We start from the raw sequence: 56261 nt of genomic DNA, 5'->3' as shown, positions 1-56261 counted from the left end.
CTTCGGGCCGGTGCAGCAGAACGTCTCGTTCAACGCGACCGTCGGCACGACCCGCGGGTTCCACGCCGAGCCGTGGGACAAGTACCTCGGCGTCCTCGCGGGCCGCGCCTTCGGGGCGTGGGTCGACCTGCGGCCGGGCGACGGATTCGGTCGTGTCGTGACGCGGGAGCTGCATCCGGGCGTGGCCGTGTTCGTCCCGCGGGGGGTCGCGAACGCCTTCCAGACCCTCGAGCCCGACACCGTCTACGGCTACCTCGTGAACGACCACTGGTCGCCGGATGCCGCGTACTCGGCCGTCGACCTGGCCGACCCGGCGCTCGGCATCGGCTGGCCCGTGCCGCTCGACCGTGCCGTGCTCTCCGAGAAGGACCGCGCGAACCCCCGCCTCGCCGACGCGACGCCGATCGGGCCGCTCGCGACCGTCGTGCTCGGCGGCACGGGGCAGCTGGGCCGCGCGCTGCGCAACGCGTACGCCGACGGCGGCGACGGTGGCGCGGTGCGCTTCCCGGGGCGCGACGAGCTCGACCTGTGCGACCCCGAGGCGATCCGCGCGTACGACTGGTCGGGCGTCGGCACGATCGTGAACGCCGCCGCGTACACGGCCGTCGACCGTGCCGAGGGCGATGGGCGTGCCGACGCGTGGGCTGTGAACGCTGCGGCCGTCGCCGCACTGGCCGACGTCGCCGCAGCACGGCGGATGACGCTCGTGCACGTCTCGACCGACTACGTGTTCGACGGCACGAGGCGCCCCCACGGTGAGGACGAGCCGCTCGCACCCCTCGGCGCCTACGGCGCGTCGAAGGCCGCGGGCGAGACCGCCGTGCGGCGGGTGCCCGCCCACTACCTCGTCCGCACGAGCTGGGTCGTCGGCGACGGCCCGAACTTCGTCCGCACCATGCGCCGGCTCGCCGACGACGGGATCGACCCCGAGGTCGTGGCCGACCAGACCGGGCGGCTCACCTTCGCCGACGAGCTCGCCCGCGGCATCCGTCACCTGGTCGACGCGCGGGCACCGCACGGCACCTACCACCTGTCGAACGGCGGCCCGGTCACGAGCTGGTACGACGTCGCGCGGATGGTCTTCGAGCTCACGGGGCACGATCCCGATCGCGTGCGCGCCACGACCACCGCCGAGTGGACGGCGCGGCGCGCGGCCGCCGGCAGCTCGACCGCCCCGAGGCCGCGCCACAGCGAGTTCGATCTCGCCAAGTCGACCGCCGCGGGGTTCGAGCCCGAACCCGCCGAGGCCGCCCTCCGCCGGTACCTCGAAGGGGAGCGGTGACTGCACAGGCAGCACCGCTTACCATTGGCCCGTGGGTGATCGCAGGAACGACCGACCGGACAAGCCGCTGACCCGGACCGCCCGGTTCTGGGTGCCGGTGACCCTCGGCGTGCTCCTGCTCGCGATCATCGGCCTCGCGATCGCCGGATGGCAGATCGCCGAACGCGGCCTCGCGGCGAAGGCCGAGCTCGAGAAGGCGATCCCGCTCGCGCAGCAGGCGCAGGACCAGATCCTCGCCGGCGACCAGGAGGGCGCGACCGCGACCGTCGACCAGCTCGCCGTGCACGCCGCCGAGGCCCGCACGCAGACCGACGACCCGCTCTGGCGCGCCTTCGAGTGGGTGCCGACCGTCGGCGAGAACCTGAAGGCCGTGCGCGTCACCTCGGTCTCCGTCGACGAGCTCGTCGAGGGCGTCGTACGCCCCGCCACGACGCTGAGCCTCGACGCCCTGAAGCCCGTGGACGGTGCCATCGACGTCGCCGCGCTCACCGAGCTGTCCGGCGTCCTCACGGGCGTCGCCGACACGATCGAGCAGGTCTCGGCCGATCTCGACTCGGTCGATCGCGAACAGCTCATCGGCCCGGTCGCGGATGGCGTCGGCCAGCTCGACGAGGCGGTCGGCCGGATCGAGCCGATGATCGGCCCCGCCAGCACCGCCCTCGAGGTGCTCCCGCGCGCCCTCGGCGCCGACGGCCCGCGCAACTACCTGCTGCTCTTCCAGAACAACGCCGAGTCGCGCGGCACGGGCGGCAACCCCGCCGCGCTGCTCCTGCTCAACGTCGCCGACGGCCGCATCAGCATCGCCGAGCAGGCCTCGAGCAGCGACTTCCGGAACGGCAGGGCCGAGCCGATCGTCGAGCTCGACCCGGAGACCGCGGCCCTGTACGGCGACAAGATCGGCCGGTACATGCAGGACGTCACGCTCACCCCCGACTTCCCCGAGACCTCCGAGATCATCCGCGCATTCTGGACGGAGTCGTTCGGCACGGAGGTCGACGGCGTCATCTCGTTCGATCCCGTGGCGCTCGGCTACCTGCTCGGCGCGACCGGCCCCGTGTCGCTCCCGACCGGCGACACGCTCACGACCGAGAACACCGTTCCGCTCGTGCTCAACGAGGTCTACTTCCGGTACGAGGAGCCCGAGGAGCAGGACGCGTTCTTCGCGGCTGCCGCCGCCTCGGTCTTCAGCGTCCTCACCTCGGGATCCGCCGACACCGACGCCCTCATCGAGGCGCTCACCCGAGCCGTCGACGAGGGCCGGCTCATGTACGCGCCGTCCGACCCCGCCGAGGCGGAGCTCATCGCGGGAACGCGGGTCACCGGCAGCCTCCCCGCCGAGAACGACGAACAGACCGTCGTCGGCGCCTACGTGAACGACATCACGCAGGGCAAGATGAACTACTACATGCAGCTCGACGTCGCCGGGGCCTCCGACGCGTGCACGGTGCGCGACGGTGCGCCGCCCACGTTCACGGCCTCCGCGACGCTCACGTCGACGCTCCAGCCCGACCAGGTCGACGGCCTCGCGGAGTACATCGCCACCGGCAAGTACTTCCCGAAGGGCGACATCTCGACCGACCTCGTGCTCTACGGCCCGGTCGGATCGACGTTCCAGTCCGCCAAGCTCGACGGTGCGCCCGCCGCCGTGACGCCGGTCACCCATCTCGGCCGGCCGGCCGTCAAGATCAACGTCCGCAACGTCCCGGCGTCGACGCACACGTTCAGCGCGATCTTCACCGGTGCCGCGGACACCGCCTACGGACCGCTCGAGGTCTGGCACACGCCGATGGTGCGACCCGCCAACGTGTCGCTCGACGCGCCCGGCTGCGACGGCGAGTCGAACGCGGCCGGCTGACCGGTCAGCGCGGCTCGGCCGACTCGGCGGAGCGGGGTGCGAGGGGCTCGGCGGCGCGCGAGTCGACCGACGCCGCGGCATCCGTCGCCATGACCCCCTGCGGCGCCGCCGCGTGCTTGGGCTCGTGCGTGCGCACGCCGCGGAACACCACGTAGTGGTACAGCACGAAGCGCAGCAGGACGATGACCACGATGCTCGCGAGGTTCACCACGTTCACCGCGATCGGGCCCGCCTCGCGGCCGAGCACGGCGGAGACCCCGATCACCCCGAGCCAGACGATGAGCGCGCCGAGCGCCGTGCAGACGGCGTTCACCGCCATGAAGAGGCCGATCTCGACCGATCGACGGTGCCCGCCGCGATGGCGGAAGGTCCACTCGCGGTTGCCGAGGTAGGCGTTCACGAGCGCGACGAGCGAGGCGACGATCTTCGACGCGACGACGTCCACGCCGAGCACGAGGAAGAGGAGGTTGAAGACGGCGATCTCGATCAGGGTGCTGACCGCGCCCACGGTGAGGAACCGGGCGCCGAGACCGGCGAGCCGGCGCCATCGAGCATGCTGGGACACCTCGACTACGCTACTCCACGAGCCTGCGCCCCTTCCGCGCAAGCCGAGTCGCCGGGAGGCTGTGTGGAGTTGGACCTGGACCGCCTCGCGGTCGTCATGCCCGCGTACAACGAGGCCGAGGGGCTCCCGGGCTTCCTCGAGGAGCTGGAGCGCACCCTGTCGCCGCTCGCACGCCACCTCGACCTCGTCGTGGTCGACGACCGGTCGACGGATGCCACGGCCGCGGTGCTCCACGACCTGTCCGGGCGCCTGCCCGCGCTGACGGTGATCGAGGCCGAGGCCAACCGCGGTCATGGGCCCACGGCGCTCGCGGCGTACCGCGCGGGACTGGAGCTCGGGCCCGACCTCGTCGTGCATGTCGACGGCGACGGCCAGTTCCACGGGATCGACGTGGCGCGCGCGGTGCGCGCCACGGTGTCGACCGGCGCGGACGTGGTCCACGGCGTCCGTCGCGGACGCGAGGACCCGTGGTTCCGTCGGGTGCTGACCGGCATCGTCGGCATCGTCGTCGGCTTCGCCGCGGGCCGTCGCGTGCCCGACGTGAACACGCCCCTGCGCGTCTACCGCCCCGCTGCGCTCGCCGAGTTGCTGGAGTTCGTGCCCGACGACGCGCTCGTGCCCCACGTGCACTTCTCGCTCGCCGAGGCCCGCCGCGGGTTCCGCGTGCGGTACCTCGAGGTCGCGAGCCTTCCGCGGCGCGGTTCGAACCCCAACGGCACGATGTGGGGCGTCGACCGTCCGCCGATCCTGCCTCCCGCGCGGTTGCGCCGGTTCGCCCGCCACGCCGCCGCGGAACTGTGGCGGGTGTCCCTCCGGCCCGGAGCCGACGGATGACCACGCCGGCCGCGAGCGTCGCGGCCGATCGCGGCGGGGGAGGGCGCGACACCCGCGACGCCCGCCGCGTCATCGTCGACGTGCTCTTCTGGCTGGCGCTCGTCGCGCTCGTGGTGGCCAACGCGGCCGTCCTCATCCCCGGCATCGCGACGGTGCGCCTGTGGGAGGACGAGGCGTTCAACCTCACCGTGCCGCTGAACCTCGTGCAGGGCCTCGGCTACACGAGCGACGGCACGCTGTCGGGCAGCGAGCTCGCCACGTTCGACGTGCGCATCTCGACGGGTCCGGTCATGCTGCTCCCCATCGCCGGGCTGGTCGCCCTCGGCGTCGATCCGGTCCTGGCCGGGCGCGCCGTCGCGACGCTCGGCTACGCGGGCCTGCTCGCCGCGCTCGCGCTCGTCGGCCACCGGCTCGGCGGGCGCTGGGCCGCACTCGTCGCGGTGTCGATCCCGCTCGCGTTCGAGACCGCGGCGATGCCCTCGCCGATCCAGACGCCCGCCGACATCCTCGGCGAGGTCACGGCCGCCGCCTTCCTCGCGGCCGCCCTGCTGTTCGTGCATCGGCGGCCCTGGCTCGCGGGTCTGCTGCTCGGACTCGCGATCCAGGTCAAGTTCATCGCGCTCCTCGCCGTTCCGGCGTTCGCGCTGGCCGTGCTGCTCGACGCCCCGGGGCCGTGGCCCGTCCGCCTGCGGCGGACCGTGCCGAGGGTGCTCGCGGCCGGCGCCGCCGCCGCGCTGCCCACCATCACCTTCGAGCTCGGCAAGCTGGCGAGCCTCGGCCCCGCGGCGTACTGGGCGAACCTGCGCGAGTTCAGCTGGTTCCTCCGCTCCGGCGGCCAGCAGGGGTACACGACGTCGCCGCTCGACAAGCTCGCAGCCCTCGCCGGCTCCTGGAACGTGCCGACCGCCGTCATGGCGGTCATCGGCGTCACGGCGCTCGTGGCCGGCACCGTGGTGATCGTGGCCGCGATCCGACGGATGCCGCGCGAGGACGCCGACGACCGCGGGTCCGCCCGCGATGCCGCCGGCGTCCCACGAGCCGAGTTCACCACGATCGTGCTGACCGCGGCGCTCGCGCTCGCGACGTTCCTCGCCTGGTGGTTCGTCTCACGGCACACCCCGGCCTGGGTGCGGCATCCCGCGCCCGCGGTGCTCGCATTCCTGCCCGTCCTCGCCGCCGCGGTGGTGCCCGCGACGCGCGTGCTCCTCGGCTCGCCGCCGGCCGCGGGCCGGGACGCCGCCGACACCGTCCCCGCCCCGCGAGGGCGGGCCGGCCGGATCGTCGCGGCCGCGGCGTCCGTCGTCGCCGTCGTCGTGCTCGCGTGGTCGATCACCGGACGCGCGGCGGGGGTCGGGTCCCAGACGCTGCCGACCGGCGAGACGCTCGCCGTCCAGCGCACCGCCGCGGGCGAGGTCGCCGCGCTCGGGTACGACCGCATGGCCACGATCTGGGGGCCGGCCGTGAGCGTCGGCGTGCTCGCCGGGGTCCACGTCGGCCTCACCGACGCCGTCGACGTCACGGCGCGCGACCCGCGCATCTGGTTCGGCGAGCCGCCGCCGCGATGCGAGGTGCAGGTGCGATCGGGCGACTACTCCGCCTGCCTGCCCGATTGAGGCGCCCGATGACGCCGGCCGAACCGAACAGCCGCACCGCCGCCGGGGCCCGGCGGTCGCTCCCCGGCCGGGTCGACGGCGTCGACGCCGCGCGCGGCATCGCGCTCATCGGCATGTTCGTCGCCCACCTGGCGCCGGGCGACGTGCCCGTCGACGCCGCCGAGCTCATCGCGCTCGCCGACGAGCGGCCCAGGCTCCTCTTCGCGCTGACGGCAGGCATCGGGCTCGGCCTGCTCACCGGAGCGACACGGCCCGCGGCGGAGCCCGGCGCGAGGTGGGTGCTGCGTCGCCAGATCGCCATCCGGGCCCTGCTGCTCATCGCGCTCGGGCTGATCGTCGTCGCCGTCTTCGCCCCGCTCGTGTTCGTCATCCTCGACGTGTACGGCGTCGCCTTCCTGCTGATGCTCCCACTGCTGTTCCTGCCCGGCCGGGTCGCCGTCGCCCTCGGTGCCGTGCTGCTCACCATGACGCCGGCCATCGCGAGCCTCGCCGAGCGCGACCCGCAGCTCGTGGCACTCGGCGATGAGCCGTACGGGCTGCTCGCCGAGTGGTTCCTCGTCGGCGCCTACCCGGTGATCATCTGGGTGCCGGTCATGCTCCTCGGCCTCGGCCTCGCGCGGCTCGACATCGGCTCGCCTCGCGTCATCGCCGGCGCGGCACTCGCGGGCGCCGTCGCGGCATCCGTCGCCCTGCCGCTCTCCCGGGCGCTCACGGGACCGTCGGACCTCATCCCCGGACCGGACCTGCCGGGATGGCAGGCCCCCGTGCGCGCGTCGCTCGAGACCATCGGCAACACGGCCGTGTGCATCCTCATCGTCTCGGCGGCCGTGGCGCTCACCGCGCTCGCGCGGCCGGCGGTGCGCCGGGCCGTCGGCGCGGTGCTCTCGCCGGTCGTGGCGATGGGCTCCATGCCCCTGACCGTCTACACGGCGCACCTCGTCATCATCTCGCTCGCCAAATACCGCTCGGACAGCGGCGTGATCACCGACGACTCGTGGCCGCTGCTCGTGTGGCTCACGATCGGGTCGATGGCGTTCGCGTGGCTGTGGCGCAGGTTCGTCGGGCGGGGTCCGCTCGAGCAGGCGTTCCGCCTGGCGAGCGGGCGCGAGCGCCCGGGCCGCGAGCCGGGCACGGATGCCGGGTCGGATCGCGTGGACGACCGCGCCCCCTGAGACGACGAAGGCCCCCTCGCGTGGAGGGGGCCTCACGGCCGGCACTCGCGTGCCGGCCACCCGGTCGGGGTGACAGGATTTGAACCTGCGACCTCTTCGTCCCGAACGAAGCGCGCTACCAAGCTGCGCCACACCCCGGGGGCCCGAAGGCCTCAACAAGCATAGCCGAGAAATCGGGTGCTCCCGACCACGCGCGGTGGCTGGGCGGCCGGGCCGGAGCGTGACGCGCCCGGCGCTCAGGCCGCCGGCACGAGGGTGAGGAGCGTCGCCTCGGGCGGGCACGCGAATCGCACGGGCGCATAGATCGACGTGCCGAGGCCGGCCGACACGTTGAGGTACGACGAGCGCAGGCCGTGGCGCCAGACGCTCAGCCCGCTCACCTGCTCGCGCGGGATGTCGCAGTTGGTGACCAGGGCGCCGAAGCCGGGTACGCACACCTGGCCGCCGTGCGTGTGGCCCGCGAGCAGGAGCTGCGCGCCGTGGTTCACGAACGAGTTCAGGACTCGGCGATAGGGGGCGTGGGTCACGCCGATCGTGACCGTCGCCCGCCGTTCGACCGCGCCCTCGCGGTCCGGCCACACGTCGTCGCCGAAGGGGTCGTCGGCGCGGAGATCGTCGATCGCGGCCGCCACCCGGTCGAGCCGGTCGAAGCCGCGGTGCGGGTCGTCGACGCCGAAGAACTCGAGGTGCGTGCCCCGCACCTCGAGCGACGCCGCGTCGTTGTCGAGGTCGGTCCAGCCGAGCTCGGCGAAGAAGCCGTGCAGCTCGCCGATGTCGAGCTGCTCGGCCGTCCTGGCCCGGCCGGACGGGCCGCCGAAGTACGTGAACGGGTTCTTCAGCACGGGGCCGAAGTAGTCGTTCGACCCGTTCACGAAGACGCCGGGGATGCCGTGGAACGGTGCGAGGGCGTGCCTGATGCCCTCGATGCCGCGACGATGGCCCAGATTGTCACCCGTGTCGACGATGAGATCGGGCCGCAGGGCCGCGAGCGAACGCACCCACTCCTGCTTGTCGCGCTGCCACGGCGCCATGTGCAGGTCGGAGATGTGGAGGACGCGGATCGGCTCGGCGCCGTCGGGCAGCACCGGCACCTGCACCTGACGGAGCGTGAAGCGGCGCCGCTCCACCAGGGATCCCCAAGCGAACGCGGCGGCGCCCGCCGCACCGATCGCGAGGGCGATGCGGGCGACGGGCGCCAGGGAGCGACTCATCAGTCGTCGTTGCCGTTGCCGGGGAGCTCGACGTCGCCGCCGTTGCCCTGCATCCGGCCGATCACGATCTGGACCTTGTCGCCGGGCTTGGCGTTGCCGCTCGGATCCTGCGAGAGCACGATGCCGTCCTGCGACTGGTCGGTGACGTCCTGTTCCTTGCGTTCCACGCGGAATCCGGCGCCGGAGAGCGTGGCCTCCGCCTCGTCGGCGGACATGCCGACCACGTTCGGGACCCCCGCGACGTTGCCGCGACTGACCTGGAGCGAGATGATCGCGCCGCGACCCGCGGTGCCGGACGGCGACTGCGCACCGATGGTGCCGGCCGGCTGGCCCGAGTCGACCTCGCCGTCCATCCGCCAGCCGAACCCGGCGGCCTCGAGCGCCTGCTGGGCGGCCTCGGGGGCGAGTCCGATCACGTCGGGCACGGCCACCTGCGGTGCGTTGAGCAGCGAGCCCTTCGGCTCGGGGAAGGCGTCGCCGCCGTACTTGGCGTTCGCGTACGACATGACGCGCGGCCAGATCTGGTGGCGGAGCTGGGCCGCCTGGCCGGCGTCGAAGTAGGTGTCGCGCAGGTTCACGTGACCGGTGACGTTGAAGACGCCCACGACGGTGGAGACCTTGGTCGACGCGCCGCTCATCCAGGTGGCCTCGGCGTTGTCGGTGGTGCCCGTTTTGCCGATCATCGGAACCCAGGGGTCGGTGCGCCCGGCCGACGACTGGCCGGTGCCGTCGCTCATGACCCGCTGCATCGCGTACGCCGTGCCGGCGGCGACGTCGGGCGTGAGCGCCTGCGTGCACTCCGACTTCGGAGGCTCGACCTCCTCGCCCTTGGCGTCGGTGATCTTGTCGATCGCGATCGGCGAGCACGAGACGCCGTTGCCGGCGATGCCGGCGAAGGCCGTGGCCATCGACAGCGGGGCCACCTCGTTCGTGCCGAGCACGGCCGAGGGGAACTGCGACAGGGGCTGGTAGTCGGCACGGTGCACGCCGAGCGCCTCGGCGGTCTTCGCGATGCCGCACAGGTCGAGCTCCTTGGCCATCGCGACGAAGCCCGAGTTGTACGAGTTCACGGTGTTCTGCACGGCCGACCAGTAGCCGCCCGACTCGCCGCCGTCGTTCTTGGGGTTCCAGCCGTCGCCGCTCATGTTGCCTTCGCACGAGTTCGTGAACTGGCCCCAGTTGTCGCGACGACGCGCATCGACGGCCTCGTTGAGGGCGTGCCCCTCCTTCAGCCACTCGGCGAGCGTGAACACCTTGTACGTCGAACCGGGCTGGAAGCCGCTCGAGCCGCCGTAGTCGATGTCGGAGTTGTAGTTGACGGCGGTGTAGTTGCGACCGCTCTCGAGGACCGCGGGGTCGTTCGCGTAGTCCTTGTTCTGGGCCATCGCGAGGATGCGCCCGGTGCCGACCTCGACGCTCACGACGGTGCCGCCGATGTCGACGCCCTCGGCCACCTTCGGCACGTTGTCGTTCAGCGCGTTGATCGCCTCGTTCTGCAGACCCAGGTCGAGGGTCGTGTAGATGTCGAGGCCGCCCTTCTGGAGCATCTCGCGGCCCTCGTTGACCTCCGGCGTGCTCTCGTCGTCGAACTTGTTCTTGATCTCCCAGGCGACGTAGTCGCAGAAGAACGCGTGGCCCTTGGCCGACACGCAGCCGGTGCTGGGCTCGGTGATCACCGGGGCCACGGGCTCGGCGATCGCCGCGTCGTGCTCCTCCTGCGTGATCTTCTTCTCCTTCAGCATCTCGCCGAGGATGTAGTCGCGTCGGTCCTTGTTGGCCGCATAGGAGACCGGGTTGCCCTCGGCATCGACCGATGCCGCACCGTTCGTCTCGCTGTCGGGGTAGTCGAGGCGGAACTTCTCGGGGTGGTTGACGATCGCGATGAGGCTCGCCGCCTGGGCGAGCGTGAGGTCGCGTGCGTTCGTGCGGAAGTAGTACTGCGCGGCGGCCTGCACGCCGTACACGCGGCCGCCGAAGTGGGCGATGTTGAGGTAGCCGCGGAGGATCTCGTCCTTCGAGTACTTCTTCTCGAGGGTGATGGCGTACCGGATCTCCTTGAGCTTGCGCTCGGCGCTGACCTCGGTCGCGGCCTCGTACGCGGCCTGCTTCTCCTCCTCGGTGGTCGCCTCGGAGACGCCGTTGTTGATGAGCACGTTCTTGACGTACTGCTGCGTGATCGACGAGCCGCCCTGCGTGTCGCCGCCGATGACGGTCTTCAGCGCACCGCGGACCGTGCCCTGGACGTCGACCCCGCCGTGGTCGTAGAAGCGCGGGTCCTCACCGGCGATCGCGGCGTCCTTGAGGTACTGGGAGATGTAGTCCCACGCCACCTCCTCGCGGTTCTCGTCGAAGAAGCTGGCCATCGCCGACGGCTTGCCGTCGACCATCGCGTAGACCGTCGACTTCTCGGCGAGCTCGTCGATCTCGAGGTACCCGGGGAGGTTCTCGAACATCGTGATGCTGTTGTTCGCGGCCATGCCCGTGACGGCGAGCGCGGGGGTGACGGCGGCGGTGACCAGCACGCCCGCCAGCGCGCTCATGCCGACGAAGCCGAGGATTCCCCCGGCGGCATCGCTCATCGTTCGATTTTGGGCAGACATAGAGTGGAGCCTAACTGAGGAAGGCTGGCAAAATCCGGCATGCCATGCGGCCGCACCGCCGCCGGCTCGCCCTCAGAATAGCCAATCGTCCCGACATCGAGGAGTCGCCATGCCCACCTGGGAGTACATCACCACCCCACTGCTCATCCACAACACCGCTGCGATCCTCAACAACTGGGGCGCCGAGGGCTGGGAGCTCGTGCAGGTCGTGCAGGGCCCCGAGGGCGGGCTCGTCGCGTACCTGAAGCGCCCGGTGGGCGGGGAGTCCTCGGCCGCGGCATCCGCCGGGCAGGCCGCGGCCGCGCAGGCGGCCAAGCAGTTCGGGGGCGACGCCTGATGGCCGGCGCATCCGCCGAGGCGCGCCTCGCCGAGCTCGGCATCGAGCTGCCGGGCGTCGCCGCGCCCGTGGCCGCGTACGTGCCGGCCGTCGTGACCGGGTCGTACGTGCACACGTCCGGACAGCTGCCGTTCGTCGACGGCGCCCTGCCCGCGACGGGCAAGGTCGGCGAGGGCGAGGGCCTCGTGCCCGCCGGCGAGGCCAAGGAGCACGCGCGGCGCTGCGCGCTCAACGCGCTGGCCGCGGTGCGCGCCGAGCTGGGGTCGCTCGACCGCGTCACGCGCGTCGTGAAGCTCGTCGGATTCGTGGCATCCGACCCGGCCTTCACCGGGCAGCCCGGTGTCGTCAACGGCGCGTCCGAGCTGATCGGCGAGGTCTTCGGCGACGCCGGGAAGCACGCGCGCTCGGCCGTGGGCGTCGCGGTGCTGCCGCTCGACGCCCCGGTCGAGGTCGAGCTCGTGGTCGAGTTCGCGTAGTCCCCGCGCCGAGACGACGGATGCCGCGGCGCGAACCTGCGCGCCGCGGCATCCGCTCGTCGAAGCGGGTCAGCGCACCTGCGCGCTGATCACCTGCATGATCGACGTGTCGGCGAGCGTCGTGGTGTCGCCGATCTCGCGGCCCTCGGCGAGGTCGCGGAGCAGGCGCCGCATGATCTTGCCCGAGCGGGTCTTCGGCAGCTCGTTGACGATGAACACCTGCCGCGGGCGTGCGATCGCGCCGATCTGCGTGGCGACGTGCTTGCGGAGCACCTCGCTGATGTCGTCGATGGTCGACGCGGCGTCCGCGTGGCTCTGCTTGAGGATCACGAACGCGACCACCGCCTGGCCCGTGGTGTCGTCGGACGCGCCGACCACGGCGGCCTCGGCCGTCCACGGGTGGGCGACGAGCGACGACTCGATCTCGGCGGTCGACAGGCGGTGGCCCGAGACGTTCATGACGTCGTCGACGCGGCCGAGCAGCCAGAAGTCGCCGTCCTCGTCGCGCCGGGCCCCGTCGCCGGCGAAGTACTTGTCGCCGAACTTCTCCCAGTACGTCTCCTTGAACCGCTCGGGGTCGCCCCAGATGCCGCGGAGCATCGACGGCCACGGCTCGGTGACGACGAGGAGGCCCCCGCCTTCGCCGTGCACCTCGGTGCCGTCGTCGTCGAGGATGCTGATCTCGACGCCCGGGACGGGTACCTGCGCGGCGCCGGGCTTCAGGTCGGTGATGCCCGGCAGCGCCGAGATCATGATCGCGCCCGTCTCGGTCTGCCACCAGGTGTCGACCACGGGGATCGAGCCGCCGCCGATGACGTGGCGGTACCAGATCCACGCCTCGGGATTGATGGGCTCGCCCACCGAGCCGAGCAGGCGCAGCGTGCGGAGGTTGAACTCGTGCGGGATCTGCCGGCCGAGCTTCATGAACGAGCGGATGGCGGTCGGCGCCGTGTAGAGGATCGTGACCCCGTACTTCTCGACGATCTCCCACCAGCGGCCCGGGTGGGGCGTGTCGGGCGTGCCCTCGTAGATGACCTGGGTGGCGCCGTTCGCGAGCGGGCCGTACACGACGTACGAGTGGCCGGTGATCCAGCCGACGTCGGCCGTGCACCAGTAGACGTCGCGCTCGGGGTGCAGGTCGAAGACGTTCCGGTGCGTGAACGCGGCCTGCGTGAGGTACCCGCCCGAGGTGTGCAGGATGCCCTTCGGCTTCCCGGTGGTGCCCGAGGTGTAGAGGATGAACAGCGGGTGCTCGGCGCCGAACGCCTTCGGCTGGTGCTCGTTCGACGCCGTCGAGACCGTCTCGTGCCACCAGAGGTCGCGATCGGCGTCCCAGGCGACCTCGTTCTCGCCGCGCCTGACGACCAGGACCTTCTGCACGGTCCCGCCCTCGGTCTTGCCGATGGCCTCGTCGACGACGGGCTTGAGCGGGAACACCCGCCCCTTGCGATACCCCCCGTCGGCGGTGATGACGACGGATGCCTCGGCGTCGTCGATGCGCGACGCCAGGCTGTCGGCGCTGAATCCGCCGAACACGACCGAGTGGATGGCGCCGAGCCGCGCCACGGCCAGCATCGAGACGACGGCCTCGGGGATCATCGGGAGGTAGATGGCCACCCGGTCGCCCTCGCGGACGCCGAGGTCGGTGAGCGCGTTGGCGGCGCGCTTGACCTCGTCGGTGAGCTGGGCATAGGTGACGACCCGGGAATCGCCGGGCTCGCCCTCCCAGTAGAAGGCGACGCGGTCGCCGAGCCCGGCCTCGACGTGGCGGTCGAGGCAGTTGGCGGCGACGTTGAGCTCGCCGTCGTCGAACCACTTCGCGAAGGGAGGGTTCGACCAGTCGAGGGTGCGGGTGAAGGGCTTCTCCCACTGGAGAAGCGTGCGGGCCTGGTCGGCCCAGAAGCCGAGCCGGTCGGCTCGGGCGGCTTCGTAGAGGCCCTCGTCGGCGACGGCCTGGGCGGCGAACTCGGGGCTCGGGCGGAAGCGCCGGATCTCCTCGAGCGCGTGATCGATCTGCGCGTTCATAGTGGTGCGATCGCTCCTTCGCGAATGGATCATCAAGGTGGGTCGCCTGCCCCACACAGCACCATACCTCCCGGGCGAGGTGTGTCGTGTCGCGGTGACGCCGCCTGACGGCTACGCTGTCACCCGTCGTGTCGCGCGCACGACGGCACGTCGCTCCGCCAATGCTGCGGATTCCGTGCAGTTCTCGGTGTTTCCCGTTCGATTTCGTGGGCATTCGACGAGATCGGTGGAGGAAGACGCAGATATTTCTGTGTGTCCACACAAATGAGGACAAAAAGTACTTGCGCATGGACTCGCAACCCATACACTGGGTACCGCCCGGACGTCGTTTCGTGGCCTGCGGCACATGCGATTCCCCCCAATCCGTGTGCTGCCGAGGCGGCACCTGTTCCCCCCAATGGGTGCCGCCCCCTTCTTTTTCCGGGGGCATCTCCCGATGTCCCAGGTCGAGCCCTCCTCCACAATGACGTGGTGGGGGGGCTCGATCCGTCTCCGGGCCCGCACGCCGCGAGCGGCGGTCCGACCGCACCTAGCGTCGGGCCATGCCCTCGCCGTACGTCGCCGTCCCGTCCTGGGAATCCGCGTCCCACGCCGGCCATCCGCCGCATGTCGGAGCGGCGCCGCGCGCCGTGCCGCCGATCGGCACGACCGCCGCGTCGAACACGGCGGGCGCCCCGGGCTGCGGGCAGGAGGGCAGCGTCTCGGCGGGGGTGTCCGGGGTGTCGGCGAGCGACCTGGATCCGCTCGGGCCGCTCGCCGCCCACGCGGCGGACGGCCCGGTGACCGACCTCTTCGTCAACGGCGATCGCGGGCTGTGGGTCGACCGCGGCGCCGGCGCCGAGCGCGAGCCGGGCTGGGCGGCGAGCGAGGCCGAGGTCCGCGCCCTCGCCGTCCGGCTGATCGCACTCGGCGGCCGCCACGTCGACGAGGCGACCCCGGCCGTCGACGTCCGGCTGGGCCGTGGCATCCGGGTGCACGCCGTGCTGCCGCCGCTGTCGTCGAGCGGCACGCTCCTGTCGGTCCGCGTGCCGAGGGTCGCGGGGTTCTCGCTCGCCGCCCTCGCGAGGGCGGGCATGCTCGACGCGGATCGCGAGGAGTCCCTCCGGCGAGCAGTGGTCGAGCGCCGCAACCTCCTCGTGACGGGCGCGGGCGGCACGGGCAAGACCACCCTCCTCGGGGCGATGCTCGCGGAGGCGCCGCACCGCGAGCGGATCGTCCTCCTCGAGGACGTGGCGGAGCTGCGGCTCGACCATCCGCACGTCGTGGCCCTCGAGGCCCGGCAGGCCAACCTCGAGGGCAGCGGCCGCATCGGCCTCGACGTGCTCCTGCGCGAAGCGCTCCGCATGCGACCGGATCGCCTGGTCGTGGGGGAGTGCCGCGGGCCCGAACTGCGGGAGCTCCTCGCCGCGCTGAACACCGGGCACGACGGCGGCGCCGGCACCCTGCATGCCAACTCGCTCGACGACGTGCCCTCGCGGCTCGAGGCGCTGGGCTCGACCGCGGGCATGTCCGCCGAGGCGGTGGCCCGGCAGGCCGTGAGCGCGTTCGACCTCGTCGTGCACCTCGAGCGCGTGGACGGTCGTCGTCGGGTCGCGCAGGTCGGCCGGTTCCGCCTCGACGCCGGTCGGCTGGCGGTGGAATCGTGCTGAGGGCCGGTCCTCGCTCGACGTCCGCGCGAACCCCGGTCGCGCGTCGTGCGGCTCCCGGCGGGTTCGTCCCGCGGCTCCTCGCGCGGCGCCGGGCCGACCCCGCCGCGGCGGTCGACCGCATCGCGGCGGTCGCCGAACGCCTGGCCGCACTGCTCGGCGCGGGGCTCGCGCCCGCAGCGGCATGGCGCAACGTCGCCCTCGACGCGCCGTCGTCCGGGTCCGGGTACCGCCGCGGGCACGTGTCGGCGGCCCCGTCGAGCGACGACGCGGTGCTCGCCGCGGCGGCCGATGCCGCCGCCCGAGGCGACGACGTCGCCGCGGCGATCGATCGGGTCCTCCGCGATCGGCCCGAGGCCGCACCGGCCTGGTCGGTGCTCGCTGCGGCCTGGTCGGTCGCGGAGGCCGCAGGCTCGCCGCTGGCCGCGTGCCTCACGGTGCTCGCCGGATCCCTGCGGGACGAGGCCCAACTGCGCCGCGATGCCCGCGCCGCGCTCGCAGGTCCGGCGGCGAGCAGCCGGCTCGTCGCCGCGCTGCCCGTGATCGCGCTCGTCTTCGGGGCGACGCTGGGCTTCGACACCGTCGGCGTGCTGTTCGCCACGCCCATCGGCCTCGGCTGCCTCGCCGCGGGCGCCGGGCTGCTGTGGGCCGGGGCCCGGTGGAACCGAGCCCTCATCGCCCGCGCGACGGTCTCGCGGCCGGCGCCGGGACTCGAACTCGACCTTCTCGCGGTCGCGATGGCGAGCGGCGCCTCCCTCGCCAGGGCGCAGCAGATCGTCGACGCGGTCCTCCGCCGTCACCTGCCCGAGGTGGTCGGCGCCGATTCGGCGGCGCCCGTCATCGCCCTCGCCGAGCGGGCCGGTGCCCCGGTCGCCGACCTGCTGCGAGCGGAAGCCGCGCGCCTGCGCGGCACCGCGCGGGCCGAGGGCGCGATCCGCGCGGCGGCCCTCGGCGTACGCCTCATGATCCCGCTCGGATGCTGCGTCCTGCCCGCGTTCGTGCTGCTCGGCGTGGCCCCGCTCCTCGTCTCCGTCATCACCGGGACCCTCGGCGGTTCCGCATGACGGCCATCCGCCTCGTGCCATCCCGCCGCGATCGCGGCCCGAAGAGAGGAACCCCATGCACCGAGACCCATCCGCCCGGCACCACGACCTCGACCCCGCGCACCGCGAAGGGCGCACGGGCCGGCGCGACCTGCGCGCCGGTGCGCGCGCGGCGATCCGCCGCCTCGCCGGCGAACGCGGGGCCGCGACCGCCGAATACGCGGTGGCCACGATGGCAGCCGTCGGGTTCGCCGGCCTGCTCGTGGTCATCCTCCGCGGCGACGAGGTGCGCGGCATCCTCACCGACCTCGTGCGGAATGCGCTCACGGTGGGGTGACGCGGAGCGCGGCAGCGTGACGGCCGAGTTCGCCGTTGCGCTGCCCGCGATCGCGCTGGTGCTCGCGCTGTCGATGGCGGCGGTGCAGGTGGCCGCCGTGCAGGTCGCCCTGGCGGACGCCGCAGCCGACGCCGCCCGCTCGCTCGGGCGCGGTGAGGCGGCGGGCGACGCCGCCGCGATCGCCGCTCGGAACGCCCCCGGTGCGCGACTGTCGGCGAGCACCGATGACCGCTTCGTGTGCGCCACGCTGACGCGCGGGGCGGGCGGCCTCCTCGCGGCAGTCGAGCTGCGGGCGGTGTCGTGCGCACTCCGGGGCGGACTGTGATCGCGGACGTGCGGCGTCGCACGCTGGCGAAGGCGCGAGCCGAGGACGGCGCCGCGACCGTCCTCGCGCTCGCGATCGTCGGCGCGCTGATGGCGCTGTCGGCGGGGTTCCTCGCCGTGCTCGCCGGCACGGTCGCCTCGCAGCTCGCGGCCAACGCGGCGGATGCCGCAGCGCTCGCCGCCGCGGACGCCGTGTCGGGGTTCGTGGTGGCCGACCCGTGCGGCATCGCCGCCGAGGCCGCCCGCCGGAACGGGGCTCGGCTCCGCGCGTGCGACGTTGCCGGACCCGTGGCATCCGTGACGGTCGCCGTCATCGCGCCGTTCGGCGACGCGGTCGCGACCGGACGCGCGGGTCCGCCCGGCTGGCGAGGATGATCGTGCGGGTCGAGGACGGGACGGTCCCTGTCCGCGCGAGCGCTCCGCCGGCCGATGCGGCGAAGTGCGGCCGCCGGGGTGCGACGATTGCAGGAGTGGCGCTTCGGCACCGGCCTGCTCGCACGCCGGCACGCCGCGGCAACTTCGAGGAGGACCCATGCTGTACGCCCAGACCACGCCCGCCGACAAGCGCGCCGGCTTCCGCGCGCGCCTCGCGAGCGGCGAGCTGCTGCGCTTCCCGGGCGCGTTCAACCCGCTGTCGGCCCGGCTCATCGAGCGCAAGGGCTTCGAGGGGGTGTACATCTCCGGGGCGGTCCTGTCGGCCGACCTCGGCCTGCCCGACATCGGACTCACCACCCTGACCGAGGTCGCCGGTCGGGCGAAGCAGATCGCGCGGATGACGGAGCTCCCCGCGATCGTCGACGCCGACACGGGCTTCGGCGAGCCGATGAACGTCGCCCGGACCGTGCAGGAGATGGAGGACGCGGGCCTCGCGGGGCTCCACATCGAGGACCAGGTCAACCCGAAGCGGTGCGGTCACCTCGACGGCAAGCAGGTCGTCGACGAGCACACCGCGCTCCAGCGCATCCGCGCGGCCGTCGACGCGCGACGCGACCCGAACTTCCTCGTCATGGCGCGGACCGACATCCGCGCCGTCGACGGTCTCGACGCCGCCGTCGAGCGGGCGAAGCGCCTCGTCGACGCCGGGGCCGACGCGATCTTCCCCGAGGCGATGGCCTCGCTCGAGGAGTTCGCCGCGATCCGCGCGGCGGTCGACGTGCCCCTCCTCGCGAACATGACCGAGTTCGGCAAGAGCGACCTGTTCACGGTGCAGCAGCTCGCCGACGTCGGCATGAACCTCGTGATCTGGCCGGTCTCGATGCTCCGCATCGCGATGGGAGCGACGGGCCGCGCCCTCGACGAGCTGACGGATGCCGGCGCGCTCACGCGCCTGCTGCCGGAGATGCAGCACCGCGCCGACCTCTACGACCTCATCGACTACGAGGGGTACAACCGCTTCGACACGTCGATCTTCGACTTCACCGTCGCACGCTGAGGCCGGAACCGGGGCGGCAGGTGACGAGCGCGCCGCCCCGGCTCGCGGGATCAGTCGAAGACGGTCTCGATGAAGCGGTACTCGACGGCGGTCGGACGGTCGTCGTCGGGCGCGTCGAACTCGAGGCCCGCCCCGCGCGAGTACACGTAGCGCTTGCCGCCGTCGCCCGGGAGCTCGAGCCGCGGCTGCGGATCGCCTGATCCGAGGAAGCCGGTGGAGACCGTCTTCCCCTCGAGGGGCCCGTCGATCAGCTTCGCGGTGTAGGTGCCGGATGACGTGTCCATGCCGCCATTGTCCTCCTGTCCTGCACCGGCGCAAGGCCTTGCGGCCCGTGCGTCGAGCGGTCGCCCGTGGGTGCGCTCACGGCCGGAATGTGTATGGTGTGCCTGTCGGCGGCAACCCGCCGATCCAGTGCACACCGCTCGGGGGCGCGGCGACATTGTGCGTTTCTCGTTCTCGAATGTTCAAGCAAGAGGAGTCCGGTGGCAGGCACGAAGAAGCTCGTGATCGTGGAGTCGCCGACGAAGATGAAGTCCATCGCCCAGTACCTGGGCGAGGGCTACGAGGTCCTGTCCTCCGTCGGTCACATCCGCGACCTCATCGAGCCGAAGAACCTCCCGCCCGAGCTGAAGAAGGGCTCCCTCGGGAAGTTCTCCGTCGACGTCGAGAACGGCTTCGAGCCGTACTACGTCGTCTCCGACTCCAAGAAGAAGACGGTCGCCGAGCTCAAGCGCGCCCTGAAGGATGCCGACGAGCTCCTGCTCGCCACCGATGAGGACCGCGAGGGCGAGGCCATCGCGTGGCACCTCCTGCAGGAGCTGAAGCCCAAGGTGCCGGTCCGCCGCATGGTGTTCCACGAGATCACGAAGGACGCGATCCAGAAGGCGAAGGACAACACCCGCGAGCTCGACACCTCGCTCGTCGACGCGCAGGAGACCCGCCGTATCCTCGACCGGCTGTACGGCTACGAGGTCTCCCCGGTGCTCTGGCGCAAGGTCGGGCCGGGCCTGTCCGCCGGCCGCGTGCAGTCCGCCGCGACCCGCCTCGTCGTCGACCGCGAGCGCGAGCGCCTCGCGTTCGTCGCGGCCGGGTACTGGGACCTCGTCGGCCGGTTCACGAGCGACGACTCCGGGTTCGAGGCGAAGCTCGTGCGCGTCGGCGGCGAGCGGGTCGCGACGGGCCGCGACTTCGACGACTCGGGCCGGCTCAAGGGCTCGGCGGTCGTGCTCGACGAGCCGACCGCGCACGCGCTCGCCGACGCGCTCCGCGACGACGCCGTCGCGCGCCGCGTCGCGAAGGTCGAGTCGAAGCCGTACTCCCGCCGACCGGCCGCGCCGTTCACGACGTCGACCCTGCAGCAGGAGTCCGCGCGCAAGCTGCGACTCTCCGCTCGCGACACCATGCGGGTCGCGCAGGCGCTGTACGAGAACGGGTACATCACCTATATGCGCACCGACTCGGTGTCGCTCTCGCAGCAGGCCGTCCAGGCCGCGCGCACCCAGGCGACGAAGCTCTACGGCGCCGACAGCATCCCCGAGAAGCCTCGGGTCTACGCGGGCAAGTCGAAGAACGCGCAGGAGGCCCACGAGGCGATCCGCCCGTCGGGCGAGGTGTTCCGCACCCCCGCCGAGCTCCAGGGCGTGCTGCGCGGCACCGAGTTCAAGCTCTACGACCTCATCTGGAAGCGCACCGTGGCCTCCCAGATGGCCGACGCCAAGGGCCAGACCGCGACCGTCACCATCGAGGTCGGTCCTACGAACGCGGATGCCGCGGCGCCCGAGGGCGCCACCACGCGGGTCGGCGGCACGACGGCCGAGTTCACCGCCAGCGGCACCGTCATCACCTTCCGCGGCTTCCTCGCCGCCTACGAGGAGAGCCGCGACGAGGAGCGCAACGCCGACGAGACGCCCGGCGAGGCGAAGCTGCCGCCGCTGAAGGAGGGGCAGGCCGTCGGCCTCGCCGAGCTCGAGGCGAAGGGCCACGAGACGAGCCCTCCGCCGCGCTACACCGAGGCGAGCCTCGTCAAGCGGCTCGAGGAACTCGGCATCGGACGGCCGTCCACGTTCGCGTCGATCATCTCGACCATCCTCGATCGCGGCTACGTCACGCAGCGCGGCCAGGCGCTCGTTCCCAGCTGGGTCGCCTTCTCGGTCGTGCGCCTGCTCGAGGAGCACTTCGGCGATCTCGTCGAGTACGACTTCACCGCCGAGATGGAGGACGACCTCGACCGCATCGCCTCGGGCGAGGCCGACCGCGTCGACTGGCTCAACGAGTTCTACTTCGGGAGCGACCGCCACCGCGGCCTGCGCCAGGTGGTCGACAACCTCGGCGAGATCGACGCGCGCGAGATCAACTCGGTCGAGATCGCGCCGTCCGTGATCCTGCGCATCGGCAAGTACGGCCCGTACCTCGAGACGACCGATGCGGACGCCGGCCCGGACGCGCCGCCCCGCCGGGTGAACCTGCCCGAGGACCTGGCTCCCGACGAGCTGACCGCCGAGAAGGCACAGGAGCTCATCGACGCCCCCGTGCAGGGCGACCGCCTGCTCGGCGCGAACCCCGAGAACGGCAAGCAGGTCGTCGTGAAGGACGGCCGGTTCGGGCCGTACGTCACCGAGCTGGAGCCCGAGGCCGACACCGGCGGGGCCTCCGTCGATCCGGCCACCGGCGAGGTCGTCGAATCCAAGCCCAAGCGGGGCGCGAAGAAGGCCGCAGCAGCCAAGCCGCGCACGGCCTCCCTCTTCAAGTCGATGCAGATCGAGGAGGTCGACCTCGCGACCGCACTGAAGCTGCTCGACCTGCCGCGCGTCGTGGGCCTCGACCCGGAATCGGGCGACGAGATCACCGCGCAGAACGGGCGGTACGGCCCGTACCTCAAGAAGGGCGCCGAGACGCGCACGCTGCCGAGCGAGGACGCGATCTTCGAGATCGACCTCGCCGCGGCGCTCGAGCTGCTCGCCCAGCCGAAGTACGGCGCACGGCGCGCGTCGAGCGCGCTCAAGGAGTTCGCGGAGGACCCGGTGAGCGGCAAGCCCATCAAGGTCAAGGACGGCCGCTTCGGTCCGTACGTCACCGACGGCACCACGAACGCGACGATCCCGCGCGCCGAGTCCGTCGAGGAGATCACCTTCGAGCGCGCCGTCGAACTGCTCCAGATCAAACGCGACAAGGGTCCGGCGCCGTCGCGAGCGAAGCGCACGTCGACGGCGAAGCCCGCCGCGAAGCGAGCGACGACGTCGCGCGCCAAGAAGACCTCGTCGTGAGCGGAGGGCTGTTCGTCACCCTCGAGGGCGGGGACGGCTCGGGCAAGACGACGCAGGCGGAGCTGCTCGAGCAGTGGCTCGTGGAGCGTGGCCGCGAAGTCCTCCGGACCCGCGAGCCCGGCGGCACGGGGTTCGGCGTCGAGGTGCGCGAGATCGTGCTGCACCACCGGGGCGACATCTCGCCGAGAGCCGAGGCGCTGCTCTACGCCGCGGATCGCGCGCACCACGTGGCGACCGTCGTGCGTCCGGCGCTCGAGCGCGGCGACGTCGTCATCCAGGACCGCTACGTCGACTCCTCCGTCGCGTATCAGGGCGCCGGGCGCGTGCTCGATGCTCGCGAGATCCAGCAGCTCTCGGAGTGGGCGACCGAGGGACTGAGGCCCGACCTCACCCTTCTTCTCGACCTCCCGCCGCAGGCCGCGCGCGAGCGGCTCGACGTCGCGCGCACGCGGTACGACCGCCTCGAGGCCGAGGCGGAGGCCTTCCACGACCGCGTCCGGGCCGCGTACCTCGAGATCGCCGAGTCGGACCCCGCGCGGGTCGCGGTCGTCGACGCCACGCGGCCGGTGGACGAGATCGCAGCCGACATCCGCCGGCTGGTCGAGCCGCTGCTGTGAACGGGAACGGCGTCGGCGGTCGAGGGTAGCGTGGTGGCGTGACCGTGTGGAGTGACCTGACGGGGCAGGATGCCGCGATCGAGCTGCTGCGTGCGGCCGCCCTGGCCGCGCGCGATTCCCGTGCCTCCGCCGACATGACGCACTCCTGGCTCATCACGGGGCCGCCCGGCTCGGGCCGGTCCAACCTCGCCTACGCGTTCGCCGAGGCCCTGCTGTCGGGCGAGCCCGACGGCGATCGCGCCACCGGCATCCAGGTCGCCGCCCGCAGCCACCCCGACCTGCACGTGCTCGCGACCGAGGGCGTCATCATCAAGGTCGCCGACGTGCGCAAGATCGTGGAACGGTCCCACTACGCGCCATCCGTGGGCCACCACCGCGTGATCGTGGTCGAGGACGCCGACCGCATGACCGAGCAGACCTCGAACGTGCTGCTCAAGGAGCTCGAGGAGCCCCCGGAGCGCACGGTGTGGATCCTCTGCGCGCCGAGCGAGGCCGACCTGATCCCGACGATCCGCTCCCGCGTGCGCTCGGTCCGCCTGCAGGTGCCCAGCGTGGCCGACGTCGCCGAGCTGCTCGTGCGCCGCGACGGCGTCGACCGGGCCCTCGCCGAGCGGGCGGCACGCGAGGCGCAGAGCCACATCGGCATGGCGCATCGCCTCGCGACGAGTGCCGAGGCGCGCGACCGCCGCGCCGAGACGCTCCGGCTCGCGCTGCAGGTCCGCTCGACGCCGGGCGCGGTCATGACCGCCGCGCGGCTGCTCGAGATCGCCGGCGACGACGCGAAGGCGATCGCCGAGCTGCGCGATGCCGAGGAGCGAGAGCACACCCTCCGTTCGCTCGGCATCGCGCCCGGCCAGGCCGTTCCCGCGGCCCTGCGCTCGCAGTTGCGCGCCCTCGAGGAGGACCAGAAGCGTCGCGCGACGCGAAGCCTCCGCGACGGGATCGACCGCATCCTCGTCGACCTCGCATCGCTGTTCCGCGACATCCTCGTCGCGCAGCTCGGCGCCGACGTCGAGCTCGTCAACCTCGAGATCGCCGACGAGGTGGCCCGCGCCGCGGCATCCGCCACCCCGGCGCGCACCCTCGCCACCCTCGACGCCATCCAGGAGGCCCGCATCCGCATCGACGCCAACGTCCAGCCCGCGCTCGCCCTCGAGGCGATGCTCGTCTCCGCGATCCGTCGTCCGGAGCCCGCTCGGGCGGTGCGCCGGTGACCCGCACGCGCGCCCTGCTCGCGACCCTGGCCGCCGGCGCACTCCTGGTGCTGACGGGGTGCACCGTGCCGGGCTTCCTGCAACCCGAGCGCGACCGGTCCGAGCCGACGGGAGAAACGGTCGGCGCCGAGCTCGAGCCGTTCTACTCGCAGGTGCTCGAATGGGAACGATGCGGCGAATTCCAGTGCGCGACGGCGACGGCGCCGCTCGACTGGAGCGACCCCGCGGCGGGCGAGATCGAGCTCGCACTGATCCGGCAGGCCGCGCGCGGCGGCGGCGACCCGATCGGCTCCCTGCTCGTGAACCCGGGCGGTCCGGGAGTCTCCGGGTACGACTTCATCGCCGAGTCGCTCGACTTCGCCGTCGGTCCGCGGCTGCAGGAGCGCTACGACGTGGTCGGCTTCGATCCGCGCGGGGTGAGCCGGTCGACGCCGGTGACCTGTCACGACGACGAGGAGATGGACGAGTACCTCTACGGCATCGTCGATGCCGAGCGCGGCAGCGACGAATGGATCGCCGAGGTCGGCGCGTCCGCGACCGAGTTCGGCGCCGCATGCGCCGAGCGGACGGGCGAGCTCCTCGGGAACGTCGACACCGTGAGCGCCGCCCGCGACCTCGACCTGCTGCGCGCCGTCCTGGGCGACGACGAGCTGCACTACCTCGGGTACTCGTACGGCACGCTCCTCGGTGCGACCTACGCCGGGCTGTACCCCGAGAAGGCAGGGCGCCTGGTGCTCGACGGGGCGATCGACCCCAGTTCGAGCGCCCGCGAGGTGGTGAGGGAGCAGTCGATCGGCTTCGAGGCGGCCCTGCGCGCCTACCTCGCCGACTGCCTGGGCGGGCCCGAGTGCCCGTTCACGGGTTCCGTGGAGGATGCCGAGGCGGAGGTGTCCCGCCTTCTCGCGTCGGTCGAGCGGAGCCCGCTGCGCGGCAGCGACGGCCGGTACCTCGGCGCGAACGCGCTCATCTGGGGAATCATCTGGCCGCTGTACAGCCCCGCCGCATGGTCGTACCTCGACGACATGTTCGAGTCGCTCATGTTCGGCGATGCCGACTTCGCCCTCGCCCTCGCCGACGGCTACCACGACCGGGATCCCGACGGGACCTACCTCGACAACTCGAACGAGGCGTTCGCGGCCGTGAACTGCCTCGACTACACGGTCGACGCCGACCCGGAGTCGATGCGGCGCGACGCGGCCGAGCTCGCCGAGGCCGCGCCGATCATCGGACCGTACTTCGGGTTCGGTGACATCGGATGCTCGGTCTGGCCCGTCCCGAGCGAGGCCGAACGCGTTCCGATCGCCGCCGAGGGCGCGCCGCCGATCCTCGTGGTCGGCACCACGGGCGACCCCGCGACGCCGTACAAGTGGGCCGTCGCCTTGGCCGAACAACTCGACAGCGGCGTGCTCGTCTCCTACGACGGTGAGGGGCACACCGCCTACAACAAGTCCAACGCCTGCGTCGACGACACGGTCGAGGCGTTCCTCCTCGAGGGCGAGGTGCCCGAGGAGGATCCGAGGTGCTGAGCGCTCTGGCGCGGTGGTCATGACCACCTCGATGATCCGCTAACATGGTCTCTCGTGCCGTCCGCTGCACCGCAACGGATGCCACGCCGCCTTAGCTCAGTCGGCAGAGCGATTCACTCGTAATGAATAGGTCGTGGGTTCGATTCCCACAGGCGGCTCCCCTCGACGGGCCCGGACGGAAGTCCGGGCCCGTGCCCGTTCCCGGGGAGGCCGCGCGACGGACGCGACACCGTCAGGTCCGCCGGTCGACGCGCCTCCGCGGGGACGCTCCGCGCGCGCCGGCGTGATGCTGGAGCGCGTCTGCACCGACGGCTCCATGCGCCGGCTCCGCTCGGATCGGTCAGGGCACGGGCACGAGCCGCACCGCGGCGGCGTACGCCGCGTACCCCGTCGCGTTGGGGTGGAAGCCGTCGGCCGTGCGGAGCCAGCTCCAGTCGTTGACCCACGGGGCGGGGCTGCCGATGCCGTGCCCGGTGAACGGGCCCGCGGCGTCGACGAACACCGCGCCGGCGGCGACCGCGTTGACCCGGATCACCTCGTTGAGCGCGACGGTCTCGGCGTTGACCTCGTCCGCCCAGGAGTACTTCGAGGGAAGGTGGAACAGCAACGGGTAGCCCGTCACGATCACCTTCGCGGTGGGCGCCTTGGCCTTGACCGCGGCAACGACATTGCGGATGCTCGTGGCGAAGCCGTCGGACGCCGCGATGGTCGAGCCGTTCGCGATGTGCGACGCGCACGAGCTCGTGACGAACACGAAGCAGTTCTGCATCACGGTGCCGAAGCCCACGTCGTTGCCTCCGACCGTGACGGTCACGACGCGTGCCGAGGAGGGCACGGCGGGGACCTGCTGTGCGAGCACCTCGACCGTCGACGCGCCCGAGCAGGCCGGGAACGCGACGAGGCGAAGGTTCGCGTCGGCGTCGAGGAGCTTCGGGTAGCCGTTCGCACTGCGATAGCAGGACGTGTCGAGGTAGCTGCGCCCGCCGGTACCCGCGGCGAACGAGTCGCCGATCGCCGCGTACTCCAACTCGGTCGTTCCACCACCGCCACCGCCGCCGGGCTTGCCGGGCTTGTCCGGAGGCTTCGCTGCGACGACGGCGGCCGCCGCCGGGTCTCCCGGACCGGCGACGACCACGCCGAGCGCAAGGGCGAGCACCGCCATGAGCGCCGCCGCGAGCAGGGCGAGACGGCGAGGCGCCGTCGAGTCGGCCACGGTGATCATCGGACTGCCCGGATCGCGTCGGCGTAGGCGGCGTGGCCGGCCGGGTTCGGGTGGAACGCGTCGAACTGCGGCGGGCTCACGATCCAGGGGGCGAGGCTCCCGATGCCGTGGCCGGCGAAGGCGGGCACCACGTCCACGTAGGTGAAGCCGTCGCCTGCCGCAGCGACGGCGGCGGCGATGACCCCGTTCAGCATGATGGTGCCGGCGTTGATCGTCTCCGAGTTCGGCACCTGGGGGTCCAGCAGCAGCGGGTAGCCGGTGACGACGACGTGCGCCTTCGGCGCCGCGGCGCGGATGTCGGCGAGCACCTCGGCGAGGCGACCGGGGAGCACGGTCTGCGCGATCTGGACGGCCGTGCCGATCGCGATGCTGCAGGCCTCGCTCGGGCCCGGGAGGCATGCCGCCGTGACCTCGGCGAGGCCGAGGTCGTTCGCGCCCACCGTCAACGTGACGAGCTTCGTGCGGTGATCGAGCCCGGCCAGCTGCGAGGCGATGTCGGTGGTGTCGGCCCCGGTGCAGCCGCGCAGGGCGACGTGCACGTTGCCGGGGTCGCTCGCGAGCAGGGCGGCGTACCCGTTCGGGCTCTGCGCGCACGGGTCCGTCGTGCCGTAGTCGCCGCCGCCGAAACCGGCCGCGTACGAGTCGCCGAGCGCGGCGTAGGCCACCTTCTCGACGGCGGATGGCACCGAGGGGGGATTGCCCGGGACCACCAGCGCCTGGGCGGGCGCGGCGAGGCCGAAGACGGCGAGGACGGCGACCGAGGTCGCGGCGAGCGAGCCGGCGATGCGGCTCTTCCGGATCGAATGTGCCGACATGGGCGAACGTTAGCGCGAACGCGAGGAATGCGCAGTTCCCCGAACAGGTGTCACGCGGCCTGCGCGGGGCGGGAGGACTCCGCCCTCCGCCGCTAGGCTGGCGCGCATGACTGACGGACTGCGCTGGGGCATCCTCGCGACGGGCGGCATCGCCCGGCTCTTCACCGGCGACCTGCGGAAGAACGGCTTCGACGTGCGCGGCGTCGGCTCGCGCTCGCTCGAATCCGCCGAGGCCTTCGCCTCGGACTTCGGCGTCCCCGCCGCGTACGGCACCTACGACGAGTTCCTCGCCGCGCCGGACGTCGACGTGGTCTACGTCGCCACGCCCCATCCGTGGCACGCGGAGGTCGCGCTCCGCGCCATCGAGGCCGGCAAGCACGTCCTCGTCGAGAAGCCGTTCACCCTCACGCAGGCCGAGGCGCGCAGAGTGGCGGATGCCGCGCGCGAGCGGGGCGTGCTCGCGCTCGAGGCCATGTGGACCCGGTACCTGCCGCACATGGTCCGGATCCGCGAGATCGTGGCGGCAGGCACGCTCGGAGACGTGCGCAGCCTCATCGCCGATCACACGCAGAGGCTGCCGGACGACCCCGGCCACCGGCTCAACGCGCTCGAACTCGGGGGCGGCGCCCTGCTCGACCTCGGGATCTACCCGGTGTCCTTCGCGTGGGACCTCTTCGGGGCGCCGTCCTCGATCCAGTCGACCGCGGTGTTCCGTTCGACGGGGGCCGACGCGCAGGTCGCCGTGCAGCTCGGCTACGAGGACGGACGCATCGCCTCGACCTTCTCGGCCAGCGACGTGCACGGACCGAATGCGGCGACGGTGCTCGGCACGGAGGCGCGCATCGACATCGATCCCGTCTGGTACTCCGCCACGTCCTTCCGGGTCGTCGCACACGACGGCCGGGTGCTCGAGGAGTTCCGCGCCGACGTGAACGGCCGCGGCATGCACTACCAGGCCGCGGCGCTCGAGCAGCTCGTCGCGGCCGGCCGACTGGACGGCGGCGACGTGCTGCCGACCGAGCAGTCGGTCGCGATCATGGGCACCCTCGACCGGATCCGTTCGGAGATCGGCCTGCGGTACCCGGGCGAGGACTGATCGGGGCGGGCGGGATGGACCGGCCGCTCGACGCCGACGACGTCGTCTCGCTGACCCGACGGCTCGTCGCGATCGACGCGACGAATCCGTCCCTCGTCGCGGGCGGAGCGGGGGAGCGCGAGATCGCCGAGGCGATCGCGGCATGGCTGTCGCCGCGAGGCCTCGACGTGCGGCTCGTCGGCAGCGACCCGTCGCGGCCGAGCGTCCTCGCACGCCGGCGCGGGAGCGGCGGCGGCCGACGCCTGGTCCTCGCCGGCCACCTCGACACCGTGGGCGGCGGCGGCCGCGGCGGCGACAGGGGGATCGGCGGCGACAGGGGGATGGGCGGCAGCGACGGGTCGAGCGGACCCGACCCCCGGCCGGACGGCGACCGCGTGGTCGGCCGGGGCGCCTACGACATGGCCGGAGGGCTCGCCGTCGCGATGGTCGCGGCCGCCACGGCCCCCGACCTGCCCGGTGACATCGTCCTCGCCTTCGCCGCGGATGAGGAGTTCGGCTCGTTCGGCATGGAGGAGCTGCTCTCGGCCCTCGACGACGAGGGCGGCGCGGACGGCGCCGTCGTGCTCGAGCCGACCGACCTCGAGGTGACCATCGCGCACCGTGGTTTCGCCTGGTACCGAGTCGAGTACGAGGGAAGGGCGGCGCACGGCTCCCAGCCTGAGCTCGGCGTGGACGCCATCGACCGCGCGACCGACGGCCTCGTGGCGCTGCGCGCGCTCGGCGCGGAGACCGCCGCGCGCCCGCGGCATCCGCTGCTCGGGACGGGAACCGTGCGGGTCGCGACGATCGAGGGCGGCACGGATGCCGCGACCGTCGCGGATCGCTGCATGCTCGTCGTCGAGGTTCGCACGCTGCCGGGCGATCCGGATCCGCGCGCCGAGCTCGAGCGGGCCCTCGCGCCCTCCGGCCCCGCACGTGTCGTGCCGCTCGCGGCGCGGCCCGCCATGGAAGCGGACCCGGGCGCCCCGATCGCGCGGGCGGTGCTCGCCGCCGTCGAGCGGATCACGGGCGTGTCCGCCGTGCGGCGGGGCGATCCGTGGTGGACCGATGCGGGCCTCCTGGCCGAGCGGGGCGTGCCCGTGGTGCTGGTGGGTCCCGCGGGCGGCGGGGCGCATGCGGACGAGGAGTGGGTCTCGACGGCGTCCCTCCGCACGCTCGTCGACGTCGTCGGGGCGGTCGTGCACGACTTCTGCGGCTCGCGCTGACGCGCCCCTCCCGGGCTGCGTCCGGATCGGATCCGTACAATGCCGCGGGTGAGCGACGAGACGGATGCCGCGGCGTCGGCCGGGCAGGCGCGCGGTTCCGCGCCGAGCGGCGACACCGCGTCCCCTCCGAGCGCCGGTCCGCCGGGCGGCATCCGTGCGCTGATCGCCCGGCATCGGGCGCTGGCCGCGGCGGCCGCATTCGTGGCCGTGACCCTCGTGGGCGGCGGAGCGGTCGCGCTCGGCGCGGCGCTGGGCGACCCGGCCGCCGTTCCCGCGGCGACGCCGTCCCCTGCCGCGAGGCCGACCCCCACCGCCACGCCGACCCCGGTGGCGGCGCCCACGAGCGAACCTCCCGCGCGCGTGCGCACCTGCTCGGTCGCCGGCCTCGCGGCCGATCCGAGGCTCGCGAACCTGCAGGCCCAGGTCATGAACGCCGCCACGGGCGAGGTGCTCTACGACCGGGGCGGGCTCACTCCCTCGCGGACCGCGAGCGTGATGAAGGTCGTCACCGCCGCCGCCGCGCTCGCCGTGTTCTCACCCGACGACCGGTTCGCCACGCGGGTCGTCCGCGGCGCCGAGCCCGGCTCCGTCGTGCTCGTCGGCGGCGGCGACGTCACGCTGTCGCGAACCCCGAGCGGCGACGAGACGGTCTACCCGGGCGCGGCGCACCTCGACGAGCTCGCCCGGCAGGTCCGTGAGGCGTGGACGGCGGACCCCTCGAACCCGCCACTGACGAAGCTCGTGCTCGACAGCTCGCTGTTCGGCGGTGAGACGTGGCACGCGAGCTGGGACCCGGCCGAGCGGGAGCTCGGGTTCATGCCCCACATGACGGCGCTCATGGTCGACGGCGATCGGGCCGACCCGGACGCCGACGTCTCGGCGCGCGGGACCGACCCGGTCGGCCGCGCCGGCGAGGCGTTCGCCGCAGAGCTCGGCGGGGTCGCCGTGATCGAGCGGGGCGTGGCGCCGTCGGGCGCCGCCGAGCTCGGCCGCGTCTGGTCGCCCACGGTCGCGCAGCTCATCGACAAGTCGCTCATCGTCTCCGACAACACCGTCGCCGAGATGCTCGCCCGCCTCGTCGCGATCGAGCTGGGCACGGGCGGCGACTTCGCTGCGATCGATCCGGCGGTCCGCCAGGCGCTCGCCGGGTACGGCATCGCGCGCGGCGGCATCCGCGTCATCGACGGATCGGGTCTCTCGCCCGACAACGCGGTGCCCCCCGCGTACCTCACGCGCCTGTTCGCGAAGGTCGACGCGCGCGAGGGCGAGCTCGGCGTGATCCTCGACGGACTGCCGGTCTCCGGGCAGCGCGGGTCGCTCTCGTACGCCGACCGCTTCGCGGGCGAGAACGCGGTCGCGCACGGCGCGGTGCTCGCCAAGACCGGGTGGATCACGACCGGCTACACGCTCTCGGGGATCATCCGAGCCCAGGACGGCACCACGCTGACGTTCGCGATCTACGCGCTCGGCGACGTGACCGCGGCGGCCAAGCAGGCCATCGACACGCTCGCCACCGGCTTCTACCGGTGCGGCGACGAACTCGCCGACGACTGAACCGCCGGTCGCCCCGCCCCCCCCCCCCCCCGACGGGACCCTCGCGCGTCTCCGCGACCACGCCGGCATGGACGGCGACCAGGTGACGGATGACCGGGCGCGCCATCCGCGGACCCGTCAGAATGGGAGGCGGCGGCGGATCGCCGCGAGACCCGAAGAGCGAAGGAGCCGGTCATGAGTCGGGCCCTGTTCATCATCGACGTGCAGAACGACTTCACCGAGGGCGGCGCACTCGGCGTCGACGGCGGCGCCGCGGTCGCCGCGGGGATCACCGAGTACCTCGCCGGGCACCGCGACGACTACGCGCTCGTCGTCGCGTCCCGCGACTGGCACGACCCCGACAACGACAACGGCGGCCACTTCGCCACGGACGCCGCGCCCGACTTCGTGTCGACCTGGCCGCGGCACTGCATGGCCGGCACCCCGGGAGCCGAGTACCACCCCGACCTCGACACGTCGGCGGTCGACGTCCACATCCGCAAGGGTCAGGGCGTTCCGGCGTACTCGATCTTCGAGGGCACCGACGACGAGGGCGCCTCGATCACCGAGGTGCTCACGCGGCACGGCATCACCGACGTCGACGTGGTCGGCATCGCCACCGACTACTGCGTGCGCGCCTCCGCACTCGACGCGCTCGACCACGGACAGCACGTGCGCGTGCTGCGCGACCTGGTGGCGGGCGTGGCGCCCGAGTCGTCGGCGGCCGCGATCGCCGAGCTCGGGCACGCGGGTGCCGCGATCCTCGACTCCGACGCGGCGACCGGCGCCGACGAGACCGAGCGCGCGTGAGCGCGGAGGTGTCGCGCACGTCCCCGCGGCCGCCGACCCTGCACGCCGAGGCGCCCGACGGCGTGCTCGTCGCGTATCGCGTGCACGGCGACGTGCGGGCGGATGCCGCGCTCCCTCCGGTGCTCCTCGTGCACGGTTTCGCGTCCGACTCCGTCGTCACGTGGGAGGGAACGGGCTGGGTGAGCGCCCTCCGCGACGCCGGCCGGACGGTCGTCACGACCGACCTGCGCGGCCACGGCGAGAGCGACAAGCCGGCCGACGCCGACTCGTACTCGCCCGATCGGCTCGGGGCCGACCTCGTCGCCGTGCTCGACTCGGCCGGCGTGCGCCTCGTCGACGTCGTGGCGTACTCCATGGGCAACCGCGTCGTCTCGGCGCTCTGCGAGCTCGCTCCGGACCGCGTCCGGAAGGTCGTGGTGGGCGGTGCAGGCCCCTCCGAGCTCTTCGCCACGTGGGACCTCGGCGAGGTCCGCGCCTACCTCCTCGACGGGATCCCTCCCCGGAACCCCGTCATCGCCCAGGTCCTCGGCCCGGCGATCCGCGCCGGTGCCGATCGCGAGGCGCTGCTCGCGTGCACCGAGGGCGTGGCGGGCGCGCCGCTCGCGATCCCCGGCGGCATCCCGGTGCTGTTCGTCGCGGGGGAGGACGACCCGGTGCCGGCGGGCGTGCAGCGGCTCGCGCTCGACTGGGGCAGCGACCTCGTGACCATCCCCGGCCGGGACCACGTCTCGACGCTGACGGCACGGTCGTTCAAGGACGCCGCCGTCGCGTTCCTCGCCTGAGGCGACCTCGAACTAGGGTGTCAGGGTGTCCAGTTCTTCCACCGGCTTCGAATCGAGCGGCTACTGGTACGAACCCGACGCCACGCGCATCGGCAGCGTCGACGTGCTCAACCTGCTCCGACGCTACCGAGCGGCCGACCAGGAGATGCGTCGGCGCACGCGCGATTCGATGGGCATGGGTGAGACCGACCTGCTCGCGCTGCGGTACGTCCTGCGTGCCGAGCGCGAGGGTGAGGTCCTGACGCCGGGCATGCTCGCCAGGCGACTCGGGATCTCGACCGCTTCGACCACCGTGCTCATCGACCGCCTCGAGCGGAGCGGCCATCTCGCGCGCCGGCCGCATCCGACCGATCGCCGCTCCCTCGTCGTCATCAGCACCACCGACAGCGACGCGGAGGTGCGCAAGACGCTGGGTCGCATGCACCGGGCGATGATCGACGTCGCCGACGCGCTCGAACCGCGGGACCTCGTCGCCGTCGCGCGATTCCTGGCGGGGATGATCGAGGCGGTCGAACTCGCCGACGCCGACGCGCACGAGAACGCCGTGCACGAGGACGGCGTGGAGGGTGCGCCCGACCCCGTTCGCGAGTCCGAGCCGGAGCCCGAGTCCTCGGCACGGCCCACCGCGTAGGCATGCGTGCGGGCCGCCGCATCGTCGCGACGGCCCGCAGCGGGTGGTTCAGACGCGCTTGTTGCCGGTGAGCATCCGCACGAGCCAGACGATGACCGCCAGGACGAGCAGGACGATGCCGACCCAGAGCAGGAACTGGAGCGACTCCACCAAGCCGCCGGTGAACAGCAGGATGATGGCGATGACGGCGACGATGATGAGCAGGATGTTCATGGTTGTGCCTTTCTGTCGGCGATGACGCCGCGCCGGTGCGGCGTTCTGGGGGGAGGGCGGTCGCAGGTGCTGCGTTCCGTCCGGTCGCGTCGGCGGCCTGCCCGGAGACCGGGCCTCAGGCTGCAGTGGTGGGTTCCGCGGAGGCGGCGTCGCTCGCTTCGAGGGCTTCGATGAGCCCTTCCTCGAGTTCGACGGGGACGGCGTAGAGGGCGCCGCCCGTGATGGCATCGTGCTCGATCACCGCGGCCGCGTGGATCTCGGCGCGCGACAGGAACGGGAAGCGGGCGACCATGCGCTCGAGCAACTGCTCGAAGTCGATGAGTTCGCGGCCCCCGGCGATGCCGATCACGCCGTCCGTGCTGTCCATTGCTGCTCACTGTAGCCGACGGCGCTGTGATGGAGACCCGGGGGGGCCTCGACCCCCCGGGGTCATCCCCCCACGCGTGATCGCCCGCAGTGCGGTCGTTCCCTTGTCCGCGATCACATGGACAACAAGACCACAGATGTAGCTAGATGGTCTAGCCATTCCCGCGTGGGTCGCGATACGGTACGCTTCTTGCCATTGCGGCGAGGCCGATCGGCGACGATCGACCCGGGCCGGAGGCCCGGGAGTCGGTCAGAGCCCGACCCGGCGCAGGATGCGCTTGAGCCCGGCGGGCAGGCGTCGGCCCAGCACTCTTCGGCGCAGGTGCCCGCTGAGTCGCCACTTCTGCGACCGGGAGAGTCGGCTGCGGCGGATCTCCGCGATGCCCGAGCGCTGGAGCGCCAGGCGCTGCGTGGCGTCGTGCGGCCACTGCTTGGACAGGCTGCTCGACTGGTAGTACTTGGTGCAGAGCACCTCGGGCACGCGCACGAACTCGCCCACGAGCGAGAGCCCGAGCAGCCAGGTCCAGTCCGCGGAGTACTCGCCGAGGTCGTTCGGGTGGATCCCGCCGACCGCCCGGAACCCCGAGGCACGGAACAGGCCGCGATTGGGGACCCACCAGCACCCGGGACGCCGGACCATCACCCGGCCGCGCTCCATCGGCGTGCGGAGCCCTTCGAGGTCGTCGAACCGGTGCTGCTCGATACGACCGTCGAGCTCGTGGACCTCCATGTCGCTGAAGGCCAGCACGGCCCGCTCGTTGGCGGCGAGGGCCCCGGCCAGCCGCTCGACGTAGGCGGGCGCGACGACGTCGTCGTGGAAGGCGAAGAACATCAGCTCGCCGCGGGCACGGGACATGAGGTCGTTCGAATTCCGCAGCCATCCGAGGTTCGAGTCGCGCTCGAGGATCCGGGTGTTCGGATGCCGGGCCGCGAACCGGCGCACGACCTCCAGCGTGTCGTCCGTCGAGCGGTCGTCGCCGATGAGGATCTCGAGGTTCGGCCACGTCTGCGCGGCGAGGCTCTCGAGGGTGCGCTCGATGAACCGCGCGCCGTTGTAGGTCGGCACGAGCGCCGTCACGAGCGGCGGCGACGTCGTCTCCGAGGGCATCCGGCTCCTCACGCCGTGATCCCGGCCGCGAGCTCGCGCGCGAGCCAGGGAGCCGTGGAGTACTTGCCCGTGTCGACGGAGTGGTACGTTCCGAGGCGCTCGACGCCGTATCGATCTCGGCGATGCAGCCCGGACCGCGGGTCGTCGAGCGCGCCCCTTCCGCGGGCGAACACGAATCCGCCGTGCACGACGACGGACTCGGCGTCGTCCAGGACGGGGCCGATGCCCGGCATGATCGGCTCGAGTGCCGCGCGCACGCGTGCGACGAACGCCTCGGCATCCGGACCGGTCGGCGCGGCGGGCGCGGCGATCTCGAGCTCGCCGCCCTCCGCGAGGAGCCCGACCGGGTACCAGGAGAGATAGAAGTCGCGCCCGTTGTAGTTCTTCACGTCGCCGAACGGGCCGACGGCCACGAGCGCGCTCGGCAGGTCGTGCTCGGTGCGCGTGCGGACGAACACGCACTGGCGGTAGCGGTGCGTCCACGGCGGCGTCGGCGCGAGGCCCGCGGTGACGTCGACGGACAGCCGGCCGTTCCAGAGGGCGTTCACGACGACGTCGAACTCCGGCGCGTCGCCGTCGTCCGTGCTCACCCGCCACCGGTCGGCGGACGACTCGCTCGGTCGCACTGCGACGACCGTCGTCGAGGTGCGAAGCGTCACGCCGGCGGTCGCTGCGAGCGCGTCGACGAGGCGGTCGGCGACCCACCGGGTCTCGACCGACCGCTCCGGCACGCGGAAGCCCGCCACGATGTCGGGGCCGCCGAGCTCGCCGAGTTCGGCAGGGGCGATCTCCGAGCTCCGTGCACCCGAGACGTCGGCGAGGTACCGCCCGGCGTCCGGATGCTCGCGGACGAGCTCGTCGATCGACGCGAACTTCGCGCGCAGCACGTCGGGACCCACCACCGACTCCCGATGCACCAGGTAGATGTCGTCCTCGGTCGTGACGTGTCCGGTCAGGTCGTCGCCGATGAGCTCGCGCAGGCGGTCGGCGAACTGCAGCCCTCCCGTGAGCAGGTGCCGCGCCGTGGCGAGGGTGGGATCGGCGCCGTAGATGTAGCCGAGGTGGATCTTCCCCTCGTTCCAGCGGCTCGCAGCCGCCATCGGGTCGGCCTCCCGATCGAAGACCGTCACGTCGAGCCCCCGGCGGGCCAGGTGGATCGCCGTCGATGCGCCCATGATCCCCGCGCCGAGGACGGCGACGCGCCGGCGGATCACGACGGCTGCCCCGTGGCATCCGGGCGCTCGTGCACGTACTCGCGCTCGTCGTACGGGCCGTCGGCGAAGACGACGAGCGCGGAGTGGTCGTCGAGGTAGGTCTGCTGCGCCCAGACGCCCGCCTCGACGAGGATGGCCGGGCACGACTCGTCGAGCGTGACGCGAGCCCGTTCGTCGCCGTGGAGCACCTCGACCTCGATGGAGCCGCTCGCGCGGAGGAGCACCTGGCGGACCCGGCGGTGCGCGTGCCCGCCGCGCACGGATCCGCGCGGCGCGTTCACCACGAAGACCCGGGCGGCGGTGAAGCCGGCCTCGTCGAAGCTCAGGGGCACGAGCGAACCGCGCTCGTCGTGGAATCGAGCGAGCTCGAGCACCCGCACCCGCCCGTCGAGGAGCGGGGTCCGATCGGTGGGCATGGACCCGACTGTAGCGCGGCGCGACTGTCTCGTGACGGTCGCGCCACGCCCGGCGTCAGAGCTGGTTGCCGAGCTTGTACTCGCCCTGCTTCCACTCGGGCATCGAGGCGTCGCCCTCCTCGGGTCGCGTGTACGAGAATCCGTCGGCGCCGATCGTGACCGCCATCTCGCTCGCGTCGGTGCGGGCGACGACCTCCTTCGGAGTGCCGTCCAGGTCGAGCACGAGGGACGCCTCGGTGTACCACGACGGCACGACCGGATTGCCCCACCAGTCACGGCGCTGGTTGTCGTGCACGTCCCAGGTCACGACGGGGTTGTCGGGGTCGCCCGTGTAGTAGTCCTGCGTGTAGATCTCGACGCGGTGCCCGTCGGGGTCGCGCAAGTAGAGGTAGAACGCGTTCGAGACGCCGTGGCGCCCCGGTCCGCGCTCGATCCGGTCCGACATCCGGAGCGCGCCGAGCTTGTCGCAGATCGCGAGGATGTTGTGCTTCTCGTGCGTCGAGAACGCGACGTGGTGCATGCGGGGCCCGTCGCCGCCGGTCATGGCGGTGTCGTGCACGGTGGGCTTGCGCCGCATCCACGCCGCGTACACGGTGCCCTCGTCGTCCTGGATGTCCTCGGTCACGCGGAAGCCGAGGTCCTGCATGAACGCGACGGCGCGGGGGACGTCGGGGGTGACCTGGTTGAAGTGGTCGAGGCGCACGAGAGCGCCCGGCGTGTAGAGGTCGTAGCGCCAGGCGAGGCGCTCGACGTGTTCGACGTCGTGGAAGAACTCGTACGGGAAGCCGAGCGGGTCCTCGACGCGCACCGAGTCGCCGATGCCCTTCGTGAAGCCCTCGGGCCGTCGCTCGACGCGGCAGCCCAGCTCGGTGTAGAACGCCACGGCCTTGTCGAGGTCCTCGGGCGTGCGCACGCGGTACGAGAACGCGGCGACCGCCGCGACCGGGCCCTTGCGCAGCACGAGGTTGTGGTGGATGAACTCCTCGAGCGAGCGGAGGTAGACGGTGTCCTCGGTCTCCTCGGTGACGACGAGGTCGAGGACGTCGACGTAGAAGCGGCGGCTGGCCTCGAGGTCGGTGACCACGAGCTCCATGTAGGCGCAGCGCAGGATGTCGGGAGCCGGCGCGGACGGCGTCGGGATCGGGTCGTCCGTGTGGATCGGGGCCTCCTGGCTCACGTAGAACCCGGAGGAGGTCAGCGTCTTGTCGTCGCGGTGGGTCATGTCGGCGTCCTTGCTTCGCGGATGACGGATGTCGGGGATGAGGTTCCGGATGCCGCTCAGCGCGGGTCCGGATCGTCGAGGTCGGCCTCGTGGCGCTCCTGCTTGCCGAACGTGGGGTTGTGCACCGCCCCGAGGGTGATGTGCACGGCCTGCTGGTCGGTGTAGAAGTCGATCGAGCGGTAGCCGCCCTCGTGGCCGAGGCCCGAGGCCTTCACGCCGCCGAACGGCGTGCGGAGGTCGCGCACGTTGTTCGAGTTCAGCCACACCATGCCGGCCTCGACCGCCTGGGCGAAGTTGTGCGCGCGCTTCAGGTCGTTCGTCCAGATGTACGCGGCGAGTCCGTACGTGACGCCGTTCGCGAGCTCGAGGGCCTCCTCGTCGGAGTCGAACGGCGTGATCGCGACGACGGGCCCGAAGATCTCCTCCTGGAAGATCCGGGCCTCCTTCGGCACGTCGGCGAACACGGTCGGCGCGACGTAGTTGCCGGTGCCGAGTCCCTCGGGCCGCCCGCCGCCGGCGACGAGCCGGCCCTCGGACTTGCCGATCTCGACGTACGACATCACCTTGTCGTAGTGCTCGGGGTGCACGAGCGCGCCGACCTCGGTCCTCGGGTCGTGCGGGTCGCCCACGACCACGCGCTCGGCCTGCGCGGCGTACTTCTCGACGAACTCGTCGTAGATCGCGCGCTCGACGAGGATCCGGCTGCCCGCGGTGCAGCGCTCGCCGTTCAGCGAGAACACGCCGAAGATCGTCGCGTCGACCGCGGCGTCGAGGTCGGCGTCGGCGAAGACGACGGCCGGGCTCTTGCCGCCGAGCTCCATCGAGAGCCCCTTGAGGAAGGGCGCGGCGTTGCCGAAGATGACCTGCCCGGTGCGGCTCTCGCCCGTGAACGAGATGAGCGGCACGTCCGGGTGCTTCACGAGCGCGTCGCCCGCCTCCTCGCCGAGCCCGTTGACGAGGTTGAACACGCCCTTCGGGAGCCCGGCCTCCTCGAAGATGCCCGCCCAGAGCGAGGCCGACAGCGGCGTGAACTCGGCGGGCTTCAGCACGACCGTGTTGCCGGTGGCGATCGCCGGGGCGAGCTTCCACGACTCGAGCATGAACGGCGTGTTCCACGGGGTGATGAGGCCCGCGACGCCGATCGGCTTGCGGTTGACGTAGTTGACCTGCCGTCCGGGCACCTTGTACGTGTCGTCGGCCTGGGCGACGATGAGGTCGGCGAAGAACCGGAAGTTCTCGGCCGCGCGGCGCGCCTGGCCGAGCGCCTGCGTGATCGGCAGGCCCGTGTCGAAGGTCTCGAGCTCGGCGAGCCGGGCGTCCTGCGCCTCGACGGCGTCGGCGATCCGGTGCAGCACGCGCGAGCGCTCGCGCGGGAGCATCCTCGGCCACGGCCCCTCGCGGAAGGCGCGCTGCGCGGCCTCGACCGCGCGGTCGATGTCGGCCTTCTGCCCGGCCGCGGCCTGCACGTACACCTCGTTGGACACGGGGTCGAGCACGTCGAACGTCTCGCCGCCGACCGAGTCGACGAACTGGCCGCCGATGTAGTGGCGGATGCGGTCGGGCAGGCCCTCGGGGATGTGCTGGGTCATGCGGTCTGTGCCTCCTGGTTCGAAGCGGATGCCGCGGCGTCATCGCCCGGCTCGGGAACGGGTCGGATCGGAGCCGACGCGGACGCGGCATCCGTCGGCGGCTTGTGCTGCGCCTGGTAGGCGAGCACGGCGTCGAGCGTCGCGGTCCGATGGCGGCGCGCGGCCAGCTCGATCTCGAGCTCGTCGGCACCCTGCTCGATGAGCTCGACGATGCGGGCGTGCTCCTCGACCGACTCGCGGGCGCGGCCCGGCACGAAGCTGAACGACGAGTCGCGAAGCACCCTCATGCGGTTCCAGCCCCGGTGGACGAGGTCGAGCACGTGCGGGTTCGGGCAGGTCTCGAACAGGATCGAGTGGAACTCGAGGTTGAGCTCGGTGAACCGGTGGGGGTCGAAGTCGTCGAGGGTGCGCCGCATCCGTTCGTTGACCTCGCGGGCTCGCTCGAGATGTCCGGGAGTCAGCGACCCGGCCGACAGGCCCGTCGCGTATCCCTCGACGAGCGCGAGCGTCTGCATGGTGTGCAGGTACTCGGTCTCCTTCACGAGCGCGACCTGCGCGCCCACGTTCCGCTCGTACGTCACGAGGCCCTCGGCCTCGAGCCGGCGGATCGCCTCGCGAACGGGCACGACGGACACGTCGAGCTCGCGCGCGATCTGGCCGAGGACCAGCCGGTACCCCGGCACGTAGCGGCCGTCGTCGATGCGCTCGCGGACGAACCGGTACGCCTGCTGCGACTTGCTCTGCGCGCTCATCGCCGGCCTCCGTCGCCCCGCTCGCGCTCGTAGCGCTCGCGCCACTGCCGGTCCATCGGGAACAGCCCGTCGACGGCCTCGCCCTCGGCGACCCGCTCCGCCACCCAGGCGTCGGCGGCGTCCTGTTCCGCCGCCTCGGCGGCCACCTCGGCCACGAGGTGCGGGGGGATGACGATGACGCCGTCGCCGTCGCCCACGATCACGTCGCCGGGCTGCACCGCCGCACCGCCGCACGCGATCGTCACGTCGGTCTCCCACGGCACGTGGCGGCGGCCGAGCACGCTCGGGTGCGGACCCTGCGAGAAGACGGGGATGCCGATCTCGGCCACCGCGTCGAAGTCGCGCACGCCGCCGTCGGTCACGATGCCCGCGGCGCCGCGGACCTCGGCGCGCAGCGCGAGCACGTCGCCGACCGTGCCGGTGCCGCGCTCGCCGCGGGCGTCGACCACGAGCACCTCGCCGGCCCCGACCGTGTCGAACGCCCGCTTCTGTGCGTTGTAGCCGCCGCCGTGCTCGGCGAACAGGTCGGGCCGCGCCGGGATGAAGCGGAGCGTGCGCGCCCGGCCCACGATCCGGTCGCCGGGGTGGTTCGCGAAGACGCCCTCGATGAACACGTCGTGGTAGCCGCGCTTGCGGAGCGCGACGGACAACGTCGCGACGGCGACGGAGGACAGCTGCGCGCGGAGCTCGTCGGTGAGCTCGAAGCCGTCTGCGGGTCGAGGAGGCGCCCCGGCGCCGTCGCCCTCTGCGGGTCGAGGAGGCGCCTCGGCGCCGCCTCGAGACCCGGAGGCGAGCGCCGACGCCCGCCCGGTCGCCACGGCGGACGCGAGCTCCTCCTCCGACCCCCACGCCTCGACGCGCTGCAGGTCGTCGACGGCGGGCTTCGTGCCGAAGTCCCCGAAGGGCTCGGTGCCCTCGGTGATGCGCGTGACGAGCCGGCCCGTGGTCGGGGCGCCCGCGGCATCCGGTGCGTCGACCTCGACCTCGACCACGTCGCCGGGCACGACGACCGACGAGCCCGCGGGCGTGCCGGTGAGGATCACGTCGCCGGTCTCGAGCGTCATGAGCTGCGAGAGATCGGCGATGAGCTGGCCGAACGGGAAGAGCAGCGTGTCGCTCGTGTCCTCCTGCACGAGCTCGCCGTTGACCCAGGTGCGGACGCGCAGGCCGTCGGGGGCGACCGCGGAGGCGGGGATGAGCGCCGGGCCGATCGGGGTGAAGCCGTCGCCGCCCTTCGATCGCACGTTGGAGCCCTTGTCGGCGGCGCGCAGGTCGTAGACGCCGAAGTCGTCGGCGGCGGTGACGGATGCCACGTGGCGCCAGCCGTCGGCGGGGGACACCCGTCGGGCGGGCCGGCCGATCACGAGGGCGATCTCCCCCTCGAACGCGAGGAGCTCGGTGCCGGCCGGGCGCTCGAGGGTCTCACCGGTCGCGGCGAGCGAGCTCGAGGGCTTCAGGAAGTAGCTGGGCGCGGCGGGGGTGCGGCCGCGCTGCGCTGCGCGGGACGGGTAGTTGAGGTGCACGGCGATGATCTTGCCCGGGGTGGGAATGGCATCGGTCGGCATGAGCGTCCTCGTCTCTTCGTATCTGAAATCGTATACGATCTGGTCGCGCGGGGCAAGCGCGGCGTCAGTACGACGCCCGCGGGCCGGCGTCGGGGGAGGTCGCCGCTGCGCCGTCGGCGCGGTCCCCTCCGATGAAGCGATCGGCGAGCGCCTCGGTGGCGCGGGCGACGAGCGCGACGTCCGCGCCGACGGCGACGAACGCCGCGCCCGCCTCGAGGTAGCGCTCGGCCTCGTCGGGCACGAACGCGTTCACCCCCGCGGGCTTGCCCGCGCGACGGGCGGCCGCGATCGACGCGACCACCGCCTTGACGACCTCGGGATGCGACGGATCGCCCAGGCGGCCCATGGAGGCGGCGAGATCGGCCGGGCCGACGAAGATCGCGTCGACCCCGTCGACCGCGACGATGTCGTCGACGGCCGCGACGGCCGCCGCCGACTCGACCTGCACCGTGAGGCTGATCGTCGACGACGCGTCGCGGAGGTACGACGGCACGCGATTCCAGCGGGAGGACCGTGCGAGCGAGGCACCCACCCCGCGCATGCCGGCGGACGGGTATCGGACGGCCCGCACGAGCTCCTCGGCCTGGGCCGCCGAGTCGACCATCGGCACGAGGAGGTTCTGCGCGCCGAGGTCGAGCACCTGCTTGATGATCACCGGGTCGCCGATCGGCACGCGCACGACCGGTGCCACCGGGTACCCGGAGACGGCGTGGAGCTGCGCGAGGATCGACTCGATGCCGTTGGGGGAGTGCTCGCCGTCGATGAGCACCCAGTCGACCCCGCTGCCCGCGACGATCTCGGCCATGACCGGGCTCGCCGAGCAGACCCAGAGGCCGACCAGGGGGCGTTCGGCGGCGGCGAGCCGCTGCGCGAAGGTCTCGGGGAGGTTCAGGCGAATCGGCACGTGATCGCCCCCAGGGGTCCGTACTCGGCGTGGATCGTGTCGCCCTGCTCCACCCACATCGGGCGGGTGAACGAGCCGGCCAGGATGATCTCGCCGGCCCCGAGCGACTGCCCGTGCTGGCCGAGCTTGTCCGCGAGCCACGCGACGCCCATCGCCGGGTGGCCGAGCACGGCGCCGGCGACGCCCGACTCCTCGATCGTCTCGTTGCGGTACAGCAGCGCGGAGACCCAGCGAAGGTCGACCGCGTCGACCCGCACGGGCGTGCCGCCGACGACCATGGCGCCCATCGCCGCGTTGTCGGAGATGGTGTCGACGATCGTGCGGCCCTGCAGCTCGATGTGGGAGTTCAGGATCTCGAGCGCCGGCACCACGTAGGCCGTCGCGTCGAGCACGTCGAAGATCGTCGTGCCGGGGCCGCTCAGCGGCTTCGCGAGGACGAACGCGAGCTCGACCTCGACGCGCACGTTCGAGAACCGCGCGTGCTCGATCACGGCGCCCGACTCGTGGACCATGTCGTCGAGGATCACGCCGTAGTCGGGTTCCGTGATGCCCGTGGCGACCTGCATGACCTTCGAGGTCAGGCCGATCTTGCGTCCGACGAGGCGGCGGCCGCCCGCGACCTGCCGCTCGGCCCAGAGCCGCTGGACCGCGTACGCGTCCTCGACGGTCATCTCGGGATTGCGTGCGGTGAGGAGCGGGACGATCGATCGGTCGCGGTCGGCGGCGGCCAGTTCGTCGGCGATCTCCGCGATGCGGGATGGGTCCAGCATGGTGCTCCCCTTCGTCGTCGAGGCGTCTCTCGCGATGGTACACGAGACCGTGATCACATTTGGTATGCGAAATCGTATACGATAAGGGACGTGCGACGCCGGGCGTCGCGCCATCCCTGACCGCGGACCGACAGAGGAGTCGATACCGCCATGACCGCAGCAACCGCCACCCACCTGGCCCCGAGCAAGCGCGTGGAACTGCGCCGCGTCGCCCTCGCCACCGTGATCGGCACCACCATCGAGTGGTACGACTTCTTCCTGTACGCGAGCGCGGCGGGGCTCGTGTTCGGCGCCCTCTTCTTCGCCCCCGCCGGCCCGCAGTTCGCGACGATCCTGTCGTTCGCCACGGTCGGCATCAGCTTCCTGTTCCGCCCGCTCGGCGCCTTCCTCGCCGGGCACTTCGGCGACCGCATCGGTCGGAAGGCGATGCTCGTCGTGACCCTCGTCCTCATGGGCGGCGCGACCACCCTCATCGGCGTGCTGCCGACGTACGCCCAGATCGGCGTGCTCGCCCCCGTGCTGCTCGTGCTGCTCCGCATCCTCCAGGGGCTCTCGACGGGCGGCGAGTGGGGCGGCGCGGTCCTCATGGCGGTCGAGCACGCACCCGACCACCAACGCGGCCGCTACGGCGCCTCCCCGCAGATCGGCGTGCCCATCGGCCTGCTCCTGGCGTCGGGCACGCTCGCGCTCATGACCGGCGTGATCTCGCCCGGCGACGCGTTCCTCGAGTGGGGCTGGCGCATCCCGTTCCTGCTCAGCGTCGTGCTCATCGTCGTCGGCATCTTCGTGCGCCGCGCCGTCGACGAGAGCCCCGTCTTCGAGGAGATCGCCGCGAAGAAGGCCGCAGCGAAGACCCCCATCCTGACGCTCTTCCGCCGGCACTGGCTGCTCGTGCTGCTCGCCGCGCTCACCTTCGCGGGCAACAACGCGGCCGGCTACATGACGACCGGCGGCTACATCCAGAACTACGCCACGACCCCGCTCGCCGACGGCGGGCTCGTCGGGATGGAGCGCACGCCGGTGCTGCTCGCCGTGGCCGGCGCCTCGGTCGTCTGGCTCATCACCACCTTCGCCGCCGGCGTCGTCTCCGACCGCATCGGTCGCCGCAACACCTACATCATCGGCTGGCTGGCGTTCCTCGCCACCGTGTTCCTGCTGTTCCCGCTCGTGGACACCGGCAACCCGTGGCTGCTGTTCCTCGGCGTCGCCCTGTTCGCGATCGGCAACGGCTTCACGTACGGCCAGCAGGCGGCGTACTTCGCCGAGCTGTTCCCCGCCTCGATCCGCTACTCGGGCGTCTCGATCACCTACGCGATCGGCGCGATCCTCGGCGGCGCCTTCGCCCCCACCGTCGCCGCCTGGCTCGTGCAGACGACCGGCACCGCGACCTCGGTCGCGTTCTACGTCGCCGGGGTCATGCTGGTCGCCTTCGCCGCGACCCTCATCCTGCGCGACCGCACGGGCATCCCGCTCGGCCCCGACCACGAGGCCGAGCAGGCGCGCGGCGCCATCCGCGGCCTGGAGTAGGGTGGCCGGGTGAAGACGGTCCAGCTGCGCAGGTACACGCTCGTCGACGGGGAGTACGACGCCTTCGTGGCGTGGTGGCGCGAGTGGATGCCGCGCGTGCGGTCCGGCGCGGGGTTCACGATCGAGTTCGCCTACGGCATCCGCGAGGCGAACCAGTTCGTCTGGGCCGTGAGCGCGCCGGGCGATGCCGAGGCGTTCGTCGCCCGCGAACGGGAGTACCTGGGGTCCGACGCCCGGGCGGCCGCGTTCGAGGGCGTGCCGCAGCGGGTCGCGACGTACGACATCGCCCTCGTGGACGACCTCGTCGCCTGACCCCGCTGGTCGCACGGAGCCCGACCGAGGGGTGGACGTCGAGTACACTGACAGCGGCCCGAGGTACCGCCGTGTACGCCCTTCCCGCTCACTGGGGCCGTTACAATCCTGAACACCCCCCAACTTGAGTGCGGTCGACGCTGCCCACCTTCGCGCGCGGCCGAGAAGGGCCTGATGTGAGCCACGAGTTCGAATCCCGTCGCGAGGAATGGATCGCCCGAGAGGAGCTCGCCGAGCGGATGATCCCGCTGATCGGCAGCCTGTATCGCCGTCACGGCGTCGTCACCTCGATCCATGGCCGTCGCCTGATCAACCGGTCGGCCGTCGAGCTGCTCAAGGCCCACCGGTTCGCCCGTCAGGCGGGCGATGTCGAGCTCGACCTCGACGACACGATCCGCGTGCTCGAGGCGCTCGCCGAGATCGCGCCCGGGCCGGCCTCGGTCGACGTCGCGCGTCTCGTGTCGCGCTTCCACGCCGCCGCGCCCGGCACCGACCTCGTCGACTTCCTGCGCGGCGAGCTCGCGCCGGTGCTCGTCGACGCGGGCGAGCCGGCGGCATCCGGCACCGACGTGGTGCTCTACGGCTTCGGACGCATCGGGCGGTTGCTCGCCCGCATCCTCATCGCGCACGCCGGCGGCGGGCAGAACCTCCGCCTCCGCGCCATCGTCGTGCGCAAGGGCGCAGAGAACGACCTGCAGAAGCGCGCGAGCCTGCTGCGCCGCGACTCGGTGCACGGTCCCTTCCAGGGCACGATCACGGTCGACGAGGAGGCGAACACGATCCTCGCGAACGGCACGCTCATCCAGGTGATCTACTCCGACGACCCCGCGACCGTCGACTACACCGCGTACGGCATCTCCGACGCCATCGTGGTGGACAACACCGGCCGCTGGCGTGACGAGGCGGGCCTCAGCCGCCACCTCGATTCGAAGGGCGTCGCGCGCGTGCTGCTGACGGCGCCGGGCAAGGGCGCGATCAAGAACATCGTGCACGGCATCAACCACGAGGCCATCACGGCCGACGACCGCATCCTCTCGGCGGCCTCCTGCACCACCAACGCCATCACGCCCGTGCTCGCGGCGATCGACGAGGCGTACGGGATCGTGCGCGGCCACGTCGAGACGGTGCACTCGTTCACGAACGACCAGAACCTCATCGACAACTTCCACAAGGGCGACCGCCGCGGGCGTTCTGCGGTGTTGAACATGGTGATCACCGAGACCGGTGCGGCGAAGGCCGTGTCCAAGGCGCTGCCCGCCCTCGAGGGCAAGCTCACCGGGTCGGCGATCCGCGTGCCCACGCCCGACGTGTCGCTCGCGATCCTCAATCTGCAGCTCGAGCAGCCGACCGACCGGGCCGCGCTGAACGCGTACCTGCGGCAGGTCTCGCTCACGTCGCCGCTGCGGCAGCAGGTCGACTACATCGAGTCGGCCGAGGTCGTCTCGACTGACTTCGTCGGCAGCCACCGCGCCGGCATCGTCGACGGGCTCGCGACCATCGCCGACGGCACCGACGTCGTGCTCTACGTCTGGTACGACAACGAGTACGGCTACTCGTGCCAGGTCGTGCGCGTCATCGAGGCCATGGCGGGCACGCACCCGATGGTCCTGCCCGAGCGCCAGCCCGTGCGCGTCGAGCAGGTCGTCGCGGCATCCGTGCCCGAGGTCGCCGAGGTCGGCTGAGCGGATGCCGCGCCGGGGCGGCCGCGCCTAGGCTGGGACGCATGACCCGAGAAGCCGTCATCGTCGACGTCATCCGAACCCCGGTCGGGCGCGGCAAGCCCGGCGGGCTGCTGAGCGGGGTCCACCCGGTGGACCTCCTGGCGGGCGTGCTCGCCGCGCTCGTCGATCGCAACGACCTCGATCCCACGCTCGTCGACGACGTCATCGGCGGCTGCGTGAGCCAGATCGGCGAGCAGTCGTACAACGTCGTCAGGAACGCGGTGCTGGCCGCCGGGTTCCCCGAGACGGTGCCCGGCACGACCATCGACCGCCAGTGCGGGTCGAGCCAGCAGGCCGCGACCTTCGCCGCGCAGGCGATCATGGCCGGGCAGGCCGACATCGTGATCGCGTGCGGGGTCGAGTCGATGAGCCGTGTGCCGCTCGGGTCGAGTGCGGCCGGGGCCGACCCGTACGGCTCGCGCGTGCGAGCCCGCTACCGCGAGGGCCTCGTCAACCAGGGCGTGTCGGCCGAGCTCATCGCCGAGAAGTGGAACTTCTCGCGGGAGCGGCTCGACGAGTTCGCCGCTCGCTCGCACGCGCTCGCGGCGGCGGCGGGGGAGTCGGGCGCGTTCGCGACCGAGGTGGTGTCCGTCCCCGGCGTCGACTCGCTCGCCGACGAGACCGTGCGGCCCGCCACGACGGTCGAGTCCCTCGCCGGACTGAACCCGGCGTTCCGCACCGACCGGCTCGCCGAGCGGTTCCCCGAGCTCGAGTGGCGCGTGACGCCCGGCAACTCGTCGCCGCTCACCGACGGCGCCTCGGCCGCGCTCATCATGAGCGCCGAGGCGGCCGAACGGCTCGGGCTCGAGCCGCGAGCGCGGTTCCGCGCGTTCTCGGTGGTCGGGAGCGACCCGCTGTACATGCTCACGGGCGTCATCCCGGCCACCGCGAAGGTGCTCGAACGGGCGAACCTCACGCACGACGACATCGACGTGTACGAGGTCAACGAGGCGTTCGCGTCGGTGCCGCTCGCGTGGCTCGCCGACACGGGTGCGGCTGCCGCGAAGCTGAACCCGCGCGGCGGCGCGATCGCGCTCGGCCATGCGCTCGGCTCGAGCGGCACGCGCCTGCTCACGACGCTCGTGAACCAGCTCGAGGCCACGGGCGGGCGCTACGGGCTGCAGACGATGTGCGAGGGCGGCGGCATGGCCAACGCCACCGTCATCGAGCGCGTCTGACCCGCGCACGCCGCCCCGAGGCCCCTGCCTGCATCGAGTGAGACCGGGCGCGTCGAGTGTTACCGCTGCAACGGCATCACCGGACGTGAAGTGCATCACTCGGCGGAACGACACCACGAAGGAGACCCATGGAACTCAGCGGAGCATCAGCGATCGTCACCGGCGGCGCGTCCGGACTCGGACGGGCGACGGCCGAGGCCCTCGTCGAGGGAGGCGCGCACGTCGTGATCGTCGACCTGCCCGGCCCGCGCGGCGACGAGGCGGCCGCCGCCCTCGGCGAGCGCGTGCGGTTCGTGCCGGCGGACGTCGCCGACGAGGCCCAGGTCGCCGAGGCGGTCGCCGCGGCATCCGCGCTCGCGCCGTTGCGCGTGGCCGTGAACTGCGCCGGCATCGTGACGGCGAACCGCACCGTCGGCCGCGACGGGCCCGCGCCGCTCGACGCCTTCGAGCGGACGATCCGGGTCAACCTCATCGGCACGTTCAACGTGCTCCGGCTCGCCGCCGCCGCCATGGCCCGGACCGAGCCCGTGAGCGGCGGAGTGCCCGGCGGACCGGCGACCGCCGAGCGCGGCGTCATCGTCAACACCGCCTCGGTGGCGGCCTTCGACGGGCAGATCGGCCAGGCCGCGTACTCGGCGTCCAAGGCGGGCGTGGCCGGGATGACGCTGCCCGTCGCGCGCGACCTCTCGAAGCTGCTCGTCCGCGTCGTCACGATCGCCCCGGGCATCTTCGAGACGCCCATGATGGCCGGCATGCCCGACGACGTGCGCACGTCGCTCGAGCAGCAGGTGCCGCACCCCTCGCGGCTCGGCCACCCCGCCGAGTACGCGGCGCTCGTGCGCTCGATCATCGCGAACCCGATGCTGAACGGCGAGGTGATCCGCCTCGACGGGGCGATCCGGATGCAGCCGAAGTAGGCACCGCCCACGACCGCGACGAGCGGATGCCGTGGGGTGCGCGCCCCGCGGCATCCGCTCGTGTCGGCCCGCGTGTCAGATGCGGCCGAGCGTGAGGGCGGATCCCCCGCGCCCACGGACCGTCTTGACGAATCCGTCGATCACGTCCCACACCGCGATGCCGATGAACACGATGACCAGCACGGTGGTGGTGACTCCGGCCGCCTCGCCCCAGGGCCAGCCGACCGCGTCGAGGAACTCGGGGTTGAAGAGCTGGCCGGTCGCGAGGAGCCACAGCGCCGGGACCGTGAACGCCACGTTCAGCACGAGGTTCGCGATGGCGAGCGGCCAGTTCCAGCCCTGCAGGTAGATCGCGATGGCGAACAGCATCTCGAGCACGATCAGCACGAGGAAGTACGGCAGCCAGAACGACCACAGGCCGGGGTCCAGCACGGGGATCGCCGTGTCGGACCGATCGAAGAACGGCGGCGAGACCTGCTGCCAGAGGATCAGCACGGCGAACAGCGCGAGGAACACGAGCGACGCGATGAGGTCGCCGAGCCGGCCGGCGCGACCCTCGTCGCGGACGTCGGGCAGTTGGGCGGGCGTCCACCGCTCGACGGCCTGCGTGCCGGGCGTGCGTTCGAGGATCGCGAACACGAGGGTCACCCAGAAGGCGAGGTGCACGATGAGGGCGAGCACCGTGCCGATCACCTCGGCGGCGACCTCGCCGGGCTCGGCGCCCGACAGGAGCTGCGCCAGCAGCACCGCGCCCGCGGTGACGGGCAGCACGATGGCGTAGAGCAGGGTCAGCAGACGCTTCCAGGTGAGGAAGTACCGCGGCCCGATGAGCTGGAGCGGGCGGTCGACGTAGGCCGCGGCGAGCGCGGACGGATCGCCGAGCTCGCGGAGCACCGCTTCCTCGGCGTCGGCCGGCGTGGTGCCGTCGCCGGCCGCGAGCCGGGCGTCGACCTCGTCGGCGATGCGCTCGCGCAGCTCTCGGGCGAACTCGGTGCGCTGCGCCTCGGGGAGGTCCCGCGCGGCCGCGTACACGTAGCGGTCGGTCAGCGTGGCGGTCGGGGTGGTCATCGTGCGTCTCCCGAGGTCAGGCGGGTCAGGGCCCGGTCGATGTTCTTCCAGTCGGCGGTGAGGATGCCCGCGAGCTGCTCGCCCGCGGGGCTCGTGCGGTAGAACTTGCGAGGTCGTGCCTCGTCGGTGTTCCACTCGCTCGTGAGGAGGCCCTGCTTCTCGAGCCGTCGCAGCAGCGGGTAGAGCGTGTTGGCGTCGACCGTGATGCCGAGGCCGTTCAGCGACTCGAGCAGGGCGTATCCGTAGTCGGGCTCGCACAGCCGGACGAGGCAGCCGAGCACGACCGTGCCGCGGCGCAGTTCCTGCAGGTGCCCGGCGGTGGTGTCATCCGTACTCATGTCGAGCACTGTACCGTGCGTCACACACTATTGCAAGACACCCGATGCCGGATGTCGCCACGGCGGGTACGTCCTACTCCGTGGCGTGCGCCTCGAGGAAGGCGTAGACCTCCGCGTCGTCCACGCCGGGGAACGTGCCGGAGGGCAGCGGCGAGAGCACGTGCGCGTGCAGTCGCGCACTCGGCCACGCGCGGCCGGCCCACCGCTCCGCGAGGCCGTCGGGCGCGCGGCGGCAGCACGACTCGTCGGGGCACGTCGACGTCGCGCGCACCGTGGTCTCGCGACCGCGGAACCACTTCGCCTGGCTGAACGGCACGCCGACGGTGATCGAGAACTCCGCGGCATCCGTGCGCCCCGTCTGCGTCGCGTCCCAGAACGTGCCCGCGGGCGTGTCGGTGTACTGGTAGTTCTCCGTCGTGCGGTTGGTGTGCTCGAACGCGCGACGGGCGCTCCAGTGCTTGCACACCCACTGTCCCTCGATCGAGCCCGTGACATCCGTCGGCAGGGGCAGCCCGTCGTTCTCGTACCCCTTGAGCAGTGCGCCGTCGCCGTTCACGCGCAGGAAGTGCACCGTCATGTCGAGCCGGCTCGTCGCGAGGTTCGTGAACCGGAGCGCCGCGGCCTCGTGGGTCACGCCGAACGCGTCGCGGAAGTCCTCGATCGCGAGGCGCTTCTCCTTCTTCGCCTGCTGCAGGAACGCGACCGACGCGTCCTGCGGCATGAGGCACGCCGCCGCGAAGTAGTTGATCTCGAGCCGCTGCCACAGGAACTCGTCGTAGCTCGCCGGGGGAGTGTGGCCGAGGAGCCGGTGCGCCATCGCCTGGAGCGCCATCGACCGCAGGCCGTGCCCCCCGGGGATCGAGGCCGGCGGCAGGTAGATGCGCCCGTTCTCGAGGTCGGTGATGGAGCGCGTCGAGTCGGGCAGGTCGTTGACGTAGATGAGCTGGAAGCCGAGCTGCTCGGCCATGACGCTCACCTCGCGATGGGTGAGTGCGCCCGACCGGTGGCCCGAGGCGCGCACGCGCTCCTCGGCCAGGTCCTCGATGTCGGGCAGATGGTTGGCCTGCTCGCGCATGCGCTCGCGCAGGTCCGTGTTCGCGCGACGCGCCTCCTCCGGCGTCGCGATCGCCTCGGTCGCCCGCCGTTCGAGCTCGCGGTGCAGGCCCACGATCGCCTCGAGCGACTCGTCGGGCATGCCGCGCGTCGGCTTCACGTGCGGCAGTCCCAGCGCCGCGTACAGCGGATTGGCCTGCGCGCGCGCGAGCTCGAGCTCGAGGGCGGCGCGCCGGCTCGGCGCCTCGCGTGAGAGCAGGTCGGCCAGGTCGACCTCGAGCGCCGACGCGAGCGCATCGAGGGTCGAGAGCTTGGGCTCGCGCTTGCCGTTCTCGATGAGCGAGAGCTGGCTTCCGGCGAGGCCCACGGCGGCGCCGAGCTGGTCGAGGGTGAGGCCGCGCTCGCCGCGGTAGTGGCGGATGCGGTGGCCGAGCGTGGCCAGGTCGGGGCTGCCGAGCTTCATGCCTTGAGAATATCGAAAGATGTGCAATTCTTAACATCAGATCTCGTCGAACGGATGCCGCTTCTGCTCGCAGACTGGAAGCACATCACCGATCCCGGTGCTTCCCGAACCTCCACGAAGGGACGACGATGACCATCTCCGACTTCACCGTCAACGGCCCGGGCGCGGCCGCCGACGAGCAGGCGCACGCCAAGGGCACCACCGACGCCGCACTGAAGGCCTGGGTCGCCGAGATCGCCGCCCTGACCAAGCCCGACGAGATCGTCTGGTGCGACGGCTCGAAGCGCGAGGCCGACGAGCTCACCCGGCAGCTCGTCGCCGAGGGCAAGCTCATCAAACTCAACCCCGAGTGGCGCCCCAACAGCTACCTGGCCCGCACCGACCCCTCGGACGTCGCGCGCGTGGAGGACCGCACGTTCATCTGCTCCACCTACGAGGAGGACGCGGGCCCCACGAACAACTGGCGCGACCCGCACGCGATGCGCGAGGAACTCACCGAGGTCTTCGACGGCTCGATGAAGGGCCGCACGATGTACGTCGTGCCGTTCTCGATGGGCCCGCTCGGCGGCGACATCAGCCAGCTCGGCGTCGAGATCACCGATTCCCCGTACGTCGTGCTCTCCATGGGCATCATGACGCGCATGGGCGAGCAGGTGTACCGGCTGATCGAGGCCGGCGAGCCGTGGGTGCGCACCATCCACTCGCTCGGATACCCGCTCGTCGACGGGGTCGGGCACCGCCGGGACGACGTCGAGTGGCCGTGCAACGACACCAAGTACATCGTCCAGTTCCCCGACTCGCGCGAGATCTGGTCGTACGGCTCGGGCTACGGCGGCAACGCGCTCCTCGCGAAGAAGGCGTTCGCCCTGCGCATCGCGAGCGTCATGGCGCGCGACGAGGGATGGCTCGCCGAGCACATGCTGCTCATCAAGATCACCTCGCCCGAGGGGAAGGCGTACCACGTCGCGGCGGCGTTCCCGTCGGCCTGCGGCAAGACGAACCTCGCCATGCTGCAGCCCACGATCCCGGGCTGGAAGGTCGAGACGATCGGCGACGACATCGCCTGGATGCGTCCCGGCGAGGACGGCCGCCTCTACGCGATCAACCCCGAGGCCGGCTTCTTCGGCGTCGCGCCGGGCACCGGCGAGTCGACCAACCCGACCGCGGTCCAGACGCTCTGGGGCAACACGATCTTCACGAACGTGGCGCTGCGCCCCGACGGCGACGTCTGGTGGGAGGGCCTGACCGACGACGCGCCGGCCGAGCTCATCGACTGGGAGGGCAAGCCGTGGACCCCCGGGTCCGGCCGCCCCGCAGCGCACCCGAACTCGCGCTTCACGGTGGCAGCGGCGCAGTGCCCGCAGATCTCCGACGACTGGGACGCCCACGACGGCGTGCCCATCGACGCGATCCTGTTCGGCGGCCGCCGCGCCACCAACGTGCCCCTCGTCGCCGAGGCCCGCAGCTGGAAGCACGGCGTCTTCATGGGCGCGACCATCTCGTCCGAGCAGACCGCCGCCGCCGAGGGGACCGTCGGCGAGCTCCGCCGCGACCCGTTCGCGATGCTCCCGTTCTGCGGCTACAACATGGCCGACTACTGGGGCCACTGGGTCAAGATGGGCCGCATCCTCGACGTGAACGCGCCGAAGATCTTCCAGGTCAACTGGTTCCGCAAGGGCCACGACGGCTCGTTCCTGTGGCCGGGGTTCGGTGAGAACTCCCGCGTGCTCGAGTGGATCGTCGGCCGAGTGGAGGGCACCGCCGAGGCGCGCGAGACGCCGATCGGCCTGCTGCCCGCCGACGGCTCGCTCGACCTGGACGGCCTCGACCTCTCGCAGGACACGATCGACCATCTCTTCGAGGTCGATCCGACGACGTGGCTCGCCGAGTGCGACCTCACCGAGGAGTACTTCGCCCAGTTCGGCGACCGCGTGCCGGCCGCCCTGCGGGCGGAGCTGTCGAGCCTGCGGTACCACCTGCAGCAGCAGGCGCAGCAGCCGCAGCAGTCCTGACGACCGACGGCGACGGATGCCGCGGGCGCGGCGTGCACGGGAAGGCGCGCCACGCCCGCGGCATCCGTCGTCTCGTCGTGGGAGCGCGTCAGTCGATCTGGCCGCGGATCTCGCCGCCGGGAATGTCGCCCGGTTCGTTCGTCACCGGGCCGCCGTCGTTGGTGTGCACGTTGACGTAGGCGTCGCCGGCCTCGATCGCGGCGAGCAGCTCGTCGAGCGTCTGACCGGCGAGCGGGCCGACGAGGTCGGCGTCGGTGATCGATCCCGTGGCGATCACGCCGCTCGTCCGCCCGGCACCGGCGGCCGCCGGTCCGTACAGGAAGGTGACGACCGCGCCGTTCGTCCCCGCCTCGCCGAGGTGGATGTGCGCCGCGATCGGGTTGTGCAGGTTCGCCACGATGAGCCGGTACTCGAGCGCGCTCCCGTCCGACGAGAGCCGGAAGACGGCCACGCCGCGCGCGAGCGACGCGTTGGCCGGCACCTCCTCGGCGGCGCTGAGCTGCGCGGTCCACGTCGTGTCGTCCGCCTGGGCGGCGACGGGTGCCATCGAGGCGGCCGCGGCGAGTGCGGCGGCGAGCAGGATGTTGGACGCTCTCATGATCGGACCCCTGTCTGCAGTCATCGCCCGACCTCGGCGTCGGCCGATGCTCGCATTCTCGACCCGAGGCGCGGCCGCGTAAAGCCCCATTCCGAGACGCGGGTGCGTCGCGTGCGCGCCACGCGCGCGACCTCCGTCGTCTCCTCCCGGGCCGGGGCTACCGTGAGCCGCGGAGGGACGCATGGAGTTCGGCACGGTGATCACGAGGGTCGGCGAGGCCATCGACGTGCTCGGCGTCGCGGCGATCGTGGTCGGCGTGCTCTACGCGTCGGCGGATGCCGCGATCCGGCGGGTCCGTCGGACCGGCCCCGTCTACGCGCGCTTCCGCCGGGTGCTCGGGCGCGGCATCCTGATCGGCCTCGAGCTGCTCGTCGCGGCGGACATCATCCGCACGGTGGCGGTCACGCCGACCCTCGAATCGGTGAGCGTGCTCGCGCTCATCGTCGTGATCCGGACCTTCCTCAGCTGGTCGCTCGAGGTCGAGATCTCCGGTCGCTGGCCGTGGCAGAAGGCCGGCGCCGGAGTCGTCGAGCCCGATGACGACACCGTCCGGCCGGTCGCGGCAGATCGACCGTGACCACGATGCCGCTGCCCGATCGCGTGACCGCCGGGAAGGGGTGCCGACCGGCACTCGACCGTTGAGCGCGATGATCAGGACTCGAGCGGCCAGACGGCGAGGACCGTGCGCATCGCGCGTCCCTCGGGCGGCCTGAGGTCGACGAGCGCGACCTGGGTCAGCCGGACCCTCCGCCCGGGCGCGACGGTGCCGTGCGCGGTGTCGGTGACGTGCGGACGGTAGTCGGCGCGAGCCCGCGCGACGTCGACGTCCGCTTCGCGAAGCGCCGACAGCACCCGGACCCGCATCGCGCCGAGGGGGCCGGCGTCGCGGAGGAGCGTGACCGGCACGTCGCGTCGGGTGCCGAACATGGCGCGATCGGACGCGTCGGCGTCGACCGCCCGCCGGCCGTGCAGCACCGGTCCGAGGAGCGCGACGACCCAGGCCGCCTCGTGGTGCGTCTCGAAGGGCTCGACCACGGTCACGTGCAGCGGCCATGCGGAGACCGGGAACGACTCGCCGGCGGTGACCGGCTCGAGGGGCAGGACGACGGCGAAGCGGCCCATGCGCCCAGCGTACGCGGGCGGCATGGGCCGCTTCGGTCGGTTCAGATGCCGGCCTCGCCGAACAGGTCGAGCAGCGCGTCCGGGGCGAAGCGGATCTCGACGGAACCGGTGGGGCCGCCGCCGGCGGTGCCGACCCAGAGGCCCGAGCCCTCGTGCACGCGCATCCATCCGTCGCGGAACACGACATCGGTGCCGAACACGATGCCGAGCACCGGCGACTGGCCGGCGCGCACCGCGATCGACCCCTCGACGTCGTGCTCGGCGCGCGCGTCGACGTCCTCGCGCGCCTCGACGCCCACGAGCGGGCGCACCGCGGGGGTCGCGAAGCCCGGCGCGTCGAAGGAGCTCGCGGATGCGGCATCCGGCA

54 protein-coding genes and 2 tRNA genes (2 of these 56 running past the window's edge) are annotated in these 56261 nt (G+C 72.4%); 31 read left to right on the top strand and 25 right to left on the bottom strand.

The features are described from left to right. Both WBQ80_RS05875 and WBQ80_RS05870 read left to right on the top strand, forming a co-directional pair. Window positions 1-1282: the 3' portion of a sugar nucleotide-binding protein gene (locus tag WBQ80_RS05875; RefSeq protein WP_336571368.1), read on the top strand. 155 nt of this gene lie to the left of the window's left edge; only the last 1282 of its 1437 coding nucleotides appear in the window; its start codon lies off the left edge, out of view; it ends in the stop codon at window positions 1280-1282. Window positions 1283-1313: 31 nt separating this feature from the next. Next, window positions 1314-3137: a DUF4012 domain-containing protein gene (locus WBQ80_RS05870; RefSeq protein ID WP_336571369.1), complete on the top strand. Its 1824-nt coding sequence runs from the start codon at window positions 1314-1316 to the stop codon at window positions 3135-3137. A 4-nt stretch (window positions 3138-3141) separates the two neighbouring features. Here WBQ80_RS05870 and WBQ80_RS05865 read toward each other — a convergent pair whose 3' ends face one another. Next, the gene (locus WBQ80_RS05865) at window positions 3142-3702 is read right to left on the bottom strand and encodes a GtrA family protein (RefSeq protein ID WP_336571370.1); all 561 of its coding nucleotides are present in this window, start codon (window positions 3700-3702) and stop codon (window positions 3142-3144) included. A gap of 69 nt (window positions 3703-3771) precedes the next feature. Between WBQ80_RS05865 and WBQ80_RS05860 the strand changes: the two genes are divergently transcribed. The 3 genes from WBQ80_RS05860 to WBQ80_RS05850 are packed head-to-tail and all read left to right on the top strand — an operon-like array spanning window position 3772 to window position 7321. Next, window positions 3772-4536 carry a glycosyltransferase family 2 protein gene (locus WBQ80_RS05860; RefSeq protein WP_337282489.1) on the top strand — a complete coding sequence of 255 codons (765 nt, stop codon included), beginning with the start codon at window positions 3772-3774 and terminating at the stop codon, window positions 4534-4536. After that, window positions 4533-6149, top strand: a complete 1617-nt coding sequence (locus tag WBQ80_RS05855; protein ID WP_336571373.1) for a hypothetical protein — start codon at window positions 4533-4535, stop codon at window positions 6147-6149. Before WBQ80_RS05860 ends, WBQ80_RS05855 begins: the two co-directional genes overlap by 4 nt. Window positions 6150-6157: 8 nt before the next feature. After that, the gene (locus WBQ80_RS05850) at window positions 6158-7321 is read left to right on the top strand and encodes a heparan-alpha-glucosaminide N-acetyltransferase domain-containing protein (RefSeq protein WP_336571374.1); all 1164 of its coding nucleotides are present in this window, start codon (window positions 6158-6160) and stop codon (window positions 7319-7321) included. A 64-nt stretch (window positions 7322-7385) separates the two neighbouring features. Here the strand turns inward: WBQ80_RS05850 and WBQ80_RS05845 are convergent. From WBQ80_RS05845 to WBQ80_RS05835, 3 genes are all read right to left on the bottom strand, one after another. After that, window positions 7386-7459: transfer RNA gene (locus WBQ80_RS05845), tRNA-Pro, on the bottom strand. Window positions 7460-7557: 98 nt separating this feature from the next. After that, window positions 7558-8532 (bottom strand): metallophosphoesterase, encoded by a 975-nt coding sequence (locus WBQ80_RS05840; RefSeq protein ID WP_336571375.1) that lies wholly within the window; start codon window positions 8530-8532, stop codon window positions 7558-7560. Then, window positions 8532-11111 carry a transglycosylase domain-containing protein gene (locus tag WBQ80_RS05835; RefSeq protein ID WP_336571376.1) on the bottom strand — a complete coding sequence of 860 codons (2580 nt, stop codon included), beginning with the start codon at window positions 11109-11111 and terminating at the stop codon, window positions 8532-8534. The genes WBQ80_RS05840 and WBQ80_RS05835 overlap by 1 nt, the downstream gene beginning before the upstream one ends. 130 nt (window positions 11112-11241) lie before the next feature. Here WBQ80_RS05835 and WBQ80_RS05830 point away from each other — a divergent pair, with 130 nt between their 5' ends. Continuing rightward, window positions 11242-11469 carry a hypothetical protein gene (locus WBQ80_RS05830; protein WP_336571377.1) on the top strand — a complete coding sequence of 76 codons (228 nt, stop codon included), beginning with the start codon at window positions 11242-11244 and terminating at the stop codon, window positions 11467-11469. Beyond that, window positions 11469-11945 carry a RidA family protein gene (locus tag WBQ80_RS05825; protein ID WP_336571378.1) on the top strand — a complete coding sequence of 159 codons (477 nt, stop codon included), beginning with the start codon at window positions 11469-11471 and terminating at the stop codon, window positions 11943-11945. Before WBQ80_RS05830 ends, WBQ80_RS05825 begins: the two co-directional genes overlap by 1 nt. A 69-nt stretch (window positions 11946-12014) precedes the next feature. Here the strand turns inward: WBQ80_RS05825 and acs are convergent, their stop codons facing one another. Next, window positions 12015-13970, bottom strand: a complete 1956-nt coding sequence (acs, locus tag WBQ80_RS05820; protein ID WP_336571379.1) for an acetate--CoA ligase — start codon at window positions 13968-13970, stop codon at window positions 12015-12017. Window positions 13971-14512: 542 nt separating this feature from the next. Here acs and WBQ80_RS05815 point away from each other — a divergent pair. The 6 genes from WBQ80_RS05815 (at window position 14513) to prpB (ending at window position 18752) form a co-directional block, all read left to right on the top strand. Next, window positions 14513-15619: a TadA family conjugal transfer-associated ATPase gene (locus WBQ80_RS05815; RefSeq protein WP_336571380.1), complete on the top strand. Its 1107-nt coding sequence runs from the start codon at window positions 14513-14515 to the stop codon at window positions 15617-15619. Beyond that, window positions 15613-16680 (top strand): type II secretion system F family protein, encoded by a 1068-nt coding sequence (locus WBQ80_RS05810; protein WP_336571381.1) that lies wholly within the window; start codon window positions 15613-15615, stop codon window positions 16678-16680. The genes WBQ80_RS05815 and WBQ80_RS05810 overlap by 7 nt, the downstream gene beginning before the upstream one ends. A 55-nt stretch (window positions 16681-16735) precedes the next feature. Further along, complete coding sequence (locus tag WBQ80_RS05805; protein ID WP_336571382.1) at window positions 16736-16996, top strand: DUF4244 domain-containing protein; 261 nt, start codon at window positions 16736-16738, stop codon at window positions 16994-16996. A gap of 16 nt (window positions 16997-17012) precedes the next feature. Beyond that, a complete protein-coding gene (locus WBQ80_RS05800) occupies window positions 17013-17321 on the top strand; it encodes a TadE family type IV pilus minor pilin (protein ID WP_336571383.1) in 309 nt (102 codons plus the stop codon). Window positions 17322-17329: 8 nt separating this feature from the next. After that, window positions 17330-17695 (top strand): Rv3654c family TadE-like protein, encoded by a 366-nt coding sequence (locus WBQ80_RS05795; protein ID WP_336571384.1) that lies wholly within the window; start codon window positions 17330-17332, stop codon window positions 17693-17695. Between the two features lie 157 nt (window positions 17696-17852). Next, window positions 17853-18752, top strand: a complete 900-nt coding sequence (prpB, locus tag WBQ80_RS05790) for a methylisocitrate lyase (RefSeq protein WP_336571385.1) — start codon at window positions 17853-17855, stop codon at window positions 18750-18752. Between the two features lie 50 nt (window positions 18753-18802). Here the strand turns inward: prpB and WBQ80_RS05785 are convergent, their stop codons facing one another. Further along, a complete protein-coding gene (locus WBQ80_RS05785) occupies window positions 18803-19036 on the bottom strand; it encodes a hypothetical protein (RefSeq protein WP_336571386.1) in 234 nt (77 codons plus the stop codon). A gap of 198 nt (window positions 19037-19234) precedes the next feature. On the opposite strand from WBQ80_RS05785, the gene topA reads away from it, so the two are divergent. From topA to WBQ80_RS05760, 5 genes are all read left to right on the top strand, one after another. Beyond that, window positions 19235-22015: a type I DNA topoisomerase gene (gene topA, locus WBQ80_RS05780; RefSeq protein ID WP_336571387.1), complete on the top strand. Its 2781-nt coding sequence runs from the start codon at window positions 19235-19237 to the stop codon at window positions 22013-22015. Further along, complete coding sequence (gene tmk, locus WBQ80_RS05775) at window positions 22012-22632, top strand: dTMP kinase (RefSeq protein WP_336571388.1); 621 nt, start codon at window positions 22012-22014, stop codon at window positions 22630-22632. The genes topA and tmk overlap by 4 nt, the downstream gene beginning before the upstream one ends. A gap of 38 nt (window positions 22633-22670) precedes the next feature. Further along, the gene (locus tag WBQ80_RS05770) at window positions 22671-23846 is read left to right on the top strand and encodes a DNA polymerase III subunit delta' (protein ID WP_336571389.1); all 1176 of its coding nucleotides are present in this window, start codon (window positions 22671-22673) and stop codon (window positions 23844-23846) included. Beyond that, a complete protein-coding gene (locus tag WBQ80_RS05765) occupies window positions 23843-25372 on the top strand; it encodes an alpha/beta hydrolase (RefSeq protein WP_337282488.1) in 1530 nt (509 codons plus the stop codon). The genes WBQ80_RS05770 and WBQ80_RS05765 overlap by 4 nt, the downstream gene beginning before the upstream one ends. Window positions 25373-25457: 85 nt before the next feature. After that, window positions 25458-25530, top strand: a tRNA-Thr gene (locus tag WBQ80_RS05760). Between the two features lie 182 nt (window positions 25531-25712). Here the strand turns inward: WBQ80_RS05760 and WBQ80_RS05755 are convergent. Continuing rightward, window positions 25713-26585, bottom strand: coding sequence for an SGNH/GDSL hydrolase family protein (locus WBQ80_RS05755; RefSeq protein ID WP_336571392.1), 873 nt, complete (start codon window positions 26583-26585; stop codon window positions 25713-25715). A 5-nt stretch (window positions 26586-26590) separates the two neighbouring features. Continuing rightward, window positions 26591-27409, bottom strand: a complete 819-nt coding sequence (locus WBQ80_RS05750; RefSeq protein WP_336571393.1) for an SGNH/GDSL hydrolase family protein — start codon at window positions 27407-27409, stop codon at window positions 26591-26593. A 106-nt stretch (window positions 27410-27515) separates the two neighbouring features. On the opposite strand from WBQ80_RS05750, the gene WBQ80_RS05745 reads away from it, so the two are divergent. From WBQ80_RS05745 to WBQ80_RS05720, 6 genes are all read left to right on the top strand, one after another. Continuing rightward, on the top strand, window positions 27516-28505 hold the full coding sequence (locus tag WBQ80_RS05745) for a Gfo/Idh/MocA family protein (RefSeq protein WP_336571394.1): 990 nt from the start codon (window positions 27516-27518) through the stop codon (window positions 28503-28505). Between the two features lie 14 nt (window positions 28506-28519). After that, complete coding sequence (locus tag WBQ80_RS05740; RefSeq protein ID WP_336571395.1) at window positions 28520-29710, top strand: M20/M25/M40 family metallo-hydrolase; 1191 nt, start codon at window positions 28520-28522, stop codon at window positions 29708-29710. Window positions 29711-29749: 39 nt separating this feature from the next. Then, window positions 29750-31264, top strand: a complete 1515-nt coding sequence (locus tag WBQ80_RS05735) for a D-alanyl-D-alanine carboxypeptidase/D-alanyl-D-alanine-endopeptidase (protein ID WP_442892680.1) — start codon at window positions 29750-29752, stop codon at window positions 31262-31264. 174 nt (window positions 31265-31438) lie between these two features. Further along, complete coding sequence (locus WBQ80_RS05730; protein WP_336571397.1) at window positions 31439-32053, top strand: isochorismatase family protein; 615 nt, start codon at window positions 31439-31441, stop codon at window positions 32051-32053. Then, entirely contained in the window at window positions 32050-32835 is a 786-nt protein-coding gene (locus WBQ80_RS05725; RefSeq protein WP_336571398.1) for an alpha/beta fold hydrolase, read from the top strand. Before WBQ80_RS05730 ends, WBQ80_RS05725 begins: the two co-directional genes overlap by 4 nt. Before the next feature lie 25 nt (window positions 32836-32860). Then, window positions 32861-33466 carry a MarR family winged helix-turn-helix transcriptional regulator gene (locus WBQ80_RS05720; protein ID WP_336571399.1) on the top strand — a complete coding sequence of 202 codons (606 nt, stop codon included), beginning with the start codon at window positions 32861-32863 and terminating at the stop codon, window positions 33464-33466. A gap of 48 nt (window positions 33467-33514) precedes the next feature. Here the strand turns inward: WBQ80_RS05720 and WBQ80_RS05715 are convergent, their stop codons facing one another. From WBQ80_RS05715 to hpaH, 11 genes are all read right to left on the bottom strand, one after another. Next, window positions 33515-33679: a hypothetical protein gene (locus WBQ80_RS05715; protein ID WP_336571400.1), complete on the bottom strand. Its 165-nt coding sequence runs from the start codon at window positions 33677-33679 to the stop codon at window positions 33515-33517. 115 nt (window positions 33680-33794) lie between these two features. Beyond that, a complete protein-coding gene (locus tag WBQ80_RS05710; RefSeq protein ID WP_336571401.1) occupies window positions 33795-34046 on the bottom strand; it encodes a hypothetical protein in 252 nt (83 codons plus the stop codon). Between the two features lie 249 nt (window positions 34047-34295). Further along, complete coding sequence (locus tag WBQ80_RS05705) at window positions 34296-35153, bottom strand: glycosyltransferase family 2 protein (RefSeq protein ID WP_336571402.1); 858 nt, start codon at window positions 35151-35153, stop codon at window positions 34296-34298. An 8-nt stretch (window positions 35154-35161) separates the two neighbouring features. Beyond that, complete coding sequence (locus WBQ80_RS05700) at window positions 35162-36367, bottom strand: NAD(P)/FAD-dependent oxidoreductase (RefSeq protein ID WP_336571403.1); 1206 nt, start codon at window positions 36365-36367, stop codon at window positions 35162-35164. Beyond that, the gene (locus WBQ80_RS05695; protein WP_336571404.1) at window positions 36364-36783 is read right to left on the bottom strand and encodes a sugar 3,4-ketoisomerase; all 420 of its coding nucleotides are present in this window, start codon (window positions 36781-36783) and stop codon (window positions 36364-36366) included. Before WBQ80_RS05695 ends, WBQ80_RS05700 begins: the two co-directional genes overlap by 4 nt. Window positions 36784-36838: 55 nt before the next feature. After that, complete coding sequence (gene hpaD, locus WBQ80_RS05690; protein WP_336572949.1) at window positions 36839-38005, bottom strand: 3,4-dihydroxyphenylacetate 2,3-dioxygenase; 1167 nt, start codon at window positions 38003-38005, stop codon at window positions 36839-36841. Between the two features lie 56 nt (window positions 38006-38061). Further along, window positions 38062-39594, bottom strand: coding sequence for a 5-carboxymethyl-2-hydroxymuconate semialdehyde dehydrogenase (gene hpaE / locus WBQ80_RS05685; RefSeq protein WP_337282487.1), 1533 nt, complete (start codon window positions 39592-39594; stop codon window positions 38062-38064). After that, on the bottom strand, window positions 39591-40346 hold the full coding sequence (locus tag WBQ80_RS05680; RefSeq protein WP_336572947.1) for a GntR family transcriptional regulator: 756 nt from the start codon (window positions 40344-40346) through the stop codon (window positions 39591-39593). Before WBQ80_RS05680 ends, hpaE begins: the two co-directional genes overlap by 4 nt. After that, window positions 40343-41911: a fumarylacetoacetate hydrolase family protein gene (locus WBQ80_RS05675; protein WP_336572946.1), complete on the bottom strand. Its 1569-nt coding sequence runs from the start codon at window positions 41909-41911 to the stop codon at window positions 40343-40345. The genes WBQ80_RS05680 and WBQ80_RS05675 overlap by 4 nt, the downstream gene beginning before the upstream one ends. Before the next feature lie 64 nt (window positions 41912-41975). Beyond that, window positions 41976-42815: an HpcH/HpaI aldolase/citrate lyase family protein gene (locus WBQ80_RS05670; protein ID WP_336572945.1), complete on the bottom strand. Its 840-nt coding sequence runs from the start codon at window positions 42813-42815 to the stop codon at window positions 41976-41978. Beyond that, on the bottom strand, window positions 42800-43585 hold the full coding sequence (gene hpaH / locus WBQ80_RS05665) for a 2-oxo-hept-4-ene-1,7-dioate hydratase (RefSeq protein ID WP_336572944.1): 786 nt from the start codon (window positions 43583-43585) through the stop codon (window positions 42800-42802). The genes WBQ80_RS05670 and hpaH overlap by 16 nt, the downstream gene beginning before the upstream one ends. 150 nt (window positions 43586-43735) lie before the next feature. On the opposite strand from hpaH, the gene WBQ80_RS05660 reads away from it, so the two are divergent. The 5 genes from WBQ80_RS05660 (at window position 43736) to WBQ80_RS05640 (ending at window position 49240) form a co-directional block, all read left to right on the top strand. Beyond that, window positions 43736-45112, top strand: coding sequence for an MFS transporter (locus tag WBQ80_RS05660; protein WP_336572943.1), 1377 nt, complete (start codon window positions 43736-43738; stop codon window positions 45110-45112). A gap of 9 nt (window positions 45113-45121) precedes the next feature. Then, window positions 45122-45424 (top strand): hypothetical protein, encoded by a 303-nt coding sequence (locus WBQ80_RS05655; protein ID WP_336572942.1) that lies wholly within the window; start codon window positions 45122-45124, stop codon window positions 45422-45424. A gap of 176 nt (window positions 45425-45600) precedes the next feature. Further along, window positions 45601-47106 carry a glyceraldehyde-3-phosphate dehydrogenase gene (locus tag WBQ80_RS05650; RefSeq protein WP_336572941.1) on the top strand — a complete coding sequence of 502 codons (1506 nt, stop codon included), beginning with the start codon at window positions 45601-45603 and terminating at the stop codon, window positions 47104-47106. Between the two features lie 41 nt (window positions 47107-47147). Then, window positions 47148-48323, top strand: coding sequence for a thiolase family protein (locus WBQ80_RS05645; protein ID WP_336572940.1), 1176 nt, complete (start codon window positions 47148-47150; stop codon window positions 48321-48323). A gap of 128 nt (window positions 48324-48451) precedes the next feature. Next, on the top strand, window positions 48452-49240 hold the full coding sequence (locus tag WBQ80_RS05640; RefSeq protein WP_336572939.1) for an SDR family NAD(P)-dependent oxidoreductase: 789 nt from the start codon (window positions 48452-48454) through the stop codon (window positions 49238-49240). A 75-nt stretch (window positions 49241-49315) separates the two neighbouring features. Here WBQ80_RS05640 and WBQ80_RS05635 read toward each other — a convergent pair whose 3' ends face one another. The 3 genes from WBQ80_RS05635 to WBQ80_RS05625 all read right to left on the bottom strand — a co-directional run bounded on the left by WBQ80_RS05635 (window position 49316) and on the right by WBQ80_RS05625 (window position 52162). Beyond that, complete coding sequence (locus tag WBQ80_RS05635; protein ID WP_336572938.1) at window positions 49316-50308, bottom strand: HAAS signaling domain-containing protein; 993 nt, start codon at window positions 50306-50308, stop codon at window positions 49316-49318. Beyond that, the gene (locus WBQ80_RS05630; RefSeq protein ID WP_336572937.1) at window positions 50305-50646 is read right to left on the bottom strand and encodes a PadR family transcriptional regulator; all 342 of its coding nucleotides are present in this window, start codon (window positions 50644-50646) and stop codon (window positions 50305-50307) included. The genes WBQ80_RS05635 and WBQ80_RS05630 overlap by 4 nt, the downstream gene beginning before the upstream one ends. Window positions 50647-50719: 73 nt before the next feature. Then, a complete protein-coding gene (locus tag WBQ80_RS05625) occupies window positions 50720-52162 on the bottom strand; it encodes a helix-turn-helix domain-containing protein (protein WP_336572936.1) in 1443 nt (480 codons plus the stop codon). Window positions 52163-52290: 128 nt separating this feature from the next. On the opposite strand from WBQ80_RS05625, the gene WBQ80_RS05620 reads away from it, so the two are divergent. Continuing rightward, on the top strand, window positions 52291-54174 hold the full coding sequence (locus tag WBQ80_RS05620) for a phosphoenolpyruvate carboxykinase (GTP) (protein WP_336572935.1): 1884 nt from the start codon (window positions 52291-52293) through the stop codon (window positions 54172-54174). A gap of 88 nt (window positions 54175-54262) precedes the next feature. On the opposite strand, the gene WBQ80_RS05615 is transcribed toward WBQ80_RS05620, so the two are convergent. Then, a complete protein-coding gene (locus WBQ80_RS05615) occupies window positions 54263-54772 on the bottom strand; it encodes a CHRD domain-containing protein (protein WP_336572934.1) in 510 nt (169 codons plus the stop codon). Between the two features lie 181 nt (window positions 54773-54953). On the opposite strand from WBQ80_RS05615, the gene WBQ80_RS05610 reads away from it, so the two are divergent. Then, complete coding sequence (locus tag WBQ80_RS05610; protein ID WP_336572933.1) at window positions 54954-55349, top strand: DUF1622 domain-containing protein; 396 nt, start codon at window positions 54954-54956, stop codon at window positions 55347-55349. A gap of 74 nt (window positions 55350-55423) precedes the next feature. On the opposite strand, the gene WBQ80_RS05605 is transcribed toward WBQ80_RS05610, so the two are convergent. Further along, on the bottom strand, window positions 55424-55894 hold the full coding sequence (locus WBQ80_RS05605; protein ID WP_337282486.1) for a 2'-5' RNA ligase family protein: 471 nt from the start codon (window positions 55892-55894) through the stop codon (window positions 55424-55426). 41 nt (window positions 55895-55935) lie between these two features. Next, window positions 55936-56261, bottom strand: the 3' portion of a protein-coding gene (locus WBQ80_RS05600; RefSeq protein ID WP_337282485.1) for a hypothetical protein. 463 nt of this gene lie beyond the right edge of the window; only the last 326 of its 789 coding nucleotides appear in the window; its start codon lies beyond the right edge, outside the window; it ends in the stop codon at window positions 55936-55938.

This window comes from Agromyces sp. CCNWLW213 (genome assembly GCF_037199545.1).
GTDB lineage: Bacteria > Actinomycetota > Actinomycetes > Actinomycetales > Microbacteriaceae > Agromyces.
The sequence above is the reverse complement of the archived record's forward strand: the minus strand, read 5'-3'. Positions and strand labels throughout refer to the sequence as shown.

Coding starts and splice junctions, on each gene's coding strand:
- WBQ80_RS05715 (WP_336571400.1), bottom strand. CDS start 33,679: ATGAACATCCTGCTCATCATCGTCGCCGTCATCGCCATCATCCTGCTG.
- WBQ80_RS05620 (WP_336572935.1), top strand. CDS start 52,291: ATGACCATCTCCGACTTCACCGTCAACGGCCCGGGCGCGGCCGCCGAC.
- WBQ80_RS05635 (WP_336572938.1), bottom strand. CDS start 50,308: ATGACCACCCCGACCGCCACGCTGACCGACCGCTACGTGTACGCGGCC.
- hpaH (WP_336572944.1), bottom strand. CDS start 43,585: ATGCTGGACCCATCCCGCATCGCGGAGATCGCCGACGAACTGGCCGCC.
- WBQ80_RS05805 (WP_336571382.1), top strand. CDS start 16,736: ATGCACCGAGACCCATCCGCCCGGCACCACGACCTCGACCCCGCGCAC.
- WBQ80_RS05750 (WP_336571393.1), bottom strand. CDS start 27,409: ATGTCGGCACATTCGATCCGGAAGAGCCGCATCGCCGGCTCGCTCGCC.
- WBQ80_RS05640 (WP_336572939.1), top strand. CDS start 48,452: ATGGAACTCAGCGGAGCATCAGCGATCGTCACCGGCGGCGCGTCCGGA.
- acs (WP_336571379.1), bottom strand. CDS start 13,970: ATGAACGCGCAGATCGATCACGCGCTCGAGGAGATCCGGCGCTTCCGC.
- WBQ80_RS05710 (WP_336571401.1), bottom strand. CDS start 34,046: ATGGACAGCACGGACGGCGTGATCGGCATCGCCGGGGGCCGCGAACTC.
- WBQ80_RS05660 (WP_336572943.1), top strand. CDS start 43,736: ATGACCGCAGCAACCGCCACCCACCTGGCCCCGAGCAAGCGCGTGGAA.
- WBQ80_RS05835 (WP_336571376.1), bottom strand. CDS start 11,111: ATGAGCGATGCCGCCGGGGGAATCCTCGGCTTCGTCGGCATGAGCGCG.
- WBQ80_RS05745 (WP_336571394.1), top strand. CDS start 27,516: ATGACTGACGGACTGCGCTGGGGCATCCTCGCGACGGGCGGCATCGCC.
- WBQ80_RS05740 (WP_336571395.1), top strand. CDS start 28,520: ATGGACCGGCCGCTCGACGCCGACGACGTCGTCTCGCTGACCCGACGG.
- WBQ80_RS05830 (WP_336571377.1), top strand. CDS start 11,242: ATGCCCACCTGGGAGTACATCACCACCCCACTGCTCATCCACAACACC.
- WBQ80_RS05625 (WP_336572936.1), bottom strand. CDS start 52,162: ATGAAGCTCGGCAGCCCCGACCTGGCCACGCTCGGCCACCGCATCCGC.
- WBQ80_RS05815 (WP_336571380.1), top strand. CDS start 14,513: ATGCCCTCGCCGTACGTCGCCGTCCCGTCCTGGGAATCCGCGTCCCAC.
- WBQ80_RS05605 (WP_337282486.1), bottom strand. CDS start 55,894: ATGGGCCGCTTCGCCGTCGTCCTGCCCCTCGAGCCGGTCACCGCCGGC.
- WBQ80_RS05855 (WP_336571373.1), top strand. CDS start 4,533: ATGACCACGCCGGCCGCGAGCGTCGCGGCCGATCGCGGCGGGGGAGGG.
- WBQ80_RS05825 (WP_336571378.1), top strand. CDS start 11,469: ATGGCCGGCGCATCCGCCGAGGCGCGCCTCGCCGAGCTCGGCATCGAG.
- WBQ80_RS05645 (WP_336572940.1), top strand. CDS start 47,148: ATGACCCGAGAAGCCGTCATCGTCGACGTCATCCGAACCCCGGTCGGG.
- hpaD (WP_336572949.1), bottom strand. CDS start 38,005: ATGACCCACCGCGACGACAAGACGCTGACCTCCTCCGGGTTCTACGTG.
- WBQ80_RS05680 (WP_336572947.1), bottom strand. CDS start 40,346: ATGAGCGCGCAGAGCAAGTCGCAGCAGGCGTACCGGTTCGTCCGCGAG.
- prpB (WP_336571385.1), top strand. CDS start 17,853: ATGCTGTACGCCCAGACCACGCCCGCCGACAAGCGCGCCGGCTTCCGC.
- WBQ80_RS05840 (WP_336571375.1), bottom strand. CDS start 8,532: ATGAGTCGCTCCCTGGCGCCCGTCGCCCGCATCGCCCTCGCGATCGGT.
- WBQ80_RS05630 (WP_336572937.1), bottom strand. CDS start 50,646: ATGAGTACGGATGACACCACCGCCGGGCACCTGCAGGAACTGCGCCGC.
- WBQ80_RS05675 (WP_336572946.1), bottom strand. CDS start 41,911: ATGCCGACCGATGCCATTCCCACCCCGGGCAAGATCATCGCCGTGCAC.
- WBQ80_RS05615 (WP_336572934.1), bottom strand. CDS start 54,772: ATGAGAGCGTCCAACATCCTGCTCGCCGCCGCACTCGCCGCGGCCGCC.
- WBQ80_RS05735 (WP_442892680.1), top strand. CDS start 29,750: ATGCCGCGGGTGAGCGACGAGACGGATGCCGCGGCGTCGGCCGGGCAG.
- hpaE (WP_337282487.1), bottom strand. CDS start 39,594: ATGACCCAGCACATCCCCGAGGGCCTGCCCGACCGCATCCGCCACTAC.
- WBQ80_RS05730 (WP_336571397.1), top strand. CDS start 31,439: ATGAGTCGGGCCCTGTTCATCATCGACGTGCAGAACGACTTCACCGAG.
- WBQ80_RS05705 (WP_336571402.1), bottom strand. CDS start 35,153: ATGCCCTCGGAGACGACGTCGCCGCCGCTCGTGACGGCGCTCGTGCCG.
- WBQ80_RS05695 (WP_336571404.1), bottom strand. CDS start 36,783: ATGCCCACCGATCGGACCCCGCTCCTCGACGGGCGGGTGCGGGTGCTC.
- WBQ80_RS05850 (WP_336571374.1), top strand. CDS start 6,158: ATGACGCCGGCCGAACCGAACAGCCGCACCGCCGCCGGGGCCCGGCGG.
- WBQ80_RS05610 (WP_336572933.1), top strand. CDS start 54,954: ATGGAGTTCGGCACGGTGATCACGAGGGTCGGCGAGGCCATCGACGTG.
- WBQ80_RS05785 (WP_336571386.1), bottom strand. CDS start 19,036: ATGGACACGTCATCCGGCACCTACACCGCGAAGCTGATCGACGGGCCC.